The organism is Kitasatospora sp. NPDC034533, from assembly GCF_055575155.1.
Map to the genome: position 1 here is coordinate 1 of NZ_JBVITE010000044.1, position 56,658 is coordinate 56,658.

Below are 56,658 nucleotides of genomic sequence, written 5' to 3' on the forward strand. Positions count from 1 at the left end.
AGCTTCACAGGCCCCTGCGCCGTCCGGACCTTGCGAATCTCGAAGTCCAATGCATCCCCTGAACTGGGGTGTTGCAACGACTCCTAGAACCCAAGCCTCGGTGTCCGGGCCCTTCGCCGTCCGTGCGGCCGTCAGGAGGCCCGCATGGCCTCCAGGTCGGCCAGGTCCTCCTCGGTCAGCCGCAGGGCCGCCGCGGCGACGTTCTCCTCCAGGTGCCCCACCGACGACGTGCCCGGGATGCACACCAGGTTGGGGGAGCGGTGCAGCAGCCAGGCCAGGGCCACCTGGTAGGCGGTGACGCCGTGCCGCTCGGCCACCAGGTCGACGGGCTTCGCGTCCAACGGCACGTTCAGCGGGACCTTGGCGTCCTTGCCCGGGGTCTTCTCCGCGCCCAGCAGGGTGTAGGTGCCGAGCGGGAAGAAGGACATGTAGGCGATGCCGGCCTCCTCGCAGGCCCGCAGGGTGGCCTCGTCGTCCCGGCGCACGACGTTGTACTCGTTCTGCACGCAGACCACGGGGGCGATGGAGCGGGCCTCGGCGAACTGCGCCGGGGTGACGTTGCTGACGCCCAGGTGCCGCACCAGGCCCTGCTCCCGCAGCTCGGCGAGGGCGCCGAACGGCTCGGCGATCGACTCGTCCGGGCCGATGCCGCCGGCCTCGGCGACGATCCGGAGGTTGACCACGTCGAGGTGGTCGCGGCCGAGGTTGCGCAGGTTGGAGTGGACCGCCTCGCGCAGCTCCCGCGGGGACAGGGCGGCCGGCCACTCCATGTCCGGGGTGCGCTTGGCACCGATCTTGGTGACGATCACCAGGTCGTCGTCGTACGGGTGCAGGGCCTCGCGGATGAGCTCGTTGACCACGTGTGGGCCGTAGTAGTCGCTGGTGTCGATGTGGTTGACCCCGAGCTCGCGCGCCCGGCGCAGGACGGCGAGGGCGGTCTCGCGGTTCTTCGGGGGACCGTAGACGCCGGGGCCGGCCAGCTGCATCGCGCCGTATCCCATGCGGTTGATGGTCAGGTCACCGCCGAGGGTGATGGAGCCCGCGGCGGCGGCAGGGGCGGCGGATCGCGTGGTCATGGCTGAACTCTCCTTGTTGGAAACGAATGTGACGTTAGGTCGGTGGCGTTGTGTCGGTGACGGTGGATCGGTGAGGGGATCAGCGGCCGGCGCGGCGCAGGGCGCGGCCCAGGCAGATCCAGAGCAGCACGGCCGCCGCCACCACGACGACGGCGTCCACACCGAGGGCGAGCCGGACGCCGGAGAGCACGGCGTCGGCGTGCGAGCCGGCACCCTCCAGCGTGTGGATCCGGCTGCTGGCGACGGCGCTGAGCACCGGGGTGCCCATGGCGAGCGCCACCTGCTGGGTCATCGTGGCCAGACCGGTGGCCAGGCCCTGCTCGTCGTTCGGCAGGCCGGTCGTCGAGGTGACCATGTACGCCACCACGCCCATGACGTGGCCGAAGGCGCCCACGGTCATCACGGCCAGCACCAGGGCGATGCCGCCGCCGCTGCCGGTGACCAGGAACACGCCGAGCGGGCCGACGAGCTGGAACACCAGGCCGGCGACCAGCGTGGTCCGGTTGCCGTACCGGCCGATGATGCGGGGGGCGAAGGCGCCGCCCAGGAAGGCGGAGACGCCCAGCGCCGAGAAGGCGATCCCGGTGGCGAGCGCCGAGTAGCCGTGGACCTCCTGGAGGTACAGGGTGACCAGGAAGATCCCGGCGGTCTGCATGGTGATCAGGGCCATGCCGCCGAAGTTGCCCCAGCGGACGGTCGGACGGCGCAGGATGCCGACCGGCGCGAGGGGCGTCTCGGTGCGCAGCTCGATGCGGTAGAAGGCGACGAGCAGCGCGGCGCCGACGAGGACGCAGCCGAGCACCAGCGGGCTGCCCCAGCCCATGTCGGGGCTGCGGGAGACGCCGTAGACCAGCGCGACCAGGCCCGCGCTCACCGTGACGGCGCCGGGGACGTCCATCCGCGGGCGGTCGGCGGAGCGGCTCTCCTTCAGGAGCACCGGCGCGAAGGCCACGATGGCGAGCCCGACCGGCACGTTGAGCAGGAACGACCAGCGCCAGCTGAGCAGCCCGGTGAGCAGGCCGCCGGCCACCGCGCCGACAGTGAAGCCCAGCGAGATCATGGTGCCGTTGACGCCCAGCGCCTTGGCCCGCAGCGGGCCGTCGGGGAAGGACGTGGTGAGCAGCGCCAGCGCGGACGGCGTGGCCATCGCGGTGGCGACGCCCTGGAGGACCCGGGCGGCGATCAGCACCGACGGGCTCTGCGCGACCGCGCCGAGGACGGAGGAGGCCACCAGCAGTCCGATGCCGGCCATGAACATCAGGCGCCGCCCGTAGAGGTCGGCCATCCGCCCGAAGAGCAGGGTGAAGCCGGCGGAGGTGAGCGCGAACGCGGTGGTGATCCAGTGCAGGTTCCCGACCGAGAAGCCGAGGCCCGAACCGATCACCGGGATCGCGACGTTCAGCAGCGGGAGGTCCGCCGCCAGCAGGAAGGTGGAGCTGAGCAGCAGGACGAGCACGGACCGCTGGTGCGGGGTCATTCTGGGCGGAGCCGCGGTGTCCACATCCACGGTGTGTTCGGCGTCCAGCACGGACATGGTGAAATCCCTTTCGCGCGAGTTTGAGTCATGTTCCGGGAGGATCCGAAGGGCTGTCGATCGGCGGCCTTTCACTTCGTCAGGTAGCCGAAATCCGTCTGACGAAGTGCGGGCTCCCTGACAAAGTCCTCCGCTCGCGCTGCGGACGCTCCCCCGGCGGTGGTCAGAATTCGGCCAGATCCGTTCCGCACGTGCAGCCCGGAGGTTCGCCGCCATGACCCAGCAGGCCGATCTGGAATCCCTCTACTCGTCAGACCCGGCCGTCGTGACCGTCTGGTCCGACATCGGCTGCCCCTGGGCGACCCTGGCCCTGCACACCCTGCACGCCGTGGCCCGGGAGCGGGGCTCGGAGGTGGTGGTCGACCACCGGGTCTTCCCGCTGGAGCTGTTCAACTCCGAGCCCACGCCCAAGCCGATCATCGACGCCGAGACGGTGGCGATCGGCGCGATGGTGCCCGAGCTGGGCTGGCGGATGTGGCCGGGACCGGACTGGCGCTACCCGGTCACCACCCTGCCGGCGATGGAGGCGGTGCAGGCCGCGAAGGCGGCGGCGGTGGGCGGGCTGCCGGCGAGCGACCAGCTGGACGCCGCGCTGCGCCAGGCCTTCTACGGCGGCGGCCGGTGCATCAGCGTCACCTCGGAGATCCTCGCCGTCGCCGCCGAGTGCTCGCTGGTCGACGAGGCGGCGCTGGCCGGGGCCCTGGAGCGCGGCACCGCGCGCCCGGCGATCCACCGCGACCTCGCGGTGGCCCGCGGGCCCCGGGTGCAGGGCAGCCCGCACCTGTTCACCGCCGCCGGCGCGGACGTGCACAACCCGGGAGCCACCTTCCGATGGACGGGAAACCCCTACGAGGGCGGATTCCCGCACTTCCTTTCCTATTCGCGGGACTGGGCCGGGGAACTCCTCGACAAGGTGGCGCCCGGAGCCCCGACCCAGGCCGGCTGATCAGTTTCCGCATTCCCTGAAGGGGGCCCGAACTTGTCCACCGCAGATCCGATTCTCGAACTTCCCTACGGCGCCACGCCCGACCCCGAGGAATTCCTCCGCGCCGCGATCCGCTGGCACTTCTCCGAGGAGACCGGAGCGCGGTTCTGGCTGGACCGCGCCGACCGGCTGGAATTCGATCCACTGACCGACGTCCGCACCTTCGACGACCTGAAGCTCTTCCCGAACTTCGCCAACGAGCTGCGCGACGTGCGCGCCGAGGACCTGATACCGCGCGGCTACGGCCCCCGCCCGAAGGTCGTCGGCGTCTTCGACAGCGGTGGCACCACCGGCGCGCCCAAGCGCGTGGTGATGCTCCAGGAGTGGCTCGACCTGCTGCTGGCCCACAGCAACGCCCAGCTCGACGCGCACGGCGTGCCGCGCGACGTGAACTGGCTGATGGCCATCCCCTCGGGGCCGCACATGGTCGGCGCCTCCTTCCAGCAGCTGGTGGCCGAGCGCGGCGGGCTCTCCTTCTCCGTCGACGTCGACCCGCGCTGGGTGAAGAAGATCATCGCCCGGGGCGAGCAGACCGAGGCCGACCTCTACACCGAGCACCTGATCGACCAGCTCCAGCACCCGCTGCGCTCCCAGGACATCGGCGTCCTGATGCTCACCCCGCCGGTCCTGGAGCGGCTGTGCCGCCGCGACGAACTGGTCGACCTGGTGCGCAAGAAGGTGAAGGCCATCATGTGGGTGGGCACCCAGCTCGACCCGGACACCCGCCACCTGTACCGCACCGAGCTGTTCCCGGACGCCGTGCTGTGCAGCGGCTTCGGCAACACCATGACGCTCGGCCACGTCAGCGAGCGCCCCGGCCTCACCGACGACGAGCCCTGCGTCTACGACCCCTTCTCGCCGTACATGACGTACAACGTCATCGACCTCGCCGAGCGCCGGCCGGTCGAGTACGGCGAGCGCGGCCGGGTCGTCATGCACTACGTCGGCAAGAGCCTGTTCCTGCCCAACAACCTGGAGCGGGACTTCGGCACCCGGATCCGCCCGCTGCCCGGCCAGGTCGGGGACTCGGTCGCCGACATCGCGCCGGTCGCCGAGTTCGACCAGGAGAAGGTCATCGAGGGGGTCTACTGATGGACGAGCCGCACCTGCTCGACGCGCTGGGCCCCTCCGGCCCGTACCGCGCCCGCAAGCGCGAGACCGTCACCGACACCGCCGGCCTGCCGGTCGCCGAACTCAGCCTCACCCCGAGGCTGTTCGTCACCCGCGCGCTGTCCGCCCTGCACCGGGCGACGCCGCTGCCCCTGGAGCGGCGCCTGGCCGCGCTCGTCGAGGCCGGGCGGATGTTCCGCGAGGACACCGTGGACGGCCTGTCGTACCGGGTGTACGAGCAGACGGTGGCCCGGGTCTCGGGCATCCCGCTGCCCGCCGTGCGGTCCGCCGCCGACGAGATCGCCGACTCCGCGCAGCGCGCGCTGGCCGGCGCGTACGGGGCGCTGCCCGGCGGCGCGGTGCTCGACTGGCGGGACCCGCGCACCCGCACCGGCGCCGCGGTGTGGACCCGGCGCGGCGACGTCCTCGCCGTCAACGCGGCCGGCAACCACCCGGCCCCGCACGCCCTGTGGCTGGAGGCCCTCGCCCTGGGCTACCGGGTCGCGGTCCGGCCCTCGCGGCGGGAGCCGTTCACCCCGCACCGCCTGGTGACGGCGCTGCGCGCGAGCGGCTTCGGCGACGACCAGGTCGCGCTGCTGCCGACCGACCACGCGACGGCCGACGAGGTGCTGCTGGGCGCCGACCTGGCGCTGGTGTACGGCGGCGACGACGTCGTGCGCAAGTACGCCGCCGACCCCACCGTCCTGGTGCAGGGCCCCGGCCGGACCAAGATCCTGGTCACCGAGGGCGCCGACTGGCGCGCCCGCCTGGACATGATCGTGGACTCGATCGCCCACCACGGCGGCGTCAAGTGCGTCGACGCCACCGCGGTCCTGGTCGAGGGGGACCCGGCGCCGCTGGCCCGCGCCCTCGCCGAGCGCCTCGGCGCGCTGCCCAGCCTGCCCGCCGAGGACGAGAAGTCCGCGCTGCCCGTCCAGCCGGTCGACCGGGCACGGGCGTTGGAGCGGCACCTGCTGGAGCGCGCCAGAGGCACGGTGGCCCACCTGGGCGGCGACGGCGTGGTGGAGGAACTCCCGGGCGGGGGAGCGGTGCTGCGCCCGGCGGTGTTCGAGGTGCCCGACCTGAAGGGCGGCTGGCACACCGCCGAACTGCCCTTCCCCTGCGTGTGGGTGGCCCCCTGGAGCCGCGCCGAGGGGACGGGCGAACTGCGCGACACCCTCGTCCTCGGCGTCCTCAGCGGCGACGAGGAGCGGGACGCCGACCTGGTCGACGAACTGGTCGACGACCCGACCGTCGCCAACGTGTACCTCGGCGACCACCCGACCCACTGGATGGACCGCGGCGTGCCGCACGACGGCTACCTCGGCGACTTCCTGATGCGGACCAAGACCGTCATACGCGGCTGAGCGAAAGGCCAGGCACCGTCATGACCGACCCACACCGACCGGAGGCCGACCCACGGCCCGCCGCCGCCCTCAAGGGCCTCGGCACCTTCCTGCCGCCGCGCGCGGTCACCAACCACGAGCTGTCCCAGCGGCTGGACACCAGCGACGAGTGGATCCGCACCCGTACCGGCATCCGCGAGCGGTACTGGGTGGAGCCCGGCACGGCCACCGGAGACCTCGCCGTCGAGGCGGGTGCCAGGGCATTGAAGTCGGCGGGCGTGGACACCGTGGACGCGGTCGTCCTCGCCACCACCACACCGGACCACCCCTGCCCGGCTACCGCGCCCTGGGTCGCCGCCCGGCTCGGCCTCGGCCGGGTGCCGGCCTACGACGTCGCCGCCGTGTGCGCCGGCTTCGTGTACGCCCTGGCCAACGCGGCGGGGCTGATCCTCACCGGAGTCGCGGACCGGGTGCTGGTGATCGGCGCGGAGACCTACTCCAGCATCCTCGACCCGGCCGACCGCAACACCGCGGTGATCTTCGGGGACGGCGCCGGCGCCGTGGTCCTGGAGGCCGGCCGCTCCGACGAGCCCGGCGCGCTGCTGGGCTTCGACCTGGGCAGCGACGGCGAGCAGCACGACCTGATCGCCATCCCGGGCGGCGGCTCCCGGCAGCGCTCCGGCGGCCTCCCCTCCGACCCGTCGCAGACCTACTTCACCATGCAGGGCAAGCGGGTGTTCAGCCAGGCGGTGACGCGGATGAGCGACTCGTCGCGGGCGCTCCTGGAGCGGCTCGACTGGCCCAGCGCCTCCGTCGACCGCCTCGTCGGCCACCAGGCCAACGTCCGCATCCTGCACGCGGTGGCCGACGACCTGGGCGTCGCCCGCGAGCGCGCGGTGGTGAACCTGGACCGCGTCGGCAACACCTCCGCCGCCTCCATCCCGCTGGCCCTCGCCGACGCGGCCGCCGCCGGCGACCTGAACCCGGGCGAGCGGGTGCTGCTGACCGCGTTCGGCGGCGGGCTGGCCTGGGGCTCCACGGCCCTGGTGTGGCCCGACGTCGCCCCGAACTGACGCGACCTGCGGGACCGCCGGGGCGCCGAAGCCGAGACGGCCGAAGCACCAACGGCACCGACAGCACCGACAGCACCAACAGCACGAACAGCACCGAAGCACCGAAGCACCGAAGCCGAGACGACCCGAAAGGTGGACCCCATGACCGCCCTCGCCGAGAGCACGCTCGCCGGGCACATCGCCACGATCATGGCCGAGAAGTTCGACATCCCGGTGTCCGAGATCGACATCACCGCCGGGTTCTCCACGATGGACCTGGACTCCCTCGACCTCGTCGAGCTCGCGGTGATCCTCAGCCGGCAGTACGGGATCGAGCTGGAGGAGCACGAGATCTCCGACGCCGGTTCCATCGAGGCGACCGTCGCGCTGATGCGGGACAAGGGCCTGGAGATCGCCTGAGCCCGATCCCGAGCCCGCTCCTGAGCCCGATCCTGAGTCGGAGCGGCGCCGCCGGGGCCCGGACGTACGCGTCCGGGCCCTTCCGCGTGCCCGCCGCTTCACCCGCTGTGCGGGCCGGGACGGTGCCCCGCACGATCCCGCGGCGCCCCGCACGCGCACCGGTGCTGACCCGCTCGCGCACCGGTGCCCCGCACGCGCACCAGTGCTGCCCCGCACACGCGACGGTGCCCCGGCCTCTGCCAGGCCGGGGCACCGCGGGGTCGTGCGGACGGCTCACACCGTCGTCTTGCGGTCCAGGACGAGGTCGTGGCCCACGATGTACGACGCGTCGTCGGACGCCAGCCAGAGCACGGTGTCGGCGATCTGCTCGACGCTCGCCCCGCGGCCCAGCGGGCAGGGGCTGATGGCGTTGATGCGGATGCCGCGGTCGGCGTACTCGCGGGCCGCGGTCTGGGTGAGCGCGCTGACGGCGGCCTTCGACGCGGCGTAGGCACCGAGACCGGGCAGCATTCCCTGCGCGCCGATGTTGCTCGCGGTGTTCACGATGACGCCGTGGCCGGCTTTCTCCATGTGCGCGATCTCGTGCTTCATGGCCAGCCAGACACCGGTGAGATTGGCGGTCAGGGTTTCCGACCAGACCTTTTCGCAGATTTCCCCGACGGGCTGGGTGGGGCCCAGTTCGGTCACGTTGTTGAAGGCCACGTCGACGGTTCCGTGCCGGCGCACCGTCTCGGCGATGATGTATTCCGCCCCGTCCTCGCCCAGGCCCGACGGATCGGCCACGACCCGGTCGGCCTTCCCGCCCTGGCGGGCGATCACGTCGCAGGTGGCGTCCAGGGTCTCCAGGTAGCGCCCGGCCACCACCACGGTGGCGCCCTCGGCGGCGAAGGCGATGGCGGCGGCCCGCCCGATCCCCTCTCCGCCACCCGTCACCAGGACGACCTGGCCGGCGAATCGTGTCGACATCGACAGTCCCCTTTTCTTCTCGCGTCGCCATTCACTTCCGAGGCTGCCCCCAACTCCTCCGGGCGGCAACGAAAGACCGGTTTTCCTGTCAGGTCGTCCGCACATCTGACGGAGTTCCCGCAGCGCGATTGCCGGCCACCGGCGGCTCTCCGAGACTTCGATCCGGCTGGTACCGCGCAGACCGAAGGGAATTCCATTGCTGACGATTTCGTGGTCCCGGGTCATCGACGGGACGGATTGGCAGACGCACCGGGCACCCACCCGGGACGGGCTGTGGCGGGCCATGCTGCACAAGGCGGAGAACCCCGTCCTGTACGTGCCGGCCATCACCTCCTCCCGGATCGTGGAGCGCTACCCGGACGGCTTCCTGCGCGAGTGCCGGCGCGGCGAGCGCCTCCTCGTCCAGCGGGTCACCCCGGACGAGGGCGCCGGCGTCATCACCTTCCGCCACCAGGACGCGACCGACCTCTCGGTGATCCGCAACCGGATCGGCACCGACGACGCGGGCCGGCTCACCCTCACCCTCAGCATCACGCTGGACGAGGGCCCGACCGAGACCGCGCTGTCGCAGAGCGAGTACCTGCGCGACCTGGACAGCGACTTCTGCGGCACGCTCAAGGCGATGAGCGTGATGCTGCGCCGCACGGCGCTGCACGGACGGCCGAACGACGGATCGTGACCGCTTCCCACCAACGCCGACCGCTCGCCGACGGAGGCTCGCCCGTGGACGCAGAAACGCCCGGGCAGGCCCACGGGGGTGGGCCTGCCCGGGCGATCGGGGCGGGGTGTCACGGCACCGGGGGCTCCAGCGCGGCCGGCGACTCCAGGGCCAGCCCGTACCCGGCCAGGCGGGGCAGCGAGTGCACTCCCTCGACGGTCGCCTCGACGTCGAACAGCGTCCACTGCGCCGGTGGCCGCCCGATGAGCTCGGCGGCCCGCGCGGGCAGCGGCCGGGCGGCGGCCTCGGCCGACTCCCAGAGCAGCACCGCGCCCCAGCGGTCGGTGGCGGGGTCGGAGATCCAGAACTTCAGCCGGAGCCCCTCCACCCGGGCGAACCGGTCGACGGCCTCCTCGCGCAGGAACTCCCGCAGCGAGCCGATCGTCCGGCCCGTCCCGGCCAGGTCCCACCAGACCACGGCCGCCTTGAGGACGGGAGCCCCGCTCATGCCCGCCTCCCGACGGCGGACCGGTTCATGCCGCCTGCCTCAGCGGCCCGCCGACGAGCGCGCCCAGCGCGTCGCCGAGGATGCGCACCCCGTCCGCGGTGAGCACCGACTCCGGGTGGAACTGCATCGAGCGGAACCCGGGCCCGCGCAGGGCGTGCACCTCCTGGGTGACCGGGTCCCGGCTGACCTCGACCGTGCCGATGCCGGGCGCCTCGAAGCGGGTGCCGGGGCTGTGGGCCGCGAAGGTGTTGTAGAAGCCGACCCGTTCGCGGCGCCCGAACAGCTCGATCTCCCGCTGCACGCCCTGGTTCGGCCGGTCCCGGCGCACCAGCGGCAGGCCGAGCCGCAGGCTGAGCACCTGGTGGCTCAGGCACACGGCCGCGAACGGCCGGCGCTCGGCGAGCAGGGTGTCCACCGCCCCGCTCAGGTGCGCGATCTTCGGGTGGTCGGCGTCCCGGGGGTCGCCCGGCCCAGGGCCCAGCACCACCAGGTCGTGCTCGTCGAGGGAGTACGGCTCGTCGAACCGCCGTACCGTCACCTCGGCGCCCAGGGAACGGAGTTGGTGACCGAGCATCGCCGTGAAGGTGTCCTCGGCGTCGACCACGATCACCCGCCGGCCGTCGAGCAGCACCGCGCCGTGCCGGCGGTCCGCGTCCGCCGCCAGCCAGAAGCCGGCCAGGCCCGAGTTGCGTCCGTCCAGCGCCGCCCGCACCGAGGGGTGGGAGCCGAACCTGCGCGGGGCCGTCTCGCCGAAGGCGGCCAGCAGCCCCGACGCCTTGGCGCGGGTCTCGGCGACCTCGGAGAGCGGGTCGGAGTGGCGCACCAGGGTGGCCCCGACACCGATGCGCATCCGGCCGTGCGCGTCGATGTCGGCGGTGCGGATGACGATCGCCGTGTCGAGGGTGTGCCCGCCCCGCTCGTCGCGGCCGATCAACGCCAGGACGCCGCTGTAGTAGCCGCGGCCCTCGGGCTCGTAGCGCTCGATCACCTTGCAGGCGCTCTCCAGCGGCGAGCCGGTGACGGTCGGCGCGAACAGGGTCTCGTGCAGCACCTCCCGGGGGTCGCGGGTGGTGTGGCCCTCGATGAAGTACTCGGTGTGGGCGAGGCGGGCCATCTCCTTGAGGTACGGCCCGACGACGCTGCCGCCGTTCTCGCACACCCGGGCCATCATCTTCAGTTCCTCGTCGACGACCATGTACAGCTCGTCGGCCTCCTTGCGGTCGGCGAGGAAGTCCATGACGCCGGGCAGCGTGGGCCCCGAGTCGGGATAGCGGTAGGTGCCGCTGATCGGGTTCATCACGGCCCGCCCGCCGACCACGCTCACGTGGCGCTCGGGCGAGGCCCCGACGAGGGTGCGCTCACCGGTGTGCACGATGAACGTCCAGTAGGCGCCCGACTCGCGCTCCAGCAGCCGCCGGAACAGGCGCAGCGCGGCGCCGACCGAGTAGTCGCCGATGTCGGCGACGAAGGTCCGCTTGACGACGAAGTTGGCGCCCTCGCCGGTGCCGATCTCGTCCTCGATGATCCGCCGCACGATCTCGGCGTAGGCGTCGTCGTCGACGTCGAAGGCGCCGCCGGAGGCGAGCCGCACGGGTGCGTCGGGAATGCGAAGCCGCACCTCGTCGAGGCCGACGAGGCCCTGTGCCTCGACGGTCATCGCGAGCAGCGGCGTCCCGTCGTCGCGCGCCGCGTAGCCGCGCTCGGCGATCTGCCGGTAGGGGATGAGTGCCAGCACGTCCTGGCGCGGTCCGTCGCCGGCCGGGGTGGTGGTGCCGAGCGGGATGCCGGCCAGCGCGTCGACCTCGGTGACGCTGCCGAGCAGGACGTCGAGGCGGTCCGGGCCGGTGGTGTCGGGCCGGTGGACGAGGGCGAAGGGGCCGGGGCGCGGTCCGAGGACGCGGCCGAGCAGGTCGTCCGTCACACCGCACCTCCGGTGAGGGCGGGTTCGCGGTCGGCGGGCAGCGGCAGCGAGGCCAGCAGGTCGTCCGTGAGGGCGATCGAGGCGCAGCGCGCGGTGGCGTACTCCAGGGTCATCCGGTGGTGGCGCCGGCCGAAGTCGGCGATGGCGTCGGCCACCACGAACGGCTGGATGTCGTGGCTGAACGCGTCCAGGGCGGTCATCAGGACGCCGACGTGCGCGTAGACCCCGCAGACGACCAGCTGGTCGCGGCCGGCGTCGCGCATCCGCTGGAGGAGTTCGGTGTTGTGGAAGGCGCTGTAGCGCCACTTGGTGAACACCCAGTCGCCGTCGGCGGGTGCCACCGGGGCGACGACCTGGCGGTCCTCGGGGCTGGTCGTCATGCCGGGGCCCCAGATGTCCTTGAGCAGCCCGCGCTGCTCCTCGGTCATCCCGCCGGGCTGGGCGGTGTAGGCGACGGGGACGCCGAGCGCGGCGAGGCGCTCGCGCAGCCGCGCGGTGTTGCGCACCATCGACTCGACGGGCTCCTGCCCGGCCGGGAAGGCGGCGAGGAAGTACTTCTGGAGGTCGTGCACCAGCAGCACGGCGCGGTCGGGGTCGACCGTCCAGTCCACCGTGTTCGCCGGCAGGTCGGCTGCCGTCGGCAGGGGGTAGGGACGGATGGGAGGTATGCCTGGCACAGGTGGTGCTCCTTACTGGGACTGGTGGTCGCGGGGGTGCGGTCCGGGAGGCGGGCCGGAGGGCTCAGACACCGAGGGCCGCACCGCCGTCCACCGTCAGGTCGTGCATGGTGATGTGGGAGGCCTTGTCGGAGAGCAGGAACGCCACCGCGTTGGCGACGTCCTTGGGGCGGGCGAGCTTGCCCAGCGGGATGCCCACCCGGAACGCCTCCGGGACGCCGTCGATGGAGGCCCGGGCGCTGCCCTGGTCGGTCCACATGGCCGTGAGCATCGGGGTGTCGGTGGAGCCGGGGGCGACGATGTTGGCGCGGATGCCGTACTTCGCGACCTCCAGCCCCAGGCACTTGGTGAACATGGTCGCGGCGGCCTTGGAGGCGGCGTACGCCGACATCTCGGTGCGCGCGGTGCCCGCCGAGTTGGAGGCGATGGTGACGATGGCGCCCCGGCGCCGGGGGACCATGCGGTTGACGACGGCGCGGGAGACGAAGAAGACACCGGTGGTGTTGACCGCGAAGGTGATGCTCCACTCGGCGTCGGTCAGGGCGCGGGCCTCACCGAGCCTCAGCACGCCCGCGGCGTTGACCAGGTGGTCGATCGGCCCCAGCCGCGCCTCGACGTCGTCCACCAACGCCTCGACCCGCGCGCTGGACGTGACGTCGCCGACGAAGGCCACGACGGACTGTCCCCGCTCGCGGGACTCCTTGACCAGGACGTCGAGCTGGTCGCCGTCCCGGTCGACGGCCGCCACCGTGATCCCCTGGCCCGCGAGCGCCTCCACCACCGCCGCGCCTATGCCGCCGGCCGCGCCGGTGACCAGAGCTATTTCGTTCTGCATGACGTCGGCTCCTTATTCGGCTGCTGCCGCGGCTGATCGCTCAGCCATGCCAGACGGAAACCACGTCGGCGGCCTGGCAGGGATTCAGTCGCGGGTCGCAGTAACTGGTGTACTTGTCCCCGATCCGGTCGGCCTCGGAAGCGTCCTGTGCGCATTCGAAGACATCGTCCGGAGTGGTCTCCAAATGGAGTCCGCCGGCCACGCCGCCGTTCTCCGTGACCGCCGCCTGGAATTCCCGGACTTCCTGGGCGACGGTTTCGACGTACCGGGTCTTGTAGCCCTGCGGGGTGGACACGGTGTTGCCGTGCATCGGGTCGCACAGCCAGATCACCGGGTACCCGGCCGCGTGGACGGCGCGCACCAGGGCGGGCAGCCGCTCGGCCGCCTTGCCGGCGCCCATGCGGGAGATGAGCGTCAGCCGGCCGGGCTGGTGCCCCGGGTCGAGGCGCTCGCACAGCTCGACGAGCTGCTCGGGCGTCATGCCCGGCCCGACCTTGACCGAGACCGGGTTGGCGAGCGCGGCGAAGAACGCGACGTGGGCGCCGTCGAGCCGCCGGGTGCGCTCGCCGATCCACGGCCAGTGCGTCGAGGCCAGCAGCAGCGAGCCGTCCGCTTCGCGGCGGAGCATGGCCGACTCGTAGTCGAGCAGCAGCGCCTCGTGGCTGGTCCACACGGGTGCCTCGACGGGGGAGGGGCCCTCGTCGCAGGCCCAGCCGAGCAGAGCCGTCACGTCGGAGGCCGCCCGGTAGCCGCTGATCAGCCGTTTGGGGTCCGGTCTACGGGCTTCCGGGTCGGCTTCCGGGGCGTTGACCATGTGGCCGCGGTAGACCGGGAGTTCGACCCCGTCGACGACCTCGGTGGGGTTGGAGCGCGGCTTGCCGAACTGCCCGGCGAGCCGGCCCACCCGGATGACGGGCTTGTGGGAGCGGCCCTTCATCACCCCGGCGAGGACGTCGAGGAGCGCGCCCTTGCGGGCCACGTGGCCGCTGGTCGCCTCCGCCGGGTCCTCCGCGCAGTCACCGCTCTGGATCACCTGGAGTTCGCCCGCCGCGACGCGGGCGAGCAGCCCGCGCAGCGTGCGGACATCGGCCCCGCGCACCAGCGCCGGGGAATCCCTCAATTCGTCGTGGACCTGCCGGAGAACTTCCTCGTCCGGCCAATCCGGCTGCTGGTCCGCGGGCCTTGTTTTCCATTGTGCGACTTTATGCACGTGGCACCTCCAGTGCTCTCGTGGTCGCTCAGGCGGGGTCGTGCCGTTGAGTTTGCGAAATCGTGCCCTGCGGTCTCCATCCAGATATCCCAACTTCGTCAGGTGGCGGATTTTCAGTCACCTGACGGGCATTAAGTCACATTTTCCCCGGATATTGCGCAGGGGGGCGGCGGGGTGTTATCCGGGGAATGGAGGGGACGGCCGCCGGCGGAGCGGGGCCCGGTCCGACAGCGCCCGAACGGTCGGTCCGAGCGGGGACCTGACAGATTCGGATCCGGGATATGCACAGCGTCGCCGAGTCGCCCTACGCTGGTCCTTATGATCAGCCGGTTAGCCATTGCCATGCTTCACCAGCTGGCAGCCGAGGGAGTTGCCCCGTGGCTGTCGGCCGACGCCACATCAGACTTCGACGTCGAGGTCCTGAGCCATCTTGCCCGTCGTGAACTCGTCGCGGGCGTGGTGCTCACCGGCGGACCGCCCGCCGTGCTGCACCGTGTCTGCGACGCGCTGTTCCCCGCGTTCCTGGCGACGGACGGGCGGGCCGGGCACGTCTCGGTGGCGCCCGCCGTCGGCGGCGGGGCGAGCGCCGAGGACCTCTTCGAGGCGGCCGGCGACCTGCACGAGCAGGTCGGCCGCGCCAACGTCCTGGTCCGGCTGCCCGTGGACCCGGGCGGCGTGGCGGCCACGCGCGACTGCCTCGCCGAGGGCATCGGGGTGCACGCCGGCCCGGTGTACTCGGAGGAGGGCTACGAGCAGCTCCTCGACGCCTTCTTCGTCGGCATCGAACGGGCCCTCGTGTCCGGACTGCCGCTGCACGAGATCACCTTCGTCGCCGGGGTCCCGGTCGGCCGGCTGGACGAGGCGGTCGACGCGCGGCTGGCGGCGGTGCCCGGTCCACGGGCCGCCGCCGCCCGGGGCACCGCCGCCGTCGCGCTGGCCCGCTGCCTGCACCGGCTCCGCGAGGACCGGCTCAGCACGGACTGGTGGCGGGTCATCAGGACGGCGGGGGCCCAGCTCCCGCTGCTGCTGTGGTCGGACCCGTCCCCGCGCCACATGGAGGCCCTGGTGGGCGCGAACACCGCGCACGTGCTCAGCGTGCGGCGGATCGAAGCGGTCGCCGCGGAGACCGAGTTGGCGGGGGAGGCGCTGATGGGTTCGAACTCCGAGGGCCGCCGGGTCCTGAAGGAGCTGGCGGAGCTGGGCGTCGACCTGGAGTCGGTGGCCCGCGACCTGGAGCGGGCGGCGCAGGAGTGCGGGTGAAAGCGTACGGCGGTGCCCCGCCCCGGGGGCACCGCCGTACGGGAGGTCAGGACCTGACGCCGTCCTGCCGGCGCTCGGGGAAGACCGCGCCCGTCAGGTGCAGCAGCGGCGCGGCCTTCACTGCGGTCTCCTCGAACTCGGCGGCCGCGTCGGACAGGGCGATCACGGCGCCGCCGACCCCGTAGCGGACCCGGTCCTCGGTGATCAGCGCGGTGCGGATGACGATGCTCCAGTCCGCGGCGCCGGTCAGCGACAGGTAGCCGATGGAACCGGAGTAGACGCCGCGGGCGCCGCCTTCGAGACGGTCGATGATCTTCATGGTGCGCACCTTGGGCGCGCCCGTCATCGAACCGCCGGGGAAGGCCGCGCGGACGCAGTCCACCGCGTCCAGCTCGGGCCGCAGCCGCGCCCGTACGGTGCTCACCAGCTGGTGGACCGTCGCGTAGCTCTCCACCCGGAAGATGTCGTCGGCCTCCACCGAGCCGGGCACGGCGCACCGGCCCAGGTCGTTGCGGACCAGGTCGACGATCATCAGGTTCTCGGCGCGGTCCTTCTCGTCGGTGGCCAGCGCGGCGGCCAGTGCCGCGTCCTGGGCCGGGTCCGTGCCGCGCGGCCGGGTGCCCTTGATCGGCTCGGACACGATCACCCCGTCGGCGCCGACCCGCAGGAACCGCTCCGGCGAGGTGCTCAGCACGTTCAGCCCGTCGAACTGGAGCAGCGCGGCGAACGGCGCCGGGTGGTCGCGCCGCAGTCGCAGGTAGCTGTGCCAGGGGTCGTAACGGCCCCGCACCTCGGCCATGTTGGTCAGGCACACCTCGTACGTCTCGCCCGCCGCGATCTCCTCCTGGCAGGCCTCGACCAGGGCCAGGTAGGACGCCCGGTCGTGCCGCAGCTCGACCGTCGCCGTCCCGTCGGCCGGCCCCTCCGCGGGCCCCTCCGCGGGCCCCTCCGCGGGCCCCGACGCCTCCCCGACGCCGGGGACCGCCTCGGGCAACCGCCCCGCGGCCTCCTGTTCCAACCGCTCCCGGGCCCAGCCGAGCCACCCCCGCGCCGCCGCGGCGCTGCCGGTGACGCCGTCCTCGGCCGCCGCCAGCAGGTAGCCCGTCCCGGTGGCGTGGTCGAGCACCAGGGCCCGGCCGGTGAACACCATGGTGGCGTCCGCGTCCGGCGAGCGGTGCACCGCGTCGCCCCCGCACTCGGCCTTGAGCTCGTAGCCGAGGTAGCCGACCCAGCCGAGCGCGAAGTCGAAGGGCAGCGGCGGCACTTCGGTGCGGATGCCGCGCAGGTCCCGCTGGATCCAGTCGAGGAAGCCGCCCGCGGACACCTCGGTGCCCAGCTGGGACCGCACGCTCACCGTCCCGCTGGACACGTCGGCCGTGGCCACCCGTCCCAGCGGTCCGGAGGCGTCGCCCATCACGGAGAACCGCCCCCGTCTCTCGTCGGGCCGGCTGCTGTCCAGCCAGAAGGCGTGGTCACGGCCGCGGAACAGCGCGGCGTACGCGGCCTCGTCGTTCCAGCGCGTCGGCAGCTGCTCCACCAGCACCCGCAGCCGCCGGGTCGACTGCTCCGGGGCCGGCGGCTCCGGAGCGGGCGGCTCCGGTGCGGGCCGCACCGGCCACACGATCCCGGAGGGGCGGGGGCGCCGGCGCAGCGGGTGCCGGCCGGCGTACGGGCGGCTCAACTCGGCGAAGTTCCGCAGCAACTGCGTGCCGTCCCGGGTGCAGATCGACTCCGGGTGGAACTGGATCCCCCACATCGGGCGCAGCCGGTGCCGCAGCCCCATCAGGACGCCGTCCGGTGTCCAGGCGGTGGCCTCCAGCTCCGGCGGCAGCGCGCTCACCGCCAGCGAGTGGTAGCGCACCACCTCCATCGGGTCGGGAACCCCGCGGAACAGGCCGGTGCCGTCGTGGTGCACCGGGGAGGTCCGCCCGTGCCGCGGCTCCGGAGCCCGGTGGACCTCGGCGCCGTGCAGCAGCCCGATCGCCTGGTGCCCGAGGCAGACACCGAGCAGGGGCTGCCGCGCGTGGGCCACGACCTCGCGGGAGATGCCCAGATCGGTGGCGCGGTGCGGGGTGCCGGGCCCGGGGGAGACCACCACGTTGTCGAACCCGGTGAGCATCGCCGGGCGCCAGGCCGGGTCGTCGTTCCGGACGACCTCCGGCTCCCGGCCGTTCACCTCGGTCAGCTGGTGGAAGAGGTTGTAGGTGAACGAGTCGTAGTTGTCGATCAGAAGCGTGCGCACGTGTGTCCTCGGTGTTCGTCGTCGGTGGCCGTGTGGGTACGTCTCAGACCGTGCGCGGCACGATCTCGAACAGCAGGTGCTCGACCGTCTCGTCGCCGTACTCGGACTCGCGCACCGGGCGGGCGGCCAGCAGGCGCAGCTTGCGGCCGGTCTCGTCGGCCGCCCGGTACAGCGCCCGCACGTCGCCGCGGTCGCTGAAGTGCAGCAGGGCGCGGCCGGTCGGGGTCACCCGCAGCGGCGCCTCGGCCAGGTACCGGCGGTGGGCCCGGTAGCCCGGGTCGACGTAGGCCCGCTCGTGCGAGGAGCGGTAGCTGTAGTCGGCCGGGGCCAGCACGTAGTTGGAGCTCCAGAAGACGACGTCGAAGCGCTCGTCGGGCTCCAGGCCGGAGAACAGGTCGCTGTGCACGGCGCGCAGCCGGCCGCCGACGCCGTGCCGGTCGGCGTTGGCCACGGCGTTCGCCACCGCCATCGGGTTGATGTCCGCCGCCACCGCCCGGTCGTAGCCGGAGAACAGCGCCATCGTGGCCACCAGGCCGGTGCCGCAGCCCATTTCGAGGAAGGAGCCGCCGGCGTGGGAGCCCGGCTCCGCGAGGCCGAGGAACTCGATCCCGACCCTGGTCGAGGGCGAGTAGACCGGAGCGAAGACCTCCGGGAACAGGTCCCACTCCCGGCCGTACATCGTGAAGACCCGGGGCCGGTCCTTGCGCGTGAGCGACTCGCGGCTGCGCCCGAGCGAGCGCTGGTAGCTGCCGAGCCGCATCTGTCCGAGGGCGTCCTCGCCACGCGGTCCGGGCGCGACGACCGTTTCCAGCTGTGCCTGAGACATCTTTCTCCCCCATACTCGTTCGCGACCGCCCGCCTGAGCGGGCCGTCGTGCCACGACCCTGTGGCGCTGGATTCAGCCTCGTCATGGAGCGCGCTCATCAGAAGGTGGTCGGGCGACAACGTCGGTGATGGGGGGTGGTGGCCCACCCACCGCCCACGCCCCTCACCTGCGCCGTGGGCTTGAGCCCCGGTTGACCACTGCCTGAGGGCCAACCTAGATTTTGTCGACTGCTTGCTCGGTTCAAGGGGGGAGCGAACACAGTGCGGGACATCCCGGGAGCATCTGAGTCTTCTTCTGACGTGCTCGACATGCTCGAACTGCTGGTCGCGGAGGCCCCAGCGGACCGCTACGAGAAAGTCGTCACCGACGCCCGGGCCGCCGGCGTCGCTCCGTACCGGCTGGCCGAATTGGAACGGGCCCGGGACCTCTCACTGCGCATCCGGGACCTCTTCGAGCGCCGCCGGCAGCGCGAGGCCGGGCTCGCGGCGCTCGTCGACACCGTCCGCGACCTGAACCTTCCGTACACGCTCAGCACCCTGCTGAAGGTGATCGTCCGCCGCACCCGGCTGCTGTTCGGCGTCGACATGTCCTGGGTGGCGCTGTTCGACCCCCAACAGGAGGGCTCGGTGGTGCGCGCCGCGGACGGCCAGGCCTCGGCGATCACCGTCGGCTTCCGGATGCCCCTGACGGGCGGGCTCGGGCTGCGCGCGATGAAGCTGGCCGGCCCCTTCTCGACGCCCGACTACCTGGCCGACGAGACCTTCACCCACGCCGAGGAGACCGACGGTGTCGTCCGGGCCGAGGGCCTGCGCGCCATGATGGCGGTCCCGCTCCAGCGCGACAACGAGGTCACCGGCGTGCTGTACGCGGCCGGGCGCTCCGTACGGCACTTCGGCCCGGACGAGATCTCGCTGATGGTGTCCCTGGCCGACCTGGTCTCGGTCGCCATCGAGAAGGCCAGCCTGCTCGACCGCACCCGCCAGCAGATCGCCGAGGTGGCCGAGGACACCGAGCGCGAGCGGAGCTCCTCGCAGCTGGCCCAGCAACTGCGCAGCACCCACAGCCGGTTGATCGACCTGGTGCTGGCCGGCAACGACCTCCAGGTGCTCACCGCCGAGGCGGGCCGGCTGCTGGGCGGTCCGCTGAGCGTCCGGGACACGGCGGGGCGGGAGCTGGCGGCGGCGGGGACCGTCCCGGAGGAGGCCGTCGCGGACGAGATCGCCACCGCCTCGCTCGACGCGCACGCCGAACGGCGGCCGATGCGCACGCCCGGCGGCCTGTGGGTGGCCCCGGCGGCCGCCGGCGCGGAGATGCTCGGCACGCTGGTGCTGCTCCCGCCCGAGGAACCGGGCGACGCCGGCTCGGAGAACCCCGAGGGCGCCGAGGAGGCCGAGCAGCACCAGGTCCAACTGCTCGCCATGGTCGCCCAGTGCATCGCCGTCCTGCTGCTGATGCAGCGCAGCGCGGCCGTCGCCGACGGCCAGGCCCGCGACGAGTTACTCCGGGACCTGATCGCCGGCTCCCCGTCGGCGCTGGAACAGGTCGCCGAACGCGCCCGACGGCTCTCCCTCGACCTGGACGAACCCCACGTCGTGGTGGCCACCCGCCCCGAGGGAGGCATCCAGGGCCGGGCCCTGGTGTGGGCGTCGGCGTACGCGCACCGGCACCGCGGGCTGCGCACCCTGGCCGGGGACTGCCTGGTGTTCCTGCTGCCGGGCACCGACCCGGGCGCCGCCTCGGCCGCGCTGTCGAAGGAACTGACCTCGGTGCTGGGCCGCCGGGTCACCGCGGGCAGTTCCGGCCCGGCCGGGAGTCCGGCGGCCATCGCCACCATCTACCAGGAGGCCAGGCGCTGCCTGGACGCCGTCGTCGCCCTCGGCGGGGTCGGCAGCACCGCCTCGCCGCAGGAACTCGGCTTCCTCGGGCTGCTGTTGTCGGAGAACCCCGACACGGGCGACTTCATCAGCCACACCATCGGCGCGGTGCTCGACTACGACAACCTCCAGCGCACCGAACTGGCGAGGACGCTGGAGGAGTACTTCGCCTCGGGCGGCAGCCCCACCTACGCGGCGGAACGCCTCCACGTGCACCCCAACACCGTGTCACGGCGGCTGGAGCGCATCACCGAACTGCTCGGTGAGAAGTGGCAGGAACCGGCTCAGGCACTGGAGGTGCAACTGGCCCTCCAACTGCACCGTACCCGGCGCGTCCTGACGCGGAAGCAGGAACTCCACCGAGCCGCCCCCGCGCGCGGCTGACGCCGGTGATGCCCTCGTACGGGAACGGCTCGCTCCGCTCGGCGGTCCGCAGGTCCCCGGCCCGCGGCTCGCTCTCCTCGTGCGCCGGTCCGCTCGGTTTCGGGGCCGCCGTCAGGGCGCGGACGGCGTGCGCGGCGGAGGCCAGGGTGATGTGCCGGTGCCAGCCGTTGAAGGAGCGCCCCTCGAAGTCGACGAGCCCCACCGGCACCGATATCCGGGCGAAGTCGTGCTCGGCGCGCAGCGTCAGCTTCGTCAGGCGCAGCAGCGCCCCCGCCGTCCCCTCGATCATGTTGCTGATCCAGTACCGCTGCGGCCAGCCGTGCGGATCGGTCCACTCGCCGAGCAGCAGCACCCTCCCCGCGCCGCCGGCCGGCGACGGGGGCGACAGGGTGACCCGGACGGTCGCCACCAGGCTGGTGCGGGCCGTTCCGGTCTCCGGATCCCGCCAGACGACCGGCCGGCGCATGGCCCGGATCATCTTCAGCAACTGCTGGGCGGAGACCTCCCGGTCGGTGTCGCCGGGCAGTCGGCCCGGGTCGGCGATCGTCACCCGGGTCGTCCCGCTGACGGCGGCCAGCAGCGGCATCCGCTCGGCGGCGAAGCGCCGCACGAGGGCGCGCGGATCGCAGTCGGGGAGGTCCACGACGACGGGGCGGGGGGTGCCCGCCCCCCACCCGCGCACCTCCAGGGCGGTGGCCGCGACACACTCCGCGTCGGTGACCGTGGGGTGTTCCGCGCCGGAGCCCGCCCGGCCGGTGGCGACGGGCCGGTCGCGGCGCTCCTCGGGGCACATCAGCCGCCAGTGCACCGGCGCGCTCGCCTCCTCGTCCACGGCCCAGATGCCCAGCGCCTCCTGGCTGTTGACGACCTGTCCGAGGCTGGGCACGAACCGCCGGGCCACCCCGACCGAGTGGCGCCCGGCCTTCGGGATGACCAGCGGCCGCGCCACCCAGGCGCGCGGGCGCAACACCCGCTCCAGGTACCGGCACAGCACCGCCCGCAGCGGCATCCAGTCCCAGGTGGACGAGGAGACGAAGTGATGCAGGCTCTGCTCGGCCGCGCCGCCCCCGACGTGGGCGGCGATGTTGCGTGCGGTCTTGCGTCCGTCGGCCGTCAGCAGGCCGTACAGGTACTGTGCTCCTTTCTCCCGCTGGTCCGCACGCGGCAGCAGTGCGAACAGTTCGGCGCACAGCTCGGCGACAGCGGCGTCCGGCACCTCCGGTCGAAGGCGCCGCATGGTGTCCACGGCAGTCATTTCCACGATCCCCTAACTCCGGCACCCCCGCGTTCTCCTGAGCGGAGGGGGTGCCTTCACGGTGCGGTCGGAGGGGTCGCCGACAACAGGTGAGCCGACCACACACATCCGCCCCGTCGCGCTGGTCCGGCCACCGGCACGCGGGGGGCGGGCTTCCGTACAGCCCAGACCCACCGACCTTGAGGACTGAGATGATCGCGTCCTGGTACGACCAGCAAGGCCCCGCCGCCGAGGTGCTCCGGTACGGCGACCTGCCCGATCCGCTGCCCGGCCCCGGCGAGATCCGGGTCCGGGTCACGGTCTCGGGCGTCAACCCCGGCGACACCAAGAAGCGGCGCGGCTGGCTCGGTTCGTCGATGCCCTATCCGCGGGTGATCCCGCACAGCGACGCGGCCGGGGTCGTCGACGCCGTCGGCGAGGGGGTCGACGACCGCCTGGCCGGCCGCCGGGTGTGGGTGTACGGCGCCCAGTCCTACCGCTCCCACGGCACGGCCGCGCAGTACACCGTGGTGCCCGCCGAGCTGGCGGTCGCCCTGCCCGACCACCTCTCCGACGACCTCGGCGCGAGCCTGGGCATCCCCGGCGTCACCGCGCACCGCACCGTCTTCGCCGACGGGCCCGTCGACGGCAAGGTGGTCCTGGTGCACGGCGTCCTCGGCGCGGTCGGCTCGCTGGCCGCGCAGCTCGCGCACTGGGCGGGAGCGACCGTGATCGGCACGGTGCGGCGCGGCGTCGACGCCGAGCGGGTCGACCGGGCGGCGGTCGCCCACACCGTGGCCCTGGACGCCCCGGACCCGGCCGCCGCGATCCGCGCGTTCGCTCCGGAGGGCGTCGAGCGGGTGATCGAGGTGGCCCTGTCCGACAACGCCGACCTGGACTGCGCGGTGGTCCGCAACGACGCGGTCATCGCCGCCTACGCCACCCGCGCCGACCGCACCACGATCCCGTTCTGGCCGCTGCTGTTCGACAACGTCACGCTGCGGCTGTTCGGCAGCGACGACTTCCCCGCCGAGGCGAAGCGGCAGGCCGCCCGCGACCTGACGGCCGCCGCCGCTGCCGGCGCCCTCACGGTGACGACCGCCGCCCGCTACCCGCTGAGCGACCTCGCCAAGGCCCACGAGCACGTCGACGCCGGGGTCCACGGCCGGGTGCTGGTGGACGTCCCGCAGCCGTAGCGCCGGAGCCGGCCGTCCCGTGGTGTCACGGGACGGCCGGACCCACGGGCCGCACCGCCGCCCGCTCGATCCCGGCGAGCACGTCGCGCGGGAACCAGAGGCTGCTCGCCCCGGCCAGGGCGACGGCCGCGGCGCCGGTCAGCACCGGCACGATGCCGACCCGGGCGGCGAGCCACCCGCCGACGAAGGCGCCGACCGGCATGGTGGCGGTCAGCACCGCCTGGAGGAAGGCGTTCACCCGGCCCAGCAGGTGTGTGGGGGTGACGAGTTGCCGCCCGGTGGTCATGGCGATCGACCACACGGTGGCCAGCAGTCCGAACAGCAGCTGGTACAGGACCAGGACCGGGAAGGACAGCCCCAGGGAGGCCGCCGGGATGAGGAAGAGCGCCGCCCCGGCGCCCACGGCGCACCACCGGATGGCCCGGGCCATGCCCAGCGCCCGGGTGACGGAGGTCGCGACGAGCACCCCGGTGCCCATGCCGACGGCGTACCCGGCGTAGACCGCGCCGAGCTGCCACGGCGGCAGCTCCAACTCGCGGTCGGCGTACAGGACGAACAGGCCGGCGCCGGCCCCGCCGCCCAGGTTGAGCCCGGCCGCGGCCAGGGCCTGCCGGCGCAGCAGGGTCTCGCGCCGGATGACCGCCAGACCCTCCTTCAGGGCCTCGACGCGCGACCGCGCTCCGCCGCCCGCCTCGTGCGGCGAGCGGTTCAGCGAGGCCGGCAGCGCGAGGAACAGCGCCCCGCCGACCAGGTAGGCCGCGCATTCGACCAGCAGTGCCGGAGCCGGATCGACCAGGCCGACCAGCAGACCGCCGAGGGCCGGTCCGCCGATCAGACCGATGGTCCGGGCCCCGGTGAGCGAGGAGTTGGCCGGCAGCAGCCGCTCCGGCGGCACCACGCGGGGCAGGCAGGACTGCGCCGCGACGCCCTGGGCGGAGGCGAGGGCACCCGAGGCCGCGGCCGCGGCGAACAGGTGCGGCCAGGTCAGGCCGCCCAGCGCCGCCGCGAGCGGCACGCTGCCGATGGCGGGCACCTGGAGCCAGGACACCGCGACCAGCATCCGGCGCAGCCGGGCGCGGTCGACGGCGACGCCGATCAGCGGGCTGAGCAGGACGCCGGGCAGGTAGCTCATCGCCATCAGCGCCGAGGCGCCCAGCGGTCCCGCGCGCAGATGGGCGATGGCCAGCAGCGGCAGGGCCAGCGCGGTGACCTGACGCCCCACCGAGCTCGTCACCTGTTCCGTGACCAGCAGGAGCAGCGGACGGCGGGGGTGTGGCGCCGGGGTGGAGGACTCCTCGGCCGTGGGTGATCCCATGTGTTCGTCACTCCTGTGCTGTCAGGTGCGGGAAGCAAAACACGAGGGGCCCGACCGTTCGAACACCTTCGTCGTCGTGGACCCGCGAACGCGCCAGGCCACCGGTGCCGAGGGGGCCTCCGGGACGCGCCGGGTGGTCCGGTCCTGACCAGCGGAGACCGGGTGCGGGACGGCCGCGGGGGGCGGTTCCGTCCGGCACGGAGGATGGCCGAAAGCGGCCGTTCAGACCGCTCAGGCCCGCGGACCGGTGAGACCGCTCAGGCCGTTCAGACCGGTTTGGCCGCTCAGGCCGCGGAGTCCGCCGGGCCGACGACCAGCCAGTGGGCGGGCAGGTCGATCCGGGTGCCGTCGGGGCCGGCCTCGGTGGTGGTCAGCGGCAGCTCGCCGGAGGCCAGGACGGCGAGACCGGCCGCGTGGAAGAGCGCCGGGAACGCCGCGTCCGCGACCTCGGCGGGCGCGAGACCGTGGGAGAACACCGGGCGCAGCTTCGGGGGCGGGCCGGCCGGGTCTCGGGCGAGGTCGGCCAGCACGCCCTTGGCCGCCTCGGAGAGCTCGACCACGAAGGCCCGGCCGCGCACCCCGAGCAGGGTGGCGACGGCCTCGGCCACGCGCGGTCGGTCGGCCGGCTCGCTCTGGTGGATCACGCCGCGCACGTAGACGTTGGCGTCGCCGAGGCGCTCGTACAGCGCGCGCACGGCCCCCGCGTCGGTGGCGTCCAGCCGGGTGAACGCGGCCCGTCCGGCCGGGTCGCAGCGCCGGGCGAGGTCGACGGCGGCGGCGGACAGGTCGACCCCGAGGACGAGCGGGAAGCGCTCGGCGAGGAAGCGGGTCTGGGTGCCGTTGCCGCAGCCCAGGTCGACGAGCGGTAGCGCCGGGTCGACCAGGTGCGGGCGGAACAGCGGGAGGTGGCGCTCGGCGGCGAGGGCCGGCTCCGCGTCCCAGATCACCGAGCCGGGCTCCTCGGACGCGTCGCGCCAGAAGCCCTCCCAGGCGTCGCGGTACCGACTCGTCACGCTCATGGCGGGGGCCTCCGGAGGTCACGCAAGGTGTCTGGGTCGTGTCTATCGGTACCGGGCTCGGGTGGCAAGCGCGCGCGGAGGGGGCGGTGTCAGCCGTGGCCGTGCGCCCGGCGCAGCAGGTAGGCGCCGGAGGCGGCCGCGAGCACCGCCATGCAGGCGGCGAAGACCAGACCGGCGTGGGGCAGGCCGAACGGCCCGGTGAGCAGGCCCACCCCGATGACCGGGATCGAGATGCCGAAGTAGGCGACGACGAACAGCGCCGAGAGGACGCCGCCGCGGTGCTCGGCGGGCGCGGCGGCGGCGACCTCGCCCACCGCGCCGCGCAGGCCCATGCCCTGCCCGGCGCCGCCCATCAGGGCGCTGAGCACCAGTGGCGGGAGGGCCTCCCAGGCGAGCGAGGCGGCCAGCAGGGCCAGTCCGCCGATCAGCACCAGGCAGCCCAGCGGGATCGCCCGCGCGCTGCCGAGCCGGGGTACCAGGAGCTGGCCGAGGGTGGAGGCGAAGAAGGCGGTGAAGACGACCAGGCCGACCACCGCGCGGTTGTGCACGCCCAGGCCGGTGGCGAGGAACGCGGGGCTGACCGAGGTGAACAGGCCCAGCAGGGAGAAGCCGGCGAAGGCGGCGACCCCGGCCGGCACGAACACCCGGCGGACCTCCGGCGGCAGGCTCGGCCGGTCGGGCCGGGCGGTGCGCAGCGGGCGGGCCCCGGCGACGGTCTCCGGCAGCAGCAGGGTCAGGGCGAAGGAGACGGCGAGCAGCCCGAGGTGCACGGCGAACGGCAGGACCAGCGGATGCGGCGCGTACTGCGAGAGCAGGCCCGCCAGCAGCGGCCCGCAGCCGAGCCCGCCCATGTTGGCGGCGGTCGCGACGAAGCCGGCGCGGGCCCGGTGGCCGGGGGGAGCCAGTTCCAGCACGTACGCCGTCCCGGTGCCGGTGAACAGGCCCGCCGAGAACCCGGACAGCAGCCGGCCCAGGCACAGCGTCGCGACGCTGTCCTCGGTCAGGAAGACGACGGCGCTGGCGGCCGAGCAGGCCAGCCCGCAGAGCAGTACGGGTCGTCGCCCGACGGTGTCGGAGACGTTGCCGACGAGCAGCAGCACCCCGATGACGCCGAAGGCGTAGACCGCGAACACGACCGTCACCGTCAGCTCGGAGAAGCCGAGCTCGTCCTGGTACAGCCCGTAGAGCGGGGTGGGCAGGGTGGTGCCCGCCATGCAGACGGCGAAGGCGAAGGCGGCGACGAGGTGGCCCACGCGGGCGACAGCGGGCCGGGCGGTCCGGCGATCGGTCATTCGCCCACCATAGGCGCGCTTCCCGGGCCCGGGCCGTGCCGTGCGGGGGAGCGCTGCGCCGAATGGCCGCGCCGCCGGGCCGGCCCGGCGGCGGACGCCTGGTCAGGCGGAGTCAGGCCTCCGGGTCCCTGGTCAGGCGGAGCCCGGCCTCCGGGTGCCGCCGCTCCCGGCCGGGCGGGGCGCGCCCAGCGCGCCGAGCACGGAGTTGTCGAGCGGGCTGGCGGCCAGCCGCTCCAGCACCCGGGCGCACGCGGCGCGCAGGCCGCGGCCGTGGCGGCGCACGCCGGGGAGGGCGGAATGGAGCGCGGCGGGGACGGACATGCGGTTCACCTCCGGTGCGACCTGCGGGTCCTGCAGGTGTGATGCGTCCAGCTTCCGCCCCCGCGCGCCGGCCGGGCCCCGGATTGACGGGCTGCTGACACCCCGTTGACGATCTGCTGACGCGGCGGTTCGCGGAGCGGCCCGGCCCGGGTCCGCGGCGGTCGGCGAGGCCGCTCGGACGCGGTGCGCGAGGCCGCTCAGACCCGGTACGCGGCGACGTAGCGGGCCGGGTCGTGGCGGAACTCGCCGTGCCAGCGCTCGCGGCACTGCTCGGCGAAGGTCCGCCCGGTGGCCACGATCTCGTCCAGCGGGTCCAGGTACCCGAGCACGTGCGGCGGTTCGAGGCCGGCCGCGATCCGGGCGGCCAGGCCGGCCCGGGCCAGCCGCAGCAGTTCGGCGGCCAGCGGGCGCACCGGATCGCCGCCGAGCCGGGTGGCCAGTCCGAGCGCGGGCAGCGCGGCGAGCGCCGCCCGGTGGTCGTCGAGCGTGTAGTGGCCGAGCAACTCCCAGGCGGCGGCGCAGGATTCCGGGTGGTAGGTGAGCCCGGTCCAGAGCGCCGGGACGGCCGGGACGAACGGGTACGGCGGGCCGTCCGAGGCGCGCAGCTCCAGGGTGTTGCGGACCCTGGTGTTGGTCCAGATCTGGTTCAGGTGGGCGGCCCAGTGCGCCGGGGTCGGCCACGACCCGTCGTCGTAGCCGTGGCGCAGCAGTTCGGCGAAGGTGCGGTCGGGCGCGCGGTGGTAGCGGCCGTCCGGGGTGCGGTAGTGGATCAGCGGGAGGTCGAGCGCCCAGTCGGCGACGGACTCGGCGGTGACGTCCGGGCGCAGCGCGGGCGGCAGCACGCCGCCCCGGCGCGGATCCATCCGCAACCAGGCCCAGCACCGGTGGGACAGCAGTCCGCTGCTCGGACTCCCCTCCTGGATGGGGGAGTTGACCAGCAGTGCGGAGACCACCGGGGCGGCCGCCATCTGCGTGCGCAGCTTGCGCGTGAGGTCCGCGGGGGAGAGGTAGTCCAGGGTGACCTGGGTGGACAGCGACAGCGCCATGACGTACCGGGCCCGGCTGCCCGGCTCGCCGAGCCCGTCGAAGTAGTCCCGCATGATGGCGCCCCTGGTCATCGGGACCCACCGCATGTCGGCCAGCCGGTCGAACGGCAGGTTGGCGCCCGGCAGCAGGGCGAGGCCGAACCGGCCGGCCAGTTCGGCGAGCCGCTCCAGGGCGGCGCGCAGGTCGTCCACCGCCTTGGCCACCGACGGCACGGGGGCCGAGGAGTACTCGATCTGGCCGCCGTGCTCCAGGGTGATCTGGCTGCCGTCCGGCAGCAGGACGCCGGTCAGCCGGCCGGCGTCCTCCTGGCGCTCGCCGCCCCACCCGGCCAGCACCGCCTCCAGGACGGCCAGCACGCCGCGCTCGCCGAAGTAGCGGGCGGCCAGCCCGGTGGCCGGGTCGACCAGGCCGCACTCGACCTCGATGCCGACCAGTTCGCCGCGGCCGGGCCGGAACGGGGCGAGCAGTTCGGCCCGTCCCAGCGGCCCGCCGGCCCCGCCGTCCGTCACACCGCCCCCACCCGGGTGGTGACCTCGGAGTGCCCGGCCCGCTCCAGCAGCGCGCCCACCGTGCCCAGGGCGGACTGCGCCGCGCCCTGGCACCAGGCGTGGGCGCCGGACAGGTGCTCGCCGGCGAAGAAGACCCGGGGCCGGTCCACCGGGTAGGGGGAGCCGAGCACGGCCAGGTAGCGGCTGTGCTCCCCGGGCGTCAGATGGGCGAACGCGCCGCCGCCCATGCCGGTCTGCACGTCCCAGTTGCAGTGCACGATGTCGTCCACGTCCCCGGTGATACCCGGGTGGAGGCGTTCCAGGCACTCCAGCACCAGGGCGTCCCGGTCGGCGGGCTCCAGCGCGGCGAAGCGGCGGGCGTTGGCGCCCCACAGGTACGCCCCGAGCAGGGCGGTCGGTTCGGCCGAGCGCAGCGGGTCGCGCACCGCCCAGCGAGGGCCGGAGCTTCCGTTGACCCCGTCCTTCTTCACCCGCACCGCGTTGTCGGACGGGTACCAGCACTGCTGGATCGGCAGGTCGGTGAAGCTGCCGCCGCCGTGGATGCCGTCCTCCAGCTCCCAGCGGCGGCGGGTGAGGTGCAGGACGGTCTTGATGCTGCTCGCGTAGCTGATGCCGCGGACGGCGTGCCGCTGGGCGTGCGGCAGGCCCGGGGTGATGGTGATCCGGTCGAGCGCGGGTGCGGGGACGCAGCACACCGCGTAGTCGACGTCCTCCTGGAACCGGGTGCCGATCCGCCGGCCGCGCAGCCGGACGCCGTCCGTGGTGAGCGTCAGCTCCTCGACCTGGGTGGAGAGCCGGAGCGTGCCCGGGCGCAGGGCGCCCACGAAGGCGTGGATCAGGGCGTCCATCCCGTCGACCAGCTCGACCTGCCCCCGGTGGAACAGGCCGAAGTAGTCGACCAGCACCTCCAGCAGCGAGGACTGCTCGTAGTGGGCGAGGCCGCTGGCGTGGCCGATGAGGTCCCAGGCGTCCTGCGACAGGTGCTCGTGGACGAACTGCCACAGCGACACCGAGGCCGCCCGCTCCAGCGCCGGGTCGTCCCAGTGGCCCTCCAGAGTGCGGCGCTGCTGCTCGACGGTCAGGGTGCGCCACACCGAGCCGAGGAGGTGGTCCAGCACCGGGCCCGGGGGCCGGCGCTCGGCCGGGCGCAGGTCGTAGGCGGGGAACAGCGCCGCCACGTCCCGCACCCGGACCCGGCGCCCGCGCAGGTGGTAGTAGGCGCGCGGGTTGGCGTTGACGAACGGGCGGGTCGCCAGCCGGAACCGGGAGACGTAGTGCAGCACGCAGTGGTGGTTGCCGGGGATGCGCATGGCGCCGAGGTCGACATGGGTGCCGTCCCAGAAGCGGTGGGTGCGCACCCGGCCGCCCGGCCGGTTGGCCCGCTCGTGGACGACGACGTCGAACCCGCGGCGCTGCAGCTCGTAGGCGCACACCAGCCCGGCGACGCCCGCCCCGATCACCGCCACCCGGCCCCGGGCTCCGGCGACCGGCTTCTCCAGCGAACGCGGGAAGGCAAAGCTCGTATCGAACATCGGCACCGTACCCATCTCCGGCGGGACCCCCGGGCCCAGCCTTGGGCAGACGGCCCGGGCCTGCCACTTCGCGGCGCCGATGCGGGTGACCGGGCAAGGGGCCGCGACGGCCCCCGGGCCCCGGCGCCGCTACCCGGCGGCCGCCTGCCCGACCTCGCCCTGGTGCATCCAGGCGATGACGTCCAGCACCCGCAGCACGCCGATGTCCTCGCCGATCCCGGCCTTCGTGCGGAGCTCCGCCAGCCGGGCGTGGAACGCCCCGCCGTCCGCGCGCAGGGCCTCGGCCAGCGAGGACCAGAAGGCGTTGTCGACCTTCGGCCGCCGGAACAGGGACTTCACCCGGATGTCGTAGACGGGCACCAGGTGCGGCCGCTTGCGGGCCAGCAGCTTGCCCGCGACCACCGGGCCGCCCCCGTCCGGCTTGTCCGGGTACGTGCCGCTCGGGTTCGCCAGTCGCTCCCACAGCTCCGAGGCCGGCCCTCCCGGGGCGATCAGCGGGGCGCTGGCCGGGTCCTCCAGCCGGGCGTCGCGGGGGATGGCGGACAGCAGCCGGTGCCAGTGCCCCTGGGGGTCGGTGAGCAGTTCGACCGCTCCGTGCGGCTTGACCGAGACGCTCAGCATGGTGATCGCGACCAGGTCGTCCGCGGTGAAGCGGTCCGCCGTCTCCGGGCGGTCGCCGCCGCCGGCGAGCCGCTCGAAGTGGGCGCCGGAGTAGTACGCGTCGCCCTTCGCCCGCGGCCTGGTGAAGTACGTGCGCAGCAGCTCGACGCAGGTCTCCGTGTCCTCGTACACCGGCGGTATCCACAGCGCCGTCATCGAGAGCCCCCTCGGTTCGTCCTCGGCCGTGTCCGGCGGACAGTGTGGCAGAGGGGACCGACGACGCGGCGGCCGGACCGGCACCCGGGGCCCGGCCGGGCCCCGCGGCTGAAGGAGCCCTTCCGGTTCGCTGAACCGGCAACGGCGGGAGGCCCGTTGAGCAGGACGGGGCGCAGGGCGCCCCGTCGCATCGGGAGGGGCCGCGTGGGGAAAACCCTCCGCCCGACCGGCCGCCGATCGATACCGTCGTCCGGTGGCACCCGGCGCCCGCCGAGTGCCACCGAGCCGGAAGGAGCGTGAGTCCCGTGGACGGGACCGGGGAGGGGCCCGGCATGGCGGCGGACGCGTCGGAGGCGCGGGACTTCGTCGCGGGCCTGGTACGGGCCGGGGCGCCCGACCTGCCCGACCTGCCCGACCCGCCCGGGCCGGCCGGGCCGGCCGGGCCGGCCGGCCCGGCCGGGCCGGCCGGGCCGGCCGGGCCGGCCGGGCTGGCGGTGCCCGAAGGGACGGCCGAGGAGGTGATCGCCGTCGCCCGGCGGCTGGCCCTGCGCGCGGCGCCGGAACGGCGGTGGCGGCCCCGGCCCGCGCCGGTGCTCCTCCGCGTGGCGAGGGCGCTGGTGGTGGACGAGCACCCGTCGGCACCGGAGTGGCCGGTGGCCGAGCGGCAGCGGCTGGCGCTCTGGGTCGCGGTGCTGATCGAGCACCGGGGCGAGGACGGGGTGCAGGAGCTGGTCCGGGAGCTCAACGAAGGCTGACGACGCCCGGGGCCGACGGCGCGGGCGCGGCGGCTCACGGCCGCTAACGAACGGCCAACGGTGGCCCGCCCCCGCCAACGGCGGCACCCCGGGCCGGGTGGAGTGCCCCGGGCGGCCGGCGTTGGCGCGGCCTTGGTGCGGACTTGGCGGCCTCCGGCAGGGTGCTGTCACAGCCACCGCCGGGATGTCCGGCCGGTGCCCAGCATGCCCTGCCCGTGTCCAACGTGCCCTGCCCGTGCTGCGCCCCCTGCCCGATCCGAGAGGTAGCGCGTGTCGAAGCCGTCCGTCGCTCAGCCCACGTCCGTCACCCCGCCGTCCGGGGCCTCGTCACCCGGGGCCACGCCGTCCGGGGCCTCGCCGTCCGGGGACCAGGCGGACGCGCCGGTGACCGCCGCGGCCCCGGCCCGTCCGACCCTCGACCCCGAGACGCTGGCCGAGATCCACCGGTTGCACGGCGGATACCTGCTGCGCGCGTTGATGCGGGCCACCGGCGGGGACCGCGGCAAGGCCGAGGACATCCTCCAGGAGACCCTGCTGCGCGCCTGGCAGAACCCGGAGGCCCTGGCCGCCGGGCCCGAGGCGAGCCAGCCCTGGCTGTTCACCGTCGCCCGGCGGATCGCGATCGACCACTACCGGCGGGCCGCCGCCCGCGCCCAGGAGGTGCTCGGCGAGCCGGTGGAGGACCGGCCGGCCGCCGACGACCCGTACGAGCGGGTGGTGGTGGCCCGGGACATCGCGCTGGCACTGCGCCGGGTGCAGAAGCACCACCGCGAGGTGCTGGTCGAACTCCACCTCAAGGACCGCTCGGTGCTGGACACCTCGGCCCGGCTGGGGGTGCCGCCGGGGACGGTCAAGTCCCGCAACTTCTACGCGATCCGGGCGCTGCGCCCGGTGCTGGCGGCGGAGCACGGGTACGCCCCGGCGGAGCCCGGGGCCGCTTCGGCCGCCCGCTGACCGGGCCGGGGCCGCCTCGGCGGGGCGCGGTTCAGTCCTCCGTGGGCCGCCGGCCGGTCCGCAGGTCCAGGGCGTCCTCCAGGCCGATGGTGAACTCGCTCAGGTAGCCCGCCTGGCGGTCGACCGAGCGGAACCGGTCCAGCGCCGAGCGCAGCCGCCCGCCCACCTCGGGCCCCCGGCCACGGGCCGACAGGTGCGCCGCGTAGGACTGCTCGGCCACCGCGTGCAGGTACAGCAGTCCGGCCTCCTGGCACGCCGCGAGCAGCCGGTGCCAGGCGAGGTCGGCGGCCTCGTCGCGGACGGTCGGCGGCAGGGCCTGCGCCTCGGTCAGCAGCGACCACAGGTGCACCTGGGTGACCGGGGTGGCCGGCAGCAGCTCCCGGGCCTCCCGGGACAGGCTCCGGGCGCCCTCCCGGTCCCCGACGGCCAGGCTCACCCAGCCCTGGTGCACCTTGGCGTCGACCAGCCGCCGCCGGTCGCCGTACTCCAGCGCGAGGAACGTCGCGGAGGCCGCCAGCCGCCGCGCCTCGGCGGAGTTGCCGAGCATCGCGGTGACCAGCGCCAGCGTGGCGAGCGCCCGTACGCGTACGGACCCGGCCCCGGGCCCGGCCACGGACTCGACGGTGGCCACCGCCCGGTGCGCCGCCTCCGCCGCCTCCGCCCGGCGCTCCAGCGCCACCAGGGCCTGCGCCCGGCAGTGGAGCAGCAGCGCGACCGCGACCGGATCGCCGCACCGCTCGGCCGCCTCCAGCCCCGTACGGGCGCAGCCGAGCCAGTCGGAGAAGCGGCTCGCGCCGTAGTACAGCGAGCCGCAGGTCAGCGCGAGCCGCCAGGCGCGGTCCGGGTCGGTGTCGGCGGAGGCGATCAGCGCGCTGATCGCGGGCTCCTCGGCGTCGAACCAGTCGAGCGCGGTGCGGATGTCGGCGGCGGCCGGTACGGCGCGCGGGGGATGGGCGGGGGGGCCGGTGTCCTCCTGGCCGGGGTCGAGGAAGGAGCCGCAGTGCTGGAGCGCGGCGAGGTAGTAGTCGGCCAGGCGCTCGCGGAGCAGCCGCCGGTGCCGCCCGGGCCGCTCGGCGAGCAGCTCGGCGCCGAACAGGCGGACCAGGTCGGTGCGGGCGTGGCGGCTGGGGGCGGTGCCGGTGAGCAGGTGGTGGGCGTCCAGTTCGCCGATGGCCCGGTGGGCGGTGGCGGTGTCGGCGGCCAGCAGCGCGGCGCTCGCCGGGGCGTCCACCTCGCGGCCGGGGTGGACGGCCAGGGCGGCCAGCAGTTCGGCTGCTTCGCCCGAGAGCTGACGATGGGTCAGCTTGAGTCGGCCCTGGACGGAGAGCGTGCCGTCGGCGTCCAGGACGGCCAGCCGGGTCCGCTCGTCGGCGAGTTCGGCGACCAGCTCGGCGACCGTCCAGTCCGGACGGCCGGCCAGCCGGGCGGCGGCGATCCGCAGGGCGAGCGGCAGGTGGTCGCAGAGCCCGGCGAGGCGGGCGGCGGCCTCCGGCTCGGCGCGCAGCCGCTCGGGCGTCAGGGCGCGCTCCAGCAGGTGCAGGGCGTCGTCCTCGGGCAGCGGTGTCAGGCACAGCAGGGCGGCTCCGTCGAGGGCGACCAGGTCCTCCGGCGAGGACCGGCTGGTGACCACGGCGGTGCTCTCCGGGCTTTCGGGCAGCAGGTCGGCGACCTGGTCGGCGTCGGCGGCGTCGTCCAGCAGCACCAGCAGCCGCCGGCCCCGGGTGAGTTCGCGGTAGCGCGCGGCCCGGGCGGCGCGCCCGGCGGGGACGGCGCCCTCGGGCACGCCGAGCGCGCGCAGGAAGCCGGCCAGCACGTCCTCGGGCCGCGCAGGGTCCGCGCCGAGGCCGCGCAGTTCGGCGTGCAGCAGGCCGTCCGGGAAGCGGTCGGCGGCCCGGTGCGCCCAGGCGGTGACCAGCGCGCTCTTGCCGACCCCGGCCGGGCCGACCACCAGCACCGGGCCGCCCCCGGCGCGGCCGCCGCCCGCGCGGCCCGGTGAGCAGGCCCGGTCGAGGCGGGCCAGGTCGGGGACGCGCCCGACGAAGTCGGGGTGACGCCTGGGGAGTTGGCGCGGTGCGGCCGAGGGGTGCGGGGCCGGCCGGGCGGCCGGGGCGGTGGCGGCCGTCGGCTCCACCGCGCGGTCGTCGGCCAGCACCTCGGCGAGCGCCGCGCGCAGCGCCGGACCGGGGTGGATGCCCAGCTCCTCGTCCAGCCGTACCCGGGCCCGGTGGTAGGCGGTCAGCGCCTCGGCCGGCCGGCCCGCCTGGTGCAGACAGCGCACCAGCAGGGCCACCAGCTCCTCGCGCAGCCCGTCCCTGCGCACGGCCCGCTCCAGCAGCGGCACGGCCGCCGCCCCGGAGCCCTGGCTCAGCCGCAGCCCGGCCCAGGCGAGCAGGGCCGCGGTGCGCGCCTGCTCCAGCCGGTCCACCGCGGCGGCGCGCAACGGGGTGTCGGGCAGATCGGCCAGCGCCTCGCCGCGCCACAGCCGTAGCGCCTCCTCCAGCGGAGCGACCGCCTCGGGGCCCTCGCCCGACTCGATCAACTCACCTGCCGACACGGCGAGTTGCTCGAAGCGCAGCGCGTCGACCGCACCGGCCGGGCCGGTCAGCAGATAGCCCGAGTCCCGGGTGTGCAGCTCGAACGGCGAGCCGGCGAGCACCTTCCGCAGGGCGGCGACGTGCCCCTGGACGGCGGCCCGCGCGCTGGCCGGCGGCTGCTCGTCCCACAGCAGCTCGCACAGCTGGTCCACGCTGACCGGGTGCCCCAGCCGCAGCGCCAGCAGGGCCAGCACGGCCCGCCGCTGCGCGCCCGCCACGCTCGCGAAGCCGTCCGCCCCGACCCTCAGCTCCACCGGCCCGAGCAGCCGAATCCGCACCAGTACTCCCCACTTCGCCGCACCACACCGCGCCGCCCCCCGAGCGGGCCGTGCGGCCCCGGAAAGGGAGCAGTGTAGTAGCGGGCGCGAGGTCCGCCGGATCCGGACGGCCGCTCCCGCCCTCGGCGGACCGGCCGTGATCGCCGGGCGCCCGGGCCGGGGGCAGGCCGGGCGCCCGGCGGCCGGTCGGCCCTATCCTCGGACGCCGGGACGTCGTCGGCGGGGGAGGAGAAGGGGCGCGTGCACATCGATCTGCTCGGACCGGTGGTGGTGCGGCGGGAGGACGGCACGGTGGTGACGCCCTCGGCGCCCAAGCGCCGGGCGCTGCTGAGCGCGCTCGCCGTCCGGCTGAACCGGACGGTGGCCACCGAGGAGCTGATCGAACTGGTCTGGGAGGGCTGTGCGCCGCCCACCGCGCGGGCCGCCCTCCAGGGCCACGTCGCGGCCCTGCGCCACCTGCTGGACGGCACCGGGCTGGAACTGGGCACCCGGGGCCCCGGGTACCTGCTGGCGGGCGAGCCCGACCGGGTCGACGTGCTGCGCTTCGGCCGGCTCTGCGAGCGGGCGGGCGTCCTGCCCCCGGAGCCTGCCGGGTCCGCCGCTCCGGTCGTACCGGTCGTTCCGCCGGTCGTTCCGCCGGTGGGCGGCGCGCCGAGGGACCCGGCACTGCCCGTGCTGCGGGCCGCGCTGGACCTGTGGCGCGGCCCGGCGCTCGCCGACTGCGGCTCCGCGCTGCTGCGCGAGCGGGCCCTCCCGGCGCTGACCGACCTGCGGCTGCGCGCCCTGGAGCGGCTGGCCGACGGCCTGCTCCGGGCCGACCGGGGCGGCGAACTGGCCGCCGAACTCGCCGAGGCCGCCGACGCCCACCCGGCCCGGCAGTCGCTGGCCGCCCGGCTGGTGCGCTGCCTGGAGCAGGACGGGCGCGGCGCCGAGGCGCGGGAGCGCTACGAGCGCGCGGTGGCGCGGCTCACCGGGCCACTCGGACCGGAACTCCGCCGGGCCGGCGAGAGATCCGGCGCCCGGCTCGCCGCCGACCGCCGCTTCGTCGGACGCGTCGCCGAACTCGACCGACTGGACCAGGAGTTGCCTGCCGCGCGGGACGGCCGGCCGATCCTGGTCACCGGCCCCGCCGGGGTCGGCAAGACCAGCCTGGTCCGGCACTGGACGGCCCGGCGCGGCGACGCGTACTTCCCGGACGGCATCCTCCGCGCCGAACTGCGCGGCTTCGACCAGGACGGGCCGCGCGAACCCGCCGACGTCCTCGGTGAGTTCCTCACCGCCCTCGGCGTCGCCCCGGACGCCCTGCCCGCCGAACCCGCGGACCGCGCCCGCCGCTACCGCGAACTCATCGCCGGCCGGCGGATGCTGGTCGTCCTGGACGACGCCGCCTCGTACGAACAGCTCGCCCCGCTGCTGCCCGATCCGCCGGCCACCGACAGCGAGCCCGCCCCGGTCGCGATCGTCACCAGCCGCAACCGGCTGCGCCACCTGCTGGTCCACACCGGCGGGATCCCGCTGCCGCTGGGCCCGCTCGACCCCGCCGAGGCCGCCGAACTGCTCGCCCGCACCCTCGGTGCGGAACGCACCGCCGGCGAACCGGAGGCGGTCGCCGAACTCGCCGAGCGCTGCGACCACCTGCCGCTCGCACTGCGCCTGGCCGCCGCCCGGCTGGCCGCCAGACCCGACTGGTCCCCGGCCGACCTCGCCGCCGAACTCGCCGACGAGCAGGCCGGGTTGTCCGCCCTCTCCGGCACCGGAACCGGCGCCGCCCGCGGCCCCGTCGGCCTCACCACCGCGCTGGACCGCACCTGCCGCACGCTGCCGCCCGCCGCCGCCCGGCTGTTCACCCTGCTGGGCCTGCACCCCGGTGCGGAGATCGGCGCCGACACCGCCGCCGCGCTCGCCGACCTCCCGCCCGCCACCACCCGCACCCTGCTGACCCGGCTCGACGCCGTCCACCTGCTGGAGGAGACCACGCCCGGCCGGTACGTCCGGCGCGAGCTGGTGCGCCGCCACGCCGCCGCACAGGCCGTCGAACTCGGCTGCGACGAACGCTTCCTCGCCCTCGACCGGCTGATCGCCCACTACCTCGACGTCACCGCCGGCTGGACGGCCGAGGACGCGGCGGCCGGCGGCAGCGCGCGGTCGGCGGACTGGTTCCGCCGCGAGGAGAGCGCCCTGCGCGCCGTCGTGCTCTGCGCCGAGCAGCAGGGGCGGCTGAGCGCGGCCTGGCAACTCGCCCACCGCGCCAGCCTGTTGTACGAGACCACCGGCCACGACCGGACCCACTGGCGGGCCGTGGTCGAGGCCGGGCTGAGCGCCGCGCACTCGGACCGCAACGAGGCCGCGATCGCCCGGCTGGCCACCGACCTCGCCGTGCTGCACGTCGCCCGCGCGGCCCACCGCACCGCCGCCGACCAGTTGGAGCGTGCCGTCGAGGCCGCCGACCGGACCGGCGACGTGGCGTTGCGCCACCACTGCCGCAGCCGGGTGGCCGCCGCCCTGCTGCGGGTCGGCCGCTACGAGCGGGCGGTGCCGATGCTCGGCGACCTGGTGGCCGCCGCCCGCACCCCGGCCACCGGGCACCTGCTGGTCCGCGCGCTCACCGGCCTCGCCGACGCACTGGTCCTGGCCGGTGATCCCGGGCCCGCCCTGCGCCACGCGGACGAGGCGGTGCGCATCGCCACCGCCCGCTCCGGCGGCGCCGAGGCCGTCCTCGCCACCCACAGCCGGGCCCGCGCGCTGCACGCCCTCGGCCGCCGGGACGCCGCCCTCTCCTCGGCGCGGCTCGCCGTCGCCCTCGGCCGCGCCGTCGGCGACCAGGCCCTGGAGGCCCGCTCCCACGGGCTGCTCGCCGATCTGCTGGACTCCCTCGGGCGCACCGCCGAGGGCGGGGCGGAGCGACGGCTGGCCTGAGCCGGTCGACGTGCCTGGCCACGTTGCTCCGTTCCGTGCCCCGCTCGGCCCGGCCGCGCGCTGCCCCGCGTCCTACTCGGCCTGCCCGCGCGCTGCCCTCGCCCTGGTTCTGGCTTGCCGTCGGACTCGGTCGTGCTGTCGGTGACCGGCTCGGGGAGGCCCGTTCCCGTGTGCTGCTCGCCGATCTGCTGGATTCTCTCGGGCGGACCGCCGGGGGCGGGGCGGAGCGACGGTTGGCCTGAGCCGGTCGCACCGTGCGCCGCGCCCGGCCGCGCTCCTTCGTGCCGTGCCCCGCTCGGCCCGGCCGCGCGCCGTCCCGTGTCCTGCTCGGTCCGCCCGCGCGCCCACGCCCCCCGCCCCGCTCGGGCCGGCCGCGCCTCCTCGCGGCGGCGAAAGCCCGCTGTTCGACCAGCGGAACCACAGGCGGAACTATCGGCGGTTCCCCCGTCGGGCCACCGCCTCCCGCCCGCTCGGCCCGCCCAGGTTACCCACCCTGACCTGGGAAGATGCTCTGAAAGACGGTCGGCTAGGAGGAACTCCCGCGCCGGGGCATACTTCTGCCTGGGGGATCCGTCGGAGGCGACTCCAGGCAGAAGTGCGGAACTGCGCAGGACCGAACGAGTGGGGGCGGGGCATGGCGGCCGGGGGCGGCACGGGCACGGACGCGAGCGAGTTCAGCCGTCTGCTGGCCGGACACCGGGTGGCGGCCGGCCTGACCCAGGAGGAGCTCGCCGCCACGGCCGGGGTCAGCCTGCGGGCCCTCGGGGACATGGAACGCGGCCGCACCCGCGGGCCGCAGCGGCGCACCGTGCGGGCCCTGGCCGAGGCCCTCGGACTGGACGGGCCGCGGGCGGAGGAACTGGACCGGGCCGCGCAGTCCGGACGCCCGCGCGGGGTGCGGTCCGCCGCCACCGCGAACCCCGCCCGGCCCCGTCGCGCCGCCCCGCGCAGGCCCGCCGCCGACCGGGAGGCGCCCCGCGCCGAGGAGGCGGCCGCGGTCCTCGCCGAGACCGGTCAGAGCGCCCTCGCGCTGCCCCGCGACATCGCCGACTTCACCGCCCGCGAGGACGCCCTCGCGCTGCTCACCGAGCTGGCCGACGACGAGCACCCCGCCCACCCCAGGGTGGTGCTGATCAGCGGTCAGCCCGGCCTCGGCAAGACGTCCTTCGCGCTGCACGCCGCCCACGCCCTGGCCCCGCGCTTCCCGGACGGCCAGCTCTCCCTGGACCTCGGCGGCATGTCCCCGCAGCCGCTGTCGGCCCGGGACGCGCTCGGCCAGGTGCTGCGCGCCCTGGGCGTCGACGACGCCGCGGTGCCCGCCGGGACGGAGGAGCGGGCCGGCCTCTACCGGGCCCTGGTCCGGGAGCGGCGGCTGGTCCTGGTGCTGGACGACGCCGCCGACGAGAGCCAGGTGCGCCCGCTGCTGCCCGGCTCCGGGCCGGCCGTGACCATCGTGACCAGCCGCAACGTGCTGCCCGGCCTGGAGTCGGTGCACCGGCTGGGCCTGGACGTGCTGTCCCCGGTGGAGGCGGCCGCCCTGCTCGCCCGGATCGCCGGCCGCGAGCGGATCGAGGCCGCGCCCGACGCCACCGCCGAACTGGCCAGGCTCTGCGGCTACCTGCCGCTCGCGCTGCGGATCGCCGGGCAGCGGCTGGTCGCCCGCCCCCAGCAGCCGGTCGCGCACCTGGTGCGCCAGCTCTCCGCCGAGGAGAGCCGGCTGGACCTGCTGGAGACCGGCGACCTGGCCGTCCGCCCGGCCTTCGAGCTGTCCTACCGGCGGCTGCCCGCCGATTCCCGGCTCGTCCTGCGCCGCTGCGCGCTGACCGCCGGAGCCGACTTCACCGCGGAGCTGGCCGCGGCCTACGCGGGCCGGCCGGCGGCCCGCACCGAACTGGTGCTGGAGCAGCTCGTCGACGCCGGGCTGGTGCAGCCGACCGCCCCGGACCGCTACCGCCTGCACGACCTGGTGCGGCTCTACGCGGGCGAGCGGCTGACGGCCGACGAGACGGCCCAGGAGCTGGCCGAGGCCCGCACCCGGGCCGGCCGCTGGATCCTGGGCCGGGCCGCCGCGTACGGGCTGCGCTTCGACCCCGACCACGCCACGGAGGGCGCCGACACCGCGGGCCCCGCGCCCGCGTACCTCACCGAGGCCGCCGCCTGGCTGGAGTACGAGCACCCGGAGTGGCTGGCCGCCCTCCACCACGCGTACCGGGCCGGCCGGTACCGGGAGGTGGTGGACACCGCCGAGGCGATGCACTGGTTCTCCGACCGGCTGCTGAGCTGGGGCATCTGGGCCGAGGTGTTCCAGCTCTCGGCGGACGCCGCCCGCGCGCTCGGCGACCGGCGGATCGAGGCGGTCCACGTCAACTACCTGGCCTGGACGTACGTCACCTGTCTGCACCGCTACCAGCGCGGCATCGAGCTGGCCTCCGAGGCCCTGGAGTCGGCCGTCGCCGTGGGCGACCGCGAGCAGCAGGGCTGGGCGCTCACCTACCTCGCCTCCGGGCTGCGCTACCTCCAGCGGCACCGCGAGGCGAGCGACGCCTTCCACCGGGCGGCGGACGCCTTCGCCGAGGTCGCCGGCCGCTCGGCGATGATCGGCCGGCTGGTCACCCTGCGCGGCGCGGCCAACTGCCTGCGGGAGTCCGGCCGGGCGGAGGAGGCGGTGGAGTCGCGCCGCCGGGCCCTGGCCGGTGCGCTGGACCTGGTGGAGCGCTGGTCCTCGCCGCTGATCCACCTGCTCGCGGCCATGACCGCGCACGAACTCGGCCTGGACCGGGCGGCGTTGAAGCGCTGGCCGGCCGCCGAGAAGGCCTACCGGCAGGCCCTGGTGCACTTCGAGGCGGTGGGCCGCCCGGACAGCATGACCAAGACCCTGACCGAACTGGGCACCGCGCTGATCGAGCAGGGCCGCGCCGAGGAGGCGCGCGAACTGCTCACCGAGGCGCTCACCGACCTGAGCGCGGAGGGCCCCCGCTCGCCGGGCACCCGGCCCTGAGCGGAGGACCGGCGGGCACCCGGCACTGAGCGGAGGACCGGCCCGCGCCCGTGCCCGCCCCCGACGGCGGGGCCGGGCGCGGGCGCGGGCCGAAGGCGCGGCCGGTCAGATCCGGGTGTCCTCCACCACCGGCAGCGAGCCGACCGGGGCCGAGGTCGGGGCGAAGCCCGTGCGCGGGGCGGCGGCGGGCTGCTTGCCGCAGAAGGCCGGCTCCAGCGTGTTCATCAGCCCCTGGGTCACCGAGCCGTTGTTGGAGGCGTTGGCGAAGACCACGACGCTGCGCCGCCCGTCCGGGGTGGTGAAGGACTGGCTGTTGAAGCCCTGCACGATGCCGCCGTGCCCGTACACGTCCCCGCAGGAGAGCGTGATCCGGCGCAGGCCGAGGCCGTAGGAGATCCTCGCGGTGGGCGTGGGCAGGGCGGCGGTCATCTGACGGAGCGAGGCGTCCGAGACCAGCCCGCCCTCGCCGCCGGCCATCAGCGCGGTGAGGAAGCGGTCGAGGTCCTCGGCCGTGGAGATGACGGCTCCGGCGCTCCACACCCAGGAGCCGGTCTGCTCCGTGGAGTCCAGCAGCGGCTTGGTGCGGTCGTCGTTGCTGAGGTAGCCGGCCACGTGGGCGCCGCGGATCCTCTGGTCGGGCACCACGAAGGAGGTCCCGCGCAGGCCGAGCGGCTGGATGATCCGCTCGTTCAGCACCTCCGGGTACGGCTGGCCGGTGAGGTGCTCGACCGCCAGGCCCATCAGCACGAAGTCGGTGTTGGAGTACGAGTAGCGGGTGCCGGGGGTGTACTGCACGCCGTGGCCGACCGACATCGCCACGAGCTCGCGCGGGTCGTACACCGTGGTCCGGATGCGCGCCTCGAACGCGCTGGTGGTCTCCTCGCCGGCCTGCTCCAGCAGGTCGTTGGTGTGGTCGTAGACGCCCGCCCGGTGCTCCAGCACCTGGCGGCCCGTCATCGTCCAGTCCGCCGGCAGGGTGCCTTCGGGCAGGTACTCGCGCAGCGGCCGGTCGAGGTCGATCAGGCCCTCCTCCGCCAGCTGCATCACGAGAACGGCGGTGAACATCTTGCTGTTGCTGCCGACCCGGAACCTCCACGAGGAGTTCATCGGGGTCCCGTCCAGGTCGGCCAGGCCGACGTTCACCGAGCTGGTGCGGACCGTGCCGCCGTGGTCGCGGATCACCGCGAAGGCACCCGGGGCACCGGCCGCGGTGGTGGCCTGGAGGGCGGCGCGCACCCCGGCGAGGTCGGGGGCGGCCGCGTCGGCGGCGTCCCGGCCGGTGGCCGCGGCGGGCAGGGCTCCGGTCGCCGCCAGGACGGCGCCGGCGGCGGCCACCGCGAGGGGACGCAGAAGGCTGGTCTTCGCCATGTTCCTCGGTTCTCTCTCAAGCTGACGCGGCGTCGGGCCGCACCGTTCAAGATCACTATCACCGGTCGGGCCGCCGCTGGCAATGTGAACCGCTTCGCCCGCATTTCGCGTTGTCGGTGGTGACTTGGGCGGTCGCACCGTTCGTTTCCCGTTCCGGGGCCAAGGTTTCACCTGCCGTCGTCTACCCGCGTCAACGGGCCGGGCCCGATGCTGTTCGGGCCGTTCCCCTACCCGAGGAATTGTCATGACTTCGTCCACGAAGCCCCTGAACCCCCGCTCCCGCCGCACCGCCACCGCGATCGGCTCCGCCGTCGCCCTGGTCGCCGCCTCCGCCGGACTGTGGGCCGCGGCCGCCTCCACCGCGCAGGCGGCCGCCCTGCCCGCGCCCGACCACATCGTGGTCGTGGTGATGGAGAACCACGCCTACTCCCAGGTCATCGGCAGCAGCAGCGCGCCGTACCTCAACACCCTGGTCGCGGGCGGTGCCAACCTCACCCAGTCCTACGGCATCACCCACCCGAGCGAGCCGAACTACTACGCCCTGTTCTCCGGCTCCACCCAGGGCCGCGTCGACGACAGCTGCGTGACGGTCGGCGGCTTCCAGAGCGCCAACCTGGCCTCCGAGGTGATCGCCGCCGGCAAGACCTGGGCCAGCTACAACGAGTCCCTGCCCAGCCAGGGCAGCACGGTGTGCAGCAGCGGCAACTACGCGCAGAAGCACAATCCCTGGTTCGGCTTCGGCAACGTCCCGGTCAGCAGCGCCAAGACCTTCGCCCAGTTCCCGACCGACTACAGCACCCTGCCGAACGTCTCCTTCGTGGTGCCCAACCTGTGCAACGACATGCACGACTGCTCGGTCGGCACCGGCGACACCTGGATTAAGAACAACCTCGGCGCCTACGCCACCTGGGCGCAGAGCCACAACAGTCTGCTGCTCGTCACCTTCGACGAGGACAACAAGCTGTCCGGCAACCGCATCCCGACCGTCGTCTACGGCGCCCACGTGGCGCCCGGCAGCAGCAGCTCCGCCACCTACAACCACTACGACGTGCTGCGCACCCTGGAGGACCTGGCGGGCACCTCCGGCCACGCGGGCAACGCGGCCTCCGCGAGCGACATCACCGGCATCTGGAACTGAGCCGCGGCCGTCAGGGCCTGATCCCGGCCCGGTCCCGGTCATGGGGCCGAGCCTGCTCCCGGGGCCGGTCCTGCCGCTGACCCCGGGCCCGGGCCGGTGGCCGTTCGGTCGCCGGCCCGGGCGTCCTCGGGTCGCCCTCCCGGGTGCCGTGGCGCCGCACCCCGGGCACCGCCGCCGTGCCCGCGCAGACCAGCGTCACCAGCGCGGCCGCCGCCAGCAGCGGCACCCGGTCGCCCCAGGCGCCGGCGGCCAGCGGCGCCAGGACGTACCCGAGCGGGGCGGCGGCCAGCGAGAGCAGCCAGTCGTACGAGGTGACCCTCGCCAGCGTCCCGGCCGGGAAGTCCTGCTGGACCACCGTCTTCCAGACCGGGTTGAGGAAGCCCAGCCCGGCCATCGCCACCGCCTGGGCGGCCACCGCGACCGGTGCCGGAGCCGGGACGGCGAGCGCGACCAGCGGCAGTCCGTACAGCGCGAGGGCGAGGTTGCCGGCCAGCACCGGCCGTCGGGGCCGCAGTCGGCCGGCGATCAGCGAGCCCGCCAGCAGGCCCACCGCGCCCGCCTGGGTCAGCGCGACCCAGGTGCCGTCACCGCCGAGCCGGGTGGCGGCGATCAGCGGGCCGAGGGTGAGCAGGACGGCGCTCGCGCCGTTCCACACCCCGTGGGCGATCAGGCTGGTCCAGTACCAGTCCCGGGAGCGCACCTCGCGCCAGCCCTCGGTGAGGTCCCGGCGCAGCGAGCGCGGTTCGCCGGGGGAGTGGTCGACGTGGAGCCGGGTGAGCAGGGCCGCGCTGAGGGCGAAGGAGGCGCCGTCGAGCACGAACGCCCAGCCCGGTCCGGCGGTGTACACCAGGACGCCGGCGAGCGCCGGGCCGGCCAGCTGGGCGGCGCCGGTCGCGGTGCCGAGCAGGGCGTTGGCCCGCAGCCGCAGCGGGCCCGGGACGGCGGCCGCGACCAGGGGGGAGGCGGTGGGCATGGCGAAGGCGGAGGCGGTGCCGCCGACCGCCGAGGCGGCCGCGATGTGCGACAGGTCCGGGTGCCCGCCGAACAGCTCCAGGCCGACCACCAGCTGGGTGACGGCCCGGACCAGGTCGGTGGTGAGGGCGACCAGGCGGGGGTTGAAGCGGTCCCCGACGACCCCGCCGACCGGCAGCAGGAGCAGCCGCGGCACCATCGCGCAGCCCAGGACCAGGGCGAGCGAGGCGGAGGAGCCGGTGGCGCGGGTGATGGCGATGGCGAGGGCGGCCGGGACGACCGCGTCCCCGAGGGTGGAGACCGTCCGGCCGACGAGGAGCAGGCGGAAGCCGCCCAGGCGCAAGGGGTGGCGAGTCACACCGCGCACTGTATTTCGGTAGCGAAATTTCGGCAACGAATATTTTGGTGCCGTGGTTCCAGGCGGGTTTGTAGACTCCTCACATGGTCGAACACCCTCCTCCGCAGCACTCCGCGCCCAGCGACGGGGTGGAGCCCCGGGACTGGACGGACGGCCACGTCGACCGCTGGCGGCCGGTGCTGCCCGACCTCGACCCGGACATCGAGGCCTCCGTCACCCGGATGTCACGGCTCACCCGCCACCTCGGCCGGGTCCGTGAGCGGGGCGTCGCCGACTACGGCCTGCACAAGCACGAGTTCGACACCCTGCACGTGCTCGCCGGGCGCGGTGGCCGCGCCGCCCCCCGCGACCTGAGGAGCGACCTCAACCTCGCCCCGGCCTCGATCACCGGCCGGCTGGAGGCGCTGGAGCGGCGCGGCTTTGTCGTGCGCACCCCGTCCACGGAGGACCGCCGGAAGGTCGACGTCGTGCTGACCGAGGCCGGGCGCGACGCCTGGCGGGAGGCCCTGGACGTGGTGGGGCGGGAGGAACGGCGGCTGCTGGGGGTGCTCTCCGAGGAGGAGCGGCGCACCCTGGCCGGGCTGCTGCGCAAGGTGATGCTCGCCCAGGGCGCGGTGGCGGACAAGTAGTCAAGGCCCTGCCTCCCGCCGTGCGGTGACCGCGTTGCCCCCGGGCGGCCGGTCGCGGCTCAGAGGCCGAGTTCGGTGAGCCCCGGGTGGTCGTCGGGGCGGCGGCCCGGCGGCCAGTGGAACAGGCGCTCCTCGGCGCCGATCGGCAGGTCGTTGACGGAGGCGTGCCGGTGGGCCATCAGTCCGTTCCGGTCGAACTCCCAGTTCTCGTTGCCGTAGGAGCGGTACCAGCGGCCCGCCCCGTCGTGCCACTCGTACGCGAAGCGGACCGCGATGCGGTCGCCGCCGTACGCCCAGAGCTCCTTGACCAGCCGGTAGTCCAGCTCGCGCTGCCACTTGCGGGTGAGGAACGCGGCGATCCGCTCGCGGCCGGTGAGGAACTCGGAGCGGTTGCGCCATCGGCTGTCCGGCGTGTAGGCGAGGGCGATCCGCCGGGGGTCGCGGGTGTTCCAGGCGTCCTCGGCGGCCCGCACCTTCCGGCGGGCGGTCTCCTCGGTGAACGGGGGCAGGGGTGGGCGCCGCTCGGCGTCGTTCTCGGGCATGGGTCGCTCCTCGGAATGGGCGTTCCGCTGGTGAGAACGATCGTTCTCACCGCCCTGGCTACGATAGGAGAACCATCGTTCTCACGCAAAGGGCACGGCAGATGGAGCAGGAAGACCCGCGGACCCGCATCCTCGACGCCGCCGAGGAGCTGTTCTACGGCCAAGGCGTCCAGGCGGTAGGCATGGACGCCGTCCGGGCCGCCTCCGGCCTGACCATGCGCCGCGTCTACCAGCACTTCCCGTCCAAGGGCGACCTCGTCGAGGCCTACCTGCTGCGCCGCGACGGCCGCTGGCGGGCGAGCCTCGCCCTGTACGTCTCCCGCACCGGCGGGTCCCCCCGCGAGCAACTGCTCGCGGTCTTCGACTGGCTCGGCCGGTGGTTCGCCGAACCCGGCTTCCGGGGCTGCGCCTTCGTCAACGCGCTCGGCGAACTGGGCGCCACCAGCCCCGGCGTGGTGGCCGCCGCCCGGCACCACAAGACGGAGTTCGGCCACTACCTCGCGGCCCTGGCCGAGGCCGCCGGAGCCCCGCCCGCCACGGCGGTCCACCTGGCCCTGCTCGCCGAAGGGGCCATCACCAGCGCCGCCGTGCACGGCGATCCGACGGCCGCCTCCGATGCCAAGGAGGCGGCCCGGCTGCTGCTGGACGCCGCGCCGGTCCGGTAGGTGCCCGGCCGCTTGCCCTACGCCAGACCGCCGTTGCTCACCAGCAGCTGCCCGTTGACCCACTGCCCCTGCGGTGAGCAGAGGAAGTCCACCAGGTGGGCCGCGTCCCGCGGGGTGCCGAGCCGGCCGAGCGGTGTCCGCGCGCGCAGCTCCTCCCGGCTGTCCTCGTCCATCCAGCCGGTGTCCACCGGGCCCGGATTGACGACGTTGGCGCTCACCCCGAGGTGGGCGAACTCCTGGGCGGCCGCGAGCACGATGCGGTCCAGGGCGCCCTTGCTGGCGCCGTACGGGAGGTTGCCCACCGTGTGGTCGCTGGTCAGCGCGACGATCCGGCCGCTGCCCGGCGCGCCCGCGAAGCGGAGGCCGAACTCCCGCACCAGCAGCCAGGTGGCGCGCGCGTTGACCGCGAAGTGGCGGTCGAAGCTCTCGACCGTGGTGTCCAGCAGGCCGGAGTCGACGGACTCGCAGTGGCTCAGCACCAGCGCGGTGACCGGCCCGAGCCGCCGCTCGGCCTCGGCGAACACCCGCGCGGGCGCCTGCGGATCGGCGAGGTCGGCCTCGATCGGCACGGCACGGGCGCCGTGCTCGCGCAGGCCGCGGGCGATCTCCGCCGGCGCGGACCGCTCGGCGCCCCAGGGCATCCGCCGGTCGTAGGCCGTCCAGTAGGTGAAGGCGAGGTCCCAGCCGGAGGCCGCGAGCCGCCCGGCGATCCCGGCGCCGATGCCGACCGACCGGCCCACCCCGGTCACCAGGGCCACCGGGCGGGGGAGCGGGGGCGTCGGATCCTTGTGATCGGTCGTCATGACGGAGGATGCTCGCGGGCCGAACCGCACGGGGCAAGCGCTTTTCGCCCGAACGCGCGTTTATCGCCCATTGATCGTCACCGCCTAGCCTCGGGCGCATGGACGAGAGGACGGCCGAGCGGCCGGGGGCGTTGCCCGAGGGACGGATGACGGAGCAGGACACCGAGCGGTTCCGGCAGTTGCTGGCGCGGCTGGAGGACTCGCTGGCGGGGGACCGGAGAACGGCGTCGCGCGATGCCTGAGCCCGGCGAGCCGCGGCCGGTGGCGGTCCTGCCGCTCTGGCGGCGCGGCGAGGGTGAGGACGACCGGTCCGCGGACCGGCCCGGGGCGCCGCGGGGGTGCCCCGGGCCGGTGGTCGCCGTACCGGGCGGTGAGGACGGGAGGACCGGGGCGGAGCCCGTGCGCTGAGCGGTCAGTTGCAGCCGCAGTCGCAGCAGCAGCCGTCGCAGCAGTCGCACCCGTCGCAGCACTGGCAGCAGTCGGGGCAGCCGAGGCAGTCGCCGCATTCGCAGTTGTTCCGCCGGCAGAAGCCCTGGCGGCGCTCGCGGCTGAACGGGTCGTCGTGGTCGCAGCAGAGCAGCTGGCAGGTGCAGGCCATCAGGACCCACATCGCGCACCCGGCGAGCAGGTTGCGCGGCTTCGGCGGTTTCTCGCCGGGCGGGGTGAATCCGGGGCCCTGCGGCACCCACGGCGGGACCGGCGCCTCGCCCGGCTCCTGGCCGGGCGGAGCCTGCGGCGGCGCCTGGTGCGGGTGCTCGCCCGTGGCGGGGCCCGCCGCGTCCGGGCGGCGGCAGCTCGCCGTGTGCCGGGCCCGCCCGAAGACCCGCTCCACCGCGCGTTCGGTCTCGTGCGCGAGCAGGACGTGCACCAGCGTGCGGTCCGTCAGTTCGACCTCGCGCAGCGCGAGCCGGATGCCGTGGACGGCGTCCCGGCAGAGCCGCTCGGCCTCGGCGCGGTCGGTACCGGTGGCGGTCAGCGGGTTCCACGCGCCCGAGGCCGCGTCGGCAGCCTGGTCCTCGGCGGCGTCGAGGAGGTGGGCGAGCCGGCCGAACAGCCGCCCGGCCTCGGCGAGCGGGGCGGCGTTGCCGGGGCGCCCGGCGATCACGGCGGTGTGCGCGAAGGCGGCCGAGGTGGCCGTCTCGGTGGGCTCGGTGACCAGCAGGACGGACCCGCCGGGCCGCAGCGACCGCTCCAGCTCCGCCTGCCGGCGGGCCGCGTCGAGCAGGACGGCGGTGTCGAAGCCCACCGCCGAGGCGCCGCCCGCGCTCTTCCGGTCCCAGCGCCGGGTGACGGCCCGGGCCCCGGCGGCGACCGGGCGGCGGGCGAAGACGCCGTCGCCGTCCTCGACGTGGTCGCGGATCTTCACCGAGGCGAGCGCCAGCGAGACGGCGGCGGCGAGCCGGGCGCCCTCGCCCTTGGCGACGGAGGCGGTGCGCATGCCGCGCAACGGGCAGGGGCCGGCGGTGCGCCGCCAGGAGGAGTCCTCCCGGGCGGCCTGAGCCTCCACCAGGACGGAGATGACCAGGCCGTCGTAGTTGGTCGCCGTCCGGGCGAGCTGCCCGTGGTCGTCCCGCAGCGCGAGGCAGAGCCCGCACAGGTGCGCCATCCAGGAGGTCTGCAAGCGCTCCGACAGTCGGTGCCTGCACGGTCTGATGATGCCGAACACGCTGGTCCCCCTCGCTCCTCCGGCCGCCGACCGGCCGCGATTCGCCCGACATCATATGAAGATCCGCACTGGTCACACCCCGCGCCCGGGGTGGCCTCCCCGTCTGCCGTGGTGCTCCCCGGCGGCCGACACCCGCCCGGCGGCTCCCTCCCGCTCGGAGTCCGCCGTCCCACGCCCGATGAGTCGATCTCAGATCCGGGATAGCATCGCGAATATGGGAATCGACACGGCCGTCGACGAACGGCTGGCGGAACGGCTCGCCGAGCTCAGGCTCGAACGCGGATGGACCCTGGAGGAGCTGGCCCGGCGGGCGGACGTCAGCCGGTCGACGCTGTCCCGGGTGGAGCGGGCGGAGGTCAGCCCGACGGCGGCGCTGCTCGGCCGGCTGTGCGCCGTCTACGGGCGGACCATGTCGCGGCTGCTCGCCGAGGTGGAGTCCGGCCCGGCGCGGCTGGTGCGGGCCGGAGAACAGCAGGTGTGGCGGGACGAGGCGACCGGCTTCGTCCGCCGCTCGGTCTCACCGCCGCACGGCTCGCTGCGGGCCGAGATCATCGAGGGCCGGCTGCCCGCCGGCGCGGACATCGCCTACGACCGCCCCTGCACCTCCGGCCGGGAGCACCACCTCTGGCTGTTCGAGGGCCACCTGGAGCTGACCGTGGACGGCACGGCGCAGCCGCTCGGCCCCGGCGACTGCCTGCGCTACGTCGCCCTCACCAGCCGCTACCGCAGCCTCGGCCCGGGCGAGGCCCGGTACGCGCTGGTGGTGGTCGAGCCGTGAGCGCCGCCACCGGTCCGATGGCGCAGGAGCCCGGGCGGCCCAAGGAGGCCGGGGAGCGCTTCGACGCCGCCGGGCGCCGGGTCCTGCTGGTCTGCGTGGCGGGCGGCTTCACCACGCTCCTCGATCAGTCGGTCCTCAACACCTCCGTCCCCGCCCTGCGCGAGACCCTCCACGCCGGCCCCGCCGACCTCCAGTGGATCGTCGCCGGATACTCGCTCGCCTTCGGCCTCGCGCTGATCCCCGGCGGGCGGCTGGGCGACGTCAAGGGCCGCAAGTGGTTCTTCGTCACCGGCCTCGCCCTGTTCACCCTGGTCAGCCTGGTCTCCGCGACCGCCACCGAACCCGGGGTGCTGATCGCCGCCCGGCTGCTCCAGGGGGCGGGCGCCGGCCTGGTCAACTCCCAGATGATCGGCACCCTCCAGGACGTCTTCGACGGCCAGCTCCGGGCCCGCGCCCTCGGCATGTACGCCGTCACCGGCGGCCTCGCCTTCGCGCTCGGGCCGCCGATCGGCGGCGCGGTCCTGGCGCTGGCCGGCCCCGAGCACGGCTGGCGGCTGACCTTCCTGCTCAACGTCCCGTTCGGCCTGGCCACCGTCCTCCTGGCGGCCCGCCACCTGCCCAGGCCCCGCCCCAGTACCCGGCACGCCGACCTCGACGTCCTCGGGCTGCTGCTGGTCGGCGCGCTCACCCTGGCCCTGATGCTGCCCTTCGTCCGGCCGCCCGGCTGGACCGGCTGGCTCGCCTTCGCCGCAGCCGCCGCGCTGCTGCTCGCCGCGCTCGCGTGGTGGCAGCGCCGCTACGCCCGGGCGGGCGGCCACCCGCTGATCCACCCGGCCCTCACTCGCTCCGCGCCCTACGCGCTCGGGACGGCCACCGCGATGGCCCAGTTCGGCTCCTCGCTGGCCGCCTCGCTGGTCCTGACCATGTTCCTCCAGGACGGCCTCGGCCTCTCCCCGATGGGCGCCGCGCTGGTCGCGCTGCCCTCCGCCGTCGCCATGGGCGTCTCCTCCGCCCTCGCCTGGCGGATCGTCCAGCGCTACGGCCGGCGCACCGTCACCGTCAGCATGGCCGCCTCCGCCCTCGCCATGCTGATCAGCGGGCTGCTCGCGCACGGCACCCCGGCCGCCGTCCTGCCCTGGCTGCTGGCCCTGCTGCAACTGCTCGGGGGCGCGGCGATCGGCCTGATGGGCCCCAGCAACCAGGCGTACGTGCTGCGCCACGCGCCCGCCGAGGCGGCCGGGGTGAGCGGGGCGATCCTCCAGATGGCGCAGCGGATCGCCGCGGCCGTCGCGGTCTCGGCCCTGTCCGGGGTCTACCTGCGGGAGACCGCCGCCGGCGGCGGTCACCGCTCCGCGTACCTGACCGCGAGCGCGGTCTGCGCCGCGGTGGCCGGACTCGCCGTCCTGGCCTCGGTGTTCGCCGGCCGCGCCACGGCCCGGGAACAGCGCGAGGACGGACCGGTCGCGATGAGCCGAGGGCGAACACCGGTCCGCTGACCGGTGGGCGGCGCCTAGCGTGGCGGGCATGACCGACGAACGGCCCCGCACCGTGGACCTGCCCGGAGTGATGCTCGCCTACCACGAGAGCGGCCCGCCCGGCGGCCCGCCACTGGTCCTGTTGCACGCCCTCGGCGAGCGCGCCGCCGACTGGGCGCCGGTCCTGCCGGACCTCGCCCCCGCCCACCACGTGTACGCGCTCGACCTGCGCGGCCACGGCGACAGCGCCCGCACCGCCGCCTACTCCCTGGAGGCGATGCGGGACGACGTGCTGGCCTTCCTCGACGCCCTCGGACTCGACCGGGTCGACCTGGTCGGCCACTCGATGGGCGGCGCCGTCGCCTACCTGCTCGCCCAGGCCGCCCCGGAGCGGGTCGACCGGCTGGTCCTGGAGGACATCCCCGCGCCGTACCCGCGCCGGGCGAGCGCCCTGCCCGAGGACCCGGACCCGGACGCGCACTTCGACTGGGCGATGGTCCGGGCGGTCAGGGCCCAGCTCGACGACCCGGACCCGGCCTGGCGGGCGGGCCTGGCGCGGATCACCGCCCGCACCCTGGCGGTGGCCGGCGGCCCGGCCAGCCACATCCCCCAGGAGCGGATCGCCGAACTCGCCCGGCTGATCCCGGACTGCCGACTGGTCACCGTCGAGGCCGGGCACCTGGTGCACGGTGCCCGGCCGGCCGAGTTCGTCGCCGCGGTGGCGCCGTTCCTGGCCCGGTGAGCCGACGGGCCGCCCCGGTGGGGCCGGTCAGACGCCCTGCTCGGCGGGCAGCCGTCCGCTGCGCACCGCCGTCAGCAGATCGGCGTGGTCGGCCTCGGTGCGGTCCGCGTAGGCCACGGCGAAGGCCGCGACCGCGTCGTCCAGCGCCTCGCTCTTGCCGCAGTACCCGGCCAGCAGGCCGGGGTCGGCGGTGTGCGAGTGCGCCCGGGCCAGCAGGGCGCCGGTGATCCGGGCGTAGTCGTCCAGCTGGTCCGGCAGCAGCGCGGCCGGGTCGACGCTGCCCTTGCGGTTGCGGAACTGCCGTACCTGGTAGGGCAGTCCGTCGACCGTGGTCCAGCCCAGCAGGGTGTCGCTGACCACCTGCATGTGCTTCTGGCCGAGCACCACCCGGCGGCCCTCGTGCCCGTCCGGCGCCGCCCACGGTCCGCCCGGCAGATGGGGCAGCAGCGCGGACGGGCGGGCCTCCTTCACCTGGAGCACCAGCGGCTGGTCCCGGTGGTCGGTGAGCAGCACCACGTACGAGCGGGTGCCCACGCTGCCGGTGCCCACCACCCGGAACGCCACGTCCTGCACCCGGTAGCGGGACAGCAGCGTGCGCACCTCGGGCACCACCGTCCCGACGTACGGGCCGAGCGCGTGCGCGACGGCGCGGGCGGTCGCGTCGGTCACCTCGGTGAGCACCGGGGGAGCGGCCGTGAAACGCCAACCGCCGTCCGCGGTACGGGTGGTGTTGCGGGCGGCGAAGCGCGCGCTGGTGTTGCCGAGCGCCTTCGCGCCGACCTTGCGCAGCACCTCGGCGAGGTCGTGCGCCTCGGCGAAGGAGACCAACCGCTCGTCCGCGATGGCGTTCCAGGCGTCCAGCGCGGGCAGCTTGGCGAGCGTGCGCACGGTGCGGCGGTACGCGCCGGCCGCGTGCCGGGCGGCGTCGCGCGCGACGCACTCGCTCGCCCCGGCCACCCGGGCGGCCAGCACCAGGCTGGTGGCGAGCCGCTTGAGGTCCCACTCCCACGGGCCGGGGACGGTCTCGTCGAAGTCGTTGATGTCCAGCACGAGTTGACCGCGTGCGTCGCCGTACAGGCCGAAGTTGGCGGCGTGGGCGTCCCCGCACAGCTGCGCGCCCACCCCGGTCACCGGCGTGCCCGCGAGGTCGGCGCCCATCAGGCCCGCCGAGCCGCGCAGGAACGCGAACGGACTGGCGGCCATCCGGCCGACCCGGATCGGCACCAGGGCGGCTATTCGGCCGGTGTTGGAGGCCTCCAGCGCCGACACGGCCGTCGGCCGCCCGGGCGCGGGCGCGAACTCGGCGTGCCGCTCCCGGGGCACCCGCTCCCGCAGCGCCTTGCCCCGGTCCCGGGCCCGTCCGCCCTGCGTCGAGGCGAATCCGGCCACGGCGAACCCACGCCGGGTCCGCCCGTCCCGGTCCGCCGCCGGCTCCGCCTCGGCCTCACCCACGTATGGCACAGCTGTCCGCCCGTCCCTTCCGGTCCTCACCCGGCCCGCGACCTGCGCGGACGCTCGTCTGGGGGAGTGACGTGCGGTGGTGGGTGGTGGTTCCGGTGGGTGGGGGTCCGTTTGCGGTGTGCGGGTGTGGGGTGGGGGCGGGGTGGAGTGTGGGGGGTGGTGTGGGGTGGGTGGACGCGCTGCGCGGACGCTCGTCTGGGGGAGTGACGTGCGGTGGTGGTGGGTGGTTCCGGTGGGTGGGGGTCCGTTTCGGGTGTGCGGGGGCGGGGTGGAGTGTGGGGGGTGGTGTGGGGTGGGTGGACGCGCTGTGCGGATGCTCGTCTGGGGGAGTGGCGCGCGGTGGTGGTGGGTGGTTCCGGTGGGTGGGGGTCCGTTTGCGGTGTGCGGGTGGGGGCGGGGTGGTGTGGGGTGGGTGGACGCGCTGCGCGGACGGGGGTGCGAAGCGGACCGGCGACCGCGCGGAGCGCGCGGCGCAGGGTGCGGGGTGGTGCGGCTCGCTCGGGAGTGCGGGGGTAACGTGGCGCGGGTGAAGGACCTTGGGGGGAACGGCCTTCGGGCACACCGACGGATCCGCCTGGCCGCCGCACTGGCCGCCGGGGCGACCGTGGCGGCCGGGCTCGGGGTACGGGCGGTGCTCGGCGGGGACCTCGCCAAGTACGCCGGGGACGCGCTCTACACCGTCCTGCTGTACACCCTGCTCGTGCTGGCGGCGCCCCGGGTCCGCCCCGGCCGCGCCGCCGCCGTGGCCGCCGCGCTCAGCTGGGCGGTGGAGCTGTTCCAGCTCACCGGCGTGCCGGACGCCTGGGGGCGGCGCAGCGGCCTGGTCCGGCTGGTGCTGGGTTCGACCTTCAACCCGCCGGACCTGTTCTGGTACCTGGTCGGCGCGGGCTGCGCCGGGCTGCTCCACCGGCTGCTGCGGACCTCCCGAATCGCAGCAGCCGACGGATCGGCCGGATCGGCCCAGCACATCTGACGGAACGTCAGAGCGGCAGCAGCTCCGGCCGCTTGGGCTCGACGTGGTCGCCCGAGGACTCGCCGCGCAGGCGCCGGCCGACCCACGGCAGCAGGTGCTCACGGGCCCACTGGAGGTTCTCCCGCCGCTGGTCGGCGGCGCTGAGCACCCGGGCGTCCGGCCACGGGGCCTCCGGGTCCTGCTCGGTGCGCAGGCCCAGCGAGCGGGCGGCCAGCAGGGCGACCCGCTGGTGGCCCTCGGGGGACAGGTGCAGACGGTCCTCGCTCCACGCCCGGCGGTCCTGCACGGCGCGCAGCGACCACAGGTCGGCCACCTTGCAGCCGTTGCGGTCGGCGACGGCCCGCATGTGGCCGTTGTAGGTGGCGATCTTGCCGCGCAGGTGCTTCAGCAGCGGCACGTCCTTGGTGTCGAAGCCGGTGCAGATCAGCACCGTCCCGGCGTTCTCGGTGAGCCGGACGACGGCGGCCTCGAAGCGCTCGGCCACCTCGTCCGGGTCGGCGCCGGGCCGCAGGATGTCGTTGCCTCCGGCGCAGAAGGTGACCAGGTCGGGCTGGAGGCGCTGGACCTGCGGCACCTGCTCGGCGGCGATCTGGTCGAGCAGCCGGCCGCGCACCGCGAGGTTGGCGTAGCGGAACTCGCCCGGCCGGCGGCCGTCGGCCAGCAGTCCGGCGAGGCGGTCGGCCCATCCGGCGAACCTGCCGTCGACGCCGGGGTCGTTCAGACCTTCGGTGAAGCTGTCCCCGAGGGCGGCATACGAATCGAGGTCAAGGGTCTCCTGAAGATTCGGCATGAAGGAGATAGTTCACCCAATCAAGTGACCTACGCCACCGTAGGTGACCCCGGGCGCACGTGAGATGGACCACGTGCGCCCGGCGGACCTGGATACCCCGCCCCCGGAAAGCACAAGATCGGTGCCCCCTTCCACTTCGCGGCGCGTGCGGCGGATGCTCGAAGGGAGCGGCCGGACCGGCGGCCGTCCTCCTGGGGGAAGGGCATCCATGACCACCGACCCGCACGCCGACCCGTCCGAGAACTGGTCCATCGACGACCGGTGCACCAACTGCGATGTCGCGCGCCAGCTCGCGCCCGGCCTGGTCCGCGAGCACGGGGGCCGCTCCGCGCTGGTCCGCCAGCCGCGCGACGCGGCCGAGCGCCGGCAGCTGCTCGCCGCCGCCCACGCCTGCCCGACGCGCTCCATCCGGCCCGGCAGCGGAGCGCTGGACCCGGCCGGGGACCCGTTCCCGCTGGCACTCGCCGGCGACTTGATGCTGCTCGGCCACAACTCCCGCCGCACCGCGGGCGCCAACTCCTACCTCTGCCGCCGCCCGACCGGCTGGGTGATGGTCGACACGCCGCGCTACAGCGAGGCGCTCGCGGCCCGGTACCAGGCGCTCGGCCCGGTCACCGACGTCCTGCTCACCCACCGCG

At 74.9% G+C, this 56,658-nt stretch carries 47 protein-coding genes and 1 pseudogene (1 of these 48 only partly in view); 22 read left to right on the forward strand and 26 right to left on the reverse strand.

The window, feature by feature from the left end; all coding sequences use genetic code 11:
* Positions 1 to 131: 131 nt before the first annotated feature.
* Both ACZ55U_RS26305 and ACZ55U_RS26310 read right to left on the reverse strand, forming a co-directional pair.
* The gene (locus ACZ55U_RS26305; protein ID WP_465529612.1) at positions 132 to 1,076 is read right to left on the reverse strand and encodes an oxidoreductase; all 945 of its coding nucleotides are present in this window, start codon (positions 1,074 to 1,076) and stop codon (positions 132 to 134) included.
* 79 nt (positions 1,077 to 1,155) lie between these two features.
* Complete coding sequence (locus tag ACZ55U_RS26310; RefSeq protein WP_465529614.1) at positions 1,156 to 2,610, reverse strand: MFS transporter; 1,455 nt, start codon at positions 2,608 to 2,610, stop codon at positions 1,156 to 1,158.
* Between the two features lie 214 nt (positions 2,611 to 2,824).
* Between ACZ55U_RS26310 and ACZ55U_RS26315 the strand changes: the two genes are divergently transcribed.
* The 5 genes from ACZ55U_RS26315 to ACZ55U_RS26335 all read left to right on the forward strand — a co-directional run bounded on the left by ACZ55U_RS26315 (position 2,825) and on the right by ACZ55U_RS26335 (position 7,523).
* Entirely contained in the window at positions 2,825 to 3,556 is a 732-nt protein-coding gene (locus ACZ55U_RS26315) for a DsbA family oxidoreductase (protein WP_465529616.1), read from the forward strand.
* Between the two features lie 33 nt (positions 3,557 to 3,589).
* Positions 3,590 to 4,687 (forward strand): phenazine antibiotic biosynthesis protein, encoded by a 1,098-nt coding sequence (locus tag ACZ55U_RS26320; RefSeq protein WP_465529618.1) that lies wholly within the window; start codon positions 3,590 to 3,592, stop codon positions 4,685 to 4,687.
* Positions 4,687 to 6,072: an aldehyde dehydrogenase family protein gene (locus ACZ55U_RS26325; RefSeq protein ID WP_465529620.1), complete on the forward strand. Its 1,386-nt coding sequence runs from the start codon at positions 4,687 to 4,689 to the stop codon at positions 6,070 to 6,072. The genes ACZ55U_RS26320 and ACZ55U_RS26325 overlap by 1 nt, the downstream gene beginning before the upstream one ends.
* A 20-nt stretch (positions 6,073 to 6,092) precedes the next feature.
* Complete coding sequence (locus ACZ55U_RS26330) at positions 6,093 to 7,124, forward strand: beta-ketoacyl-ACP synthase III (RefSeq protein ID WP_465529622.1); 1,032 nt, start codon at positions 6,093 to 6,095, stop codon at positions 7,122 to 7,124.
* 141 nt (positions 7,125 to 7,265) lie between these two features.
* Entirely contained in the window at positions 7,266 to 7,523 is a 258-nt protein-coding gene (locus ACZ55U_RS26335; RefSeq protein WP_465529624.1) for an acyl carrier protein, read from the forward strand.
* A 273-nt stretch (positions 7,524 to 7,796) separates the two neighbouring features.
* Here ACZ55U_RS26335 and ACZ55U_RS26340 read toward each other — a convergent pair whose 3' ends face one another.
* Positions 7,797 to 8,489 (reverse strand): SDR family NAD(P)-dependent oxidoreductase, encoded by a 693-nt coding sequence (locus ACZ55U_RS26340; protein ID WP_465529626.1) that lies wholly within the window; start codon positions 8,487 to 8,489, stop codon positions 7,797 to 7,799.
* 196 nt (positions 8,490 to 8,685) lie between these two features.
* Here ACZ55U_RS26340 and ACZ55U_RS26345 point away from each other — a divergent pair, with 196 nt between their 5' ends.
* Positions 8,686 to 9,168, forward strand: coding sequence for an AtaL-like protein (locus ACZ55U_RS26345; protein WP_465529628.1), 483 nt, complete (start codon positions 8,686 to 8,688; stop codon positions 9,166 to 9,168).
* A gap of 109 nt (positions 9,169 to 9,277) precedes the next feature.
* Here ACZ55U_RS26345 and ACZ55U_RS26350 read toward each other — a convergent pair whose 3' ends face one another.
* From ACZ55U_RS26350 to ACZ55U_RS26370, 5 genes are all read right to left on the reverse strand, one after another.
* On the reverse strand, positions 9,278 to 9,655 hold the full coding sequence (locus ACZ55U_RS26350) for a hypothetical protein (protein WP_465529630.1): 378 nt from the start codon (positions 9,653 to 9,655) through the stop codon (positions 9,278 to 9,280).
* A gap of 25 nt (positions 9,656 to 9,680) precedes the next feature.
* Positions 9,681 to 11,576, reverse strand: a complete 1,896-nt coding sequence (locus ACZ55U_RS26355) for an anthranilate synthase family protein (RefSeq protein ID WP_465529632.1) — start codon at positions 11,574 to 11,576, stop codon at positions 9,681 to 9,683.
* Positions 11,573 to 12,253 (reverse strand): isochorismatase family protein, encoded by a 681-nt coding sequence (locus ACZ55U_RS26360; protein ID WP_465529634.1) that lies wholly within the window; start codon positions 12,251 to 12,253, stop codon positions 11,573 to 11,575. The genes ACZ55U_RS26355 and ACZ55U_RS26360 overlap by 4 nt, the downstream gene beginning before the upstream one ends.
* Positions 12,254 to 12,317: 64 nt before the next feature.
* A complete protein-coding gene (locus ACZ55U_RS26365) occupies positions 12,318 to 13,088 on the reverse strand; it encodes a 2,3-dihydro-2,3-dihydroxybenzoate dehydrogenase (protein ID WP_465529636.1) in 771 nt (256 codons plus the stop codon).
* A gap of 40 nt (positions 13,089 to 13,128) precedes the next feature.
* Positions 13,129 to 14,298, reverse strand: a complete 1,170-nt coding sequence (locus ACZ55U_RS26370) for a 3-deoxy-7-phosphoheptulonate synthase (RefSeq protein ID WP_465529638.1) — start codon at positions 14,296 to 14,298, stop codon at positions 13,129 to 13,131.
* Positions 14,299 to 14,616: 318 nt separating this feature from the next.
* On the opposite strand from ACZ55U_RS26370, the gene ACZ55U_RS26375 reads away from it, so the two are divergent.
* Complete coding sequence (locus ACZ55U_RS26375; protein ID WP_465529640.1) at positions 14,617 to 15,558, forward strand: transaldolase family protein; 942 nt, start codon at positions 14,617 to 14,619, stop codon at positions 15,556 to 15,558.
* A 46-nt stretch (positions 15,559 to 15,604) separates the two neighbouring features.
* Here the strand turns inward: ACZ55U_RS26375 and pabB are convergent, their stop codons facing one another.
* Together pabB and ACZ55U_RS26385 are read right to left on the reverse strand one after the other, a co-directional pair.
* Positions 15,605 to 17,800 (reverse strand): aminodeoxychorismate synthase component I, encoded by a 2,196-nt coding sequence (gene pabB, locus ACZ55U_RS26380; RefSeq protein WP_465529642.1) that lies wholly within the window; start codon positions 17,798 to 17,800, stop codon positions 15,605 to 15,607.
* Between the two features lie 43 nt (positions 17,801 to 17,843).
* Complete coding sequence (locus tag ACZ55U_RS26385; RefSeq protein ID WP_465529644.1) at positions 17,844 to 18,626, reverse strand: methyltransferase domain-containing protein; 783 nt, start codon at positions 18,624 to 18,626, stop codon at positions 17,844 to 17,846.
* Positions 18,627 to 18,934: 308 nt separating this feature from the next.
* On the opposite strand from ACZ55U_RS26385, the gene ACZ55U_RS26390 reads away from it, so the two are divergent.
* Complete coding sequence (locus ACZ55U_RS26390; RefSeq protein ID WP_465529738.1) at positions 18,935 to 20,884, forward strand: helix-turn-helix domain-containing protein; 1,950 nt, start codon at positions 18,935 to 18,937, stop codon at positions 20,882 to 20,884.
* Positions 20,885 to 20,966: 82 nt separating this feature from the next.
* On the opposite strand, the pseudogene ACZ55U_RS26395 reads toward ACZ55U_RS26390, so the two are convergent.
* Positions 20,967 to 22,139 (reverse strand): annotated as a pseudogene (locus ACZ55U_RS26395) (IS701 family transposase); the annotation flags it as partial.
* A 191-nt stretch (positions 22,140 to 22,330) separates the two neighbouring features.
* Here ACZ55U_RS26395 and ACZ55U_RS26400 point away from each other — a divergent pair.
* A complete protein-coding gene (locus ACZ55U_RS26400) occupies positions 22,331 to 23,314 on the forward strand; it encodes an NADPH:quinone reductase (RefSeq protein WP_465529646.1) in 984 nt (327 codons plus the stop codon).
* Between the two features lie 25 nt (positions 23,315 to 23,339).
* Here ACZ55U_RS26400 and ACZ55U_RS26405 read toward each other — a convergent pair whose 3' ends face one another.
* From ACZ55U_RS26405 to ACZ55U_RS26435, 7 genes are all read right to left on the reverse strand, one after another.
* The gene (locus ACZ55U_RS26405) at positions 23,340 to 24,629 is read right to left on the reverse strand and encodes an MFS transporter (RefSeq protein WP_465529648.1); all 1,290 of its coding nucleotides are present in this window, start codon (positions 24,627 to 24,629) and stop codon (positions 23,340 to 23,342) included.
* A 284-nt stretch (positions 24,630 to 24,913) separates the two neighbouring features.
* Positions 24,914 to 25,648, reverse strand: a complete 735-nt coding sequence (locus ACZ55U_RS26410) for a class I SAM-dependent methyltransferase (protein WP_465529650.1) — start codon at positions 25,646 to 25,648, stop codon at positions 24,914 to 24,916.
* Between the two features lie 89 nt (positions 25,649 to 25,737).
* Positions 25,738 to 26,940, reverse strand: a complete 1,203-nt coding sequence (locus ACZ55U_RS26415) for an MFS transporter (protein ID WP_465529652.1) — start codon at positions 26,938 to 26,940, stop codon at positions 25,738 to 25,740.
* A gap of 132 nt (positions 26,941 to 27,072) precedes the next feature.
* Positions 27,073 to 27,261, reverse strand: a complete 189-nt coding sequence (locus ACZ55U_RS26420; protein WP_465529654.1) for a hypothetical protein — start codon at positions 27,259 to 27,261, stop codon at positions 27,073 to 27,075.
* Positions 27,262 to 27,458: 197 nt separating this feature from the next.
* Complete coding sequence (locus ACZ55U_RS26425; protein ID WP_465529656.1) at positions 27,459 to 28,817, reverse strand: glutamate-cysteine ligase family protein; 1,359 nt, start codon at positions 28,815 to 28,817, stop codon at positions 27,459 to 27,461.
* Positions 28,814 to 30,349 carry a flavin monoamine oxidase family protein gene (locus ACZ55U_RS26430; protein ID WP_465529658.1) on the reverse strand — a complete coding sequence of 512 codons (1,536 nt, stop codon included), beginning with the start codon at positions 30,347 to 30,349 and terminating at the stop codon, positions 28,814 to 28,816. The genes ACZ55U_RS26425 and ACZ55U_RS26430 overlap by 4 nt, the downstream gene beginning before the upstream one ends.
* 129 nt (positions 30,350 to 30,478) lie before the next feature.
* A complete protein-coding gene (locus ACZ55U_RS26435; protein ID WP_465529660.1) occupies positions 30,479 to 31,165 on the reverse strand; it encodes a DUF6308 family protein in 687 nt (228 codons plus the stop codon).
* 305 nt (positions 31,166 to 31,470) lie between these two features.
* On the opposite strand from ACZ55U_RS26435, the gene ACZ55U_RS26440 reads away from it, so the two are divergent.
* Complete coding sequence (locus tag ACZ55U_RS26440) at positions 31,471 to 31,920, forward strand: hypothetical protein (protein ID WP_465529662.1); 450 nt, start codon at positions 31,471 to 31,473, stop codon at positions 31,918 to 31,920.
* A gap of 384 nt (positions 31,921 to 32,304) precedes the next feature.
* Positions 32,305 to 32,874: a sigma-70 family RNA polymerase sigma factor gene (locus ACZ55U_RS26445; protein ID WP_465529664.1), complete on the forward strand. Its 570-nt coding sequence runs from the start codon at positions 32,305 to 32,307 to the stop codon at positions 32,872 to 32,874.
* 31 nt (positions 32,875 to 32,905) lie between these two features.
* On the opposite strand, the gene ACZ55U_RS26450 is transcribed toward ACZ55U_RS26445, so the two are convergent.
* On the reverse strand, positions 32,906 to 35,746 hold the full coding sequence (locus ACZ55U_RS26450; protein ID WP_465529666.1) for an AfsR/SARP family transcriptional regulator: 2,841 nt from the start codon (positions 35,744 to 35,746) through the stop codon (positions 32,906 to 32,908).
* Positions 35,747 to 35,986: 240 nt separating this feature from the next.
* Between ACZ55U_RS26450 and ACZ55U_RS26455 the strand changes: the two genes are divergently transcribed.
* Positions 35,987 to 38,662, forward strand: coding sequence for an AfsR/SARP family transcriptional regulator (locus tag ACZ55U_RS26455; protein ID WP_465529668.1), 2,676 nt, complete (start codon positions 35,987 to 35,989; stop codon positions 38,660 to 38,662).
* A gap of 634 nt (positions 38,663 to 39,296) precedes the next feature.
* Positions 39,297 to 41,660 carry an ATP-binding protein gene (locus ACZ55U_RS26460; protein ID WP_465529670.1) on the forward strand — a complete coding sequence of 788 codons (2,364 nt, stop codon included), beginning with the start codon at positions 39,297 to 39,299 and terminating at the stop codon, positions 41,658 to 41,660.
* 105 nt (positions 41,661 to 41,765) lie between these two features.
* Here ACZ55U_RS26460 and ACZ55U_RS26465 read toward each other — a convergent pair whose 3' ends face one another.
* Entirely contained in the window at positions 41,766 to 43,028 is a 1,263-nt protein-coding gene (locus ACZ55U_RS26465; protein ID WP_465529672.1) for a serine hydrolase domain-containing protein, read from the reverse strand.
* Positions 43,029 to 43,272: 244 nt separating this feature from the next.
* Here ACZ55U_RS26465 and ACZ55U_RS26470 point away from each other — a divergent pair, with 244 nt between their 5' ends.
* Positions 43,273 to 44,166, forward strand: a complete 894-nt coding sequence (locus ACZ55U_RS26470; protein ID WP_465529674.1) for an alkaline phosphatase family protein — start codon at positions 43,273 to 43,275, stop codon at positions 44,164 to 44,166.
* 10 nt (positions 44,167 to 44,176) lie between these two features.
* Here the strand turns inward: ACZ55U_RS26470 and ACZ55U_RS26475 are convergent, their stop codons facing one another.
* Positions 44,177 to 45,496 (reverse strand): MFS transporter, encoded by a 1,320-nt coding sequence (locus tag ACZ55U_RS26475; RefSeq protein ID WP_465529676.1) that lies wholly within the window; start codon positions 45,494 to 45,496, stop codon positions 44,177 to 44,179.
* 83 nt (positions 45,497 to 45,579) lie between these two features.
* Here ACZ55U_RS26475 and ACZ55U_RS26480 point away from each other — a divergent pair, with 83 nt between their 5' ends.
* Positions 45,580 to 46,125 (forward strand): MarR family winged helix-turn-helix transcriptional regulator, encoded by a 546-nt coding sequence (locus ACZ55U_RS26480; RefSeq protein WP_465529678.1) that lies wholly within the window; start codon positions 45,580 to 45,582, stop codon positions 46,123 to 46,125.
* A 59-nt stretch (positions 46,126 to 46,184) separates the two neighbouring features.
* On the opposite strand, the gene ACZ55U_RS26485 is transcribed toward ACZ55U_RS26480, so the two are convergent.
* The gene (locus ACZ55U_RS26485) at positions 46,185 to 46,667 is read right to left on the reverse strand and encodes a nuclear transport factor 2 family protein (protein WP_465529680.1); all 483 of its coding nucleotides are present in this window, start codon (positions 46,665 to 46,667) and stop codon (positions 46,185 to 46,187) included.
* A gap of 101 nt (positions 46,668 to 46,768) precedes the next feature.
* Between ACZ55U_RS26485 and ACZ55U_RS26490 the strand changes: the two genes are divergently transcribed.
* Entirely contained in the window at positions 46,769 to 47,332 is a 564-nt protein-coding gene (locus tag ACZ55U_RS26490) for a TetR/AcrR family transcriptional regulator (RefSeq protein ID WP_465529682.1), read from the forward strand.
* A gap of 17 nt (positions 47,333 to 47,349) precedes the next feature.
* On the opposite strand, the gene ACZ55U_RS26495 is transcribed toward ACZ55U_RS26490, so the two are convergent.
* The gene (locus ACZ55U_RS26495; protein ID WP_465529684.1) at positions 47,350 to 48,135 is read right to left on the reverse strand and encodes an SDR family oxidoreductase; all 786 of its coding nucleotides are present in this window, start codon (positions 48,133 to 48,135) and stop codon (positions 47,350 to 47,352) included.
* Between the two features lie 98 nt (positions 48,136 to 48,233).
* Between ACZ55U_RS26495 and ACZ55U_RS26500 the strand changes: the two genes are divergently transcribed.
* Positions 48,234 to 48,377: a hypothetical protein gene (locus tag ACZ55U_RS26500; RefSeq protein WP_465529686.1), complete on the forward strand. Its 144-nt coding sequence runs from the start codon at positions 48,234 to 48,236 to the stop codon at positions 48,375 to 48,377.
* A gap of 170 nt (positions 48,378 to 48,547) precedes the next feature.
* On the opposite strand, the gene ACZ55U_RS26505 is transcribed toward ACZ55U_RS26500, so the two are convergent.
* Positions 48,548 to 49,801, reverse strand: coding sequence for a DUF5685 family protein (locus ACZ55U_RS26505; protein WP_465529688.1), 1,254 nt, complete (start codon positions 49,799 to 49,801; stop codon positions 48,548 to 48,550).
* 214 nt (positions 49,802 to 50,015) lie between these two features.
* On the opposite strand from ACZ55U_RS26505, the gene ACZ55U_RS26510 reads away from it, so the two are divergent.
* The 3 genes from ACZ55U_RS26510 to ACZ55U_RS26520 are packed head-to-tail and all read left to right on the forward strand — an operon-like array spanning position 50,016 to position 52,796.
* Complete coding sequence (locus ACZ55U_RS26510) at positions 50,016 to 50,579, forward strand: helix-turn-helix domain-containing protein (RefSeq protein ID WP_465529690.1); 564 nt, start codon at positions 50,016 to 50,018, stop codon at positions 50,577 to 50,579.
* Complete coding sequence (locus ACZ55U_RS26515; protein WP_465529692.1) at positions 50,576 to 52,075, forward strand: MFS transporter; 1,500 nt, start codon at positions 50,576 to 50,578, stop codon at positions 52,073 to 52,075. The genes ACZ55U_RS26510 and ACZ55U_RS26515 overlap by 4 nt, the downstream gene beginning before the upstream one ends.
* A 28-nt stretch (positions 52,076 to 52,103) precedes the next feature.
* A complete protein-coding gene (locus ACZ55U_RS26520; RefSeq protein ID WP_465529694.1) occupies positions 52,104 to 52,796 on the forward strand; it encodes an alpha/beta fold hydrolase in 693 nt (230 codons plus the stop codon).
* Positions 52,797 to 52,823: 27 nt separating this feature from the next.
* Here ACZ55U_RS26520 and ACZ55U_RS26525 read toward each other — a convergent pair whose 3' ends face one another.
* Positions 52,824 to 54,257, reverse strand: a complete 1,434-nt coding sequence (locus tag ACZ55U_RS26525) for a DUF2252 domain-containing protein (RefSeq protein ID WP_465529696.1) — start codon at positions 54,255 to 54,257, stop codon at positions 52,824 to 52,826.
* A 526-nt stretch (positions 54,258 to 54,783) separates the two neighbouring features.
* Here ACZ55U_RS26525 and ACZ55U_RS26530 point away from each other — a divergent pair.
* Positions 54,784 to 55,230 (forward strand): ribosomal maturation YjgA family protein, encoded by a 447-nt coding sequence (locus tag ACZ55U_RS26530; RefSeq protein WP_465529698.1) that lies wholly within the window; start codon positions 54,784 to 54,786, stop codon positions 55,228 to 55,230.
* Positions 55,231 to 55,237: 7 nt separating this feature from the next.
* On the opposite strand, the gene ACZ55U_RS26535 is transcribed toward ACZ55U_RS26530, so the two are convergent.
* A complete protein-coding gene (locus ACZ55U_RS26535) occupies positions 55,238 to 56,020 on the reverse strand; it encodes an SGNH/GDSL hydrolase family protein (protein ID WP_465529700.1) in 783 nt (260 codons plus the stop codon).
* 208 nt (positions 56,021 to 56,228) lie between these two features.
* Between ACZ55U_RS26535 and ACZ55U_RS26540 the strand changes: the two genes are divergently transcribed.
* Positions 56,229 to 56,658, forward strand: partial view of a 4Fe-4S domain-containing protein gene (locus ACZ55U_RS26540; protein ID WP_465529702.1) — the beginning only. 464 nt of this gene lie beyond the right edge of the window; only the first 430 of its 894 coding nucleotides appear in the window; it begins with the start codon at positions 56,229 to 56,231; its stop codon lies beyond the right edge, outside the window.

Coding starts and splice junctions, on each gene's coding strand:
- ACZ55U_RS26305 (WP_465529612.1), bottom strand. CDS start 1,076: ATGACCACGCGATCCGCCGCCCCTGCCGCCGCCGCGGGCTCCATCACC.
- ACZ55U_RS26310 (WP_465529614.1), bottom strand. CDS start 2,610: ATGTCCGTGCTGGACGCCGAACACACCGTGGATGTGGACACCGCGGCT.
- ACZ55U_RS26315 (WP_465529616.1), top strand. CDS start 2,825: ATGACCCAGCAGGCCGATCTGGAATCCCTCTACTCGTCAGACCCGGCC.
- ACZ55U_RS26325 (WP_465529620.1), top strand. CDS start 4,687: ATGGACGAGCCGCACCTGCTCGACGCGCTGGGCCCCTCCGGCCCGTAC.
- ACZ55U_RS26330 (WP_465529622.1), top strand. CDS start 6,093: ATGACCGACCCACACCGACCGGAGGCCGACCCACGGCCCGCCGCCGCC.
- ACZ55U_RS26335 (WP_465529624.1), top strand. CDS start 7,266: ATGACCGCCCTCGCCGAGAGCACGCTCGCCGGGCACATCGCCACGATC.
- ACZ55U_RS26340 (WP_465529626.1), bottom strand. CDS start 8,489: ATGTCGACACGATTCGCCGGCCAGGTCGTCCTGGTGACGGGTGGCGGA.
- ACZ55U_RS26350 (WP_465529630.1), bottom strand. CDS start 9,655: ATGAGCGGGGCTCCCGTCCTCAAGGCGGCCGTGGTCTGGTGGGACCTG.
- ACZ55U_RS26365 (WP_465529636.1), bottom strand. CDS start 13,088: ATGCAGAACGAAATAGCTCTGGTCACCGGCGCGGCCGGCGGCATAGGC.
- ACZ55U_RS26375 (WP_465529640.1), top strand. CDS start 14,617: ATGATCAGCCGGTTAGCCATTGCCATGCTTCACCAGCTGGCAGCCGAG.
- ACZ55U_RS26385 (WP_465529644.1), bottom strand. CDS start 18,626: ATGTCTCAGGCACAGCTGGAAACGGTCGTCGCGCCCGGACCGCGTGGC.
- ACZ55U_RS26390 (WP_465529738.1), top strand. CDS start 18,935: ATGCTCGAACTGCTGGTCGCGGAGGCCCCAGCGGACCGCTACGAGAAA.
- ACZ55U_RS26400 (WP_465529646.1), top strand. CDS start 22,331: ATGATCGCGTCCTGGTACGACCAGCAAGGCCCCGCCGCCGAGGTGCTC.
- ACZ55U_RS26405 (WP_465529648.1), bottom strand. CDS start 24,629: ATGGGATCACCCACGGCCGAGGAGTCCTCCACCCCGGCGCCACACCCC.
- ACZ55U_RS26410 (WP_465529650.1), bottom strand. CDS start 25,648: ATGAGCGTGACGAGTCGGTACCGCGACGCCTGGGAGGGCTTCTGGCGC.
- ACZ55U_RS26415 (WP_465529652.1), bottom strand. CDS start 26,940: ATGACCGATCGCCGGACCGCCCGGCCCGCTGTCGCCCGCGTGGGCCAC.
- ACZ55U_RS26420 (WP_465529654.1), bottom strand. CDS start 27,261: ATGTCCGTCCCCGCCGCGCTCCATTCCGCCCTCCCCGGCGTGCGCCGC.
- ACZ55U_RS26430 (WP_465529658.1), bottom strand. CDS start 30,349: ATGTTCGATACGAGCTTTGCCTTCCCGCGTTCGCTGGAGAAGCCGGTC.
- ACZ55U_RS26435 (WP_465529660.1), bottom strand. CDS start 31,165: ATGACGGCGCTGTGGATACCGCCGGTGTACGAGGACACGGAGACCTGC.
- ACZ55U_RS26460 (WP_465529670.1), top strand. CDS start 39,297: ATGGCGGCCGGGGGCGGCACGGGCACGGACGCGAGCGAGTTCAGCCGT.
- ACZ55U_RS26465 (WP_465529672.1), bottom strand. CDS start 43,028: ATGGCGAAGACCAGCCTTCTGCGTCCCCTCGCGGTGGCCGCCGCCGGC.
- ACZ55U_RS26470 (WP_465529674.1), top strand. CDS start 43,273: ATGACTTCGTCCACGAAGCCCCTGAACCCCCGCTCCCGCCGCACCGCC.
- ACZ55U_RS26480 (WP_465529678.1), top strand. CDS start 45,580: ATGGTCGAACACCCTCCTCCGCAGCACTCCGCGCCCAGCGACGGGGTG.
- ACZ55U_RS26485 (WP_465529680.1), bottom strand. CDS start 46,667: ATGCCCGAGAACGACGCCGAGCGGCGCCCACCCCTGCCCCCGTTCACC.
- ACZ55U_RS26490 (WP_465529682.1), top strand. CDS start 46,769: ATGGAGCAGGAAGACCCGCGGACCCGCATCCTCGACGCCGCCGAGGAG.
- ACZ55U_RS26495 (WP_465529684.1), bottom strand. CDS start 48,135: ATGACGACCGATCACAAGGATCCGACGCCCCCGCTCCCCCGCCCGGTG.
- ACZ55U_RS26500 (WP_465529686.1), top strand. CDS start 48,234: ATGGACGAGAGGACGGCCGAGCGGCCGGGGGCGTTGCCCGAGGGACGG.
- ACZ55U_RS26510 (WP_465529690.1), top strand. CDS start 50,016: ATGGGAATCGACACGGCCGTCGACGAACGGCTGGCGGAACGGCTCGCC.
- ACZ55U_RS26520 (WP_465529694.1), top strand. CDS start 52,104: ATGACCGACGAACGGCCCCGCACCGTGGACCTGCCCGGAGTGATGCTC.
- ACZ55U_RS26535 (WP_465529700.1), bottom strand. CDS start 56,020: ATGCCGAATCTTCAGGAGACCCTTGACCTCGATTCGTATGCCGCCCTC.